This is a genomic window from Paraburkholderia sp. ZP32-5 (genome assembly GCF_021390495.1).
In the GTDB taxonomy this organism is placed as follows: Bacteria; Pseudomonadota; Gammaproteobacteria; order Burkholderiales; family Burkholderiaceae; genus Paraburkholderia.
This window is the reverse complement of the sequence record NZ_JAJEJP010000001.1, coordinates 3,969,341-4,027,011: the sequence shown is the minus strand read 5'-3', so window position 1 is coordinate 4,027,011 and position 57,671 is coordinate 3,969,341. Positions and strand designations below refer to the sequence as shown.

General features: G+C 62.6%; 46 protein-coding genes, 2 pseudogenes and 1 riboswitch (2 of these 49 running past the window's edge). Of the genes and pseudogenes, 31 read left to right on the top strand and 17 right to left on the bottom strand.

Annotation, left to right across the window (positions count from 1 at the left end):
- Nucleotides 1–1,315: the 5' portion of an isovaleryl-CoA dehydrogenase gene (locus L0U82_RS17575; protein ID WP_233832596.1), read on the bottom strand. Its footprint begins 368 nt before the window's first position; the window shows 1,315 of its 1,683 coding nt (coding positions 1–1,315); the start codon lies at nucleotides 1,313–1,315; its stop codon lies off the left edge, out of view.
- Between the two features lie 521 nt (nucleotides 1,316–1,836).
- The gene (locus tag L0U82_RS17570) at nucleotides 1,837–2,811 is read right to left on the bottom strand and encodes a LysR family transcriptional regulator (RefSeq protein WP_233832594.1); all 975 of its coding nucleotides are present in this window, start codon (nucleotides 2,809–2,811) and stop codon (nucleotides 1,837–1,839) included.
- Nucleotides 2,812–3,000: 189 nt separating this feature from the next.
- Nucleotides 3,001–3,132: riboswitch (S-adenosyl-L-homocysteine riboswitch) on the top strand.
- 32 nt (nucleotides 3,133–3,164) lie between these two features.
- On the opposite strand from L0U82_RS17570, the gene ahcY reads away from it, so the two are divergent.
- From ahcY to L0U82_RS17510, 12 genes are all read left to right on the top strand, one after another.
- A complete protein-coding gene (ahcY, locus tag L0U82_RS17565; RefSeq protein ID WP_233832592.1) occupies nucleotides 3,165–4,583 on the top strand; it encodes an adenosylhomocysteinase in 1,419 nt (472 codons plus the stop codon).
- 178 nt (nucleotides 4,584–4,761) lie between these two features.
- Nucleotides 4,762–5,115 (top strand): phage holin family protein, encoded by a 354-nt coding sequence (locus L0U82_RS17560; protein ID WP_233832590.1) that lies wholly within the window; start codon nucleotides 4,762–4,764, stop codon nucleotides 5,113–5,115.
- A 10-nt stretch (nucleotides 5,116–5,125) separates the two neighbouring features.
- Nucleotides 5,126–5,956, top strand: a complete 831-nt coding sequence (metF, locus tag L0U82_RS17555; RefSeq protein WP_233832588.1) for a methylenetetrahydrofolate reductase [NAD(P)H] — start codon at nucleotides 5,126–5,128, stop codon at nucleotides 5,954–5,956.
- Between the two features lie 165 nt (nucleotides 5,957–6,121).
- Nucleotides 6,122–6,319, top strand: a complete 198-nt coding sequence (locus L0U82_RS17550) for a type II toxin-antitoxin system VapB family antitoxin (protein ID WP_233832586.1) — start codon at nucleotides 6,122–6,124, stop codon at nucleotides 6,317–6,319.
- The gene (locus tag L0U82_RS17545; protein ID WP_233832584.1) at nucleotides 6,316–6,687 is read left to right on the top strand and encodes a type II toxin-antitoxin system VapC family toxin; all 372 of its coding nucleotides are present in this window, start codon (nucleotides 6,316–6,318) and stop codon (nucleotides 6,685–6,687) included. Before L0U82_RS17550 ends, L0U82_RS17545 begins: the two co-directional genes overlap by 4 nt.
- 137 nt (nucleotides 6,688–6,824) lie before the next feature.
- Complete coding sequence (locus tag L0U82_RS17540; protein ID WP_233832582.1) at nucleotides 6,825–8,483, top strand: ABC transporter substrate-binding protein; 1,659 nt, start codon at nucleotides 6,825–6,827, stop codon at nucleotides 8,481–8,483.
- Nucleotides 8,484–8,685: 202 nt separating this feature from the next.
- Complete coding sequence (locus L0U82_RS17535; protein ID WP_233832580.1) at nucleotides 8,686–10,317, top strand: ABC transporter substrate-binding protein; 1,632 nt, start codon at nucleotides 8,686–8,688, stop codon at nucleotides 10,315–10,317.
- Between the two features lie 164 nt (nucleotides 10,318–10,481).
- Entirely contained in the window at nucleotides 10,482–11,492 is a 1,011-nt protein-coding gene (locus tag L0U82_RS17530) for an ABC transporter permease subunit (RefSeq protein WP_233832578.1), read from the top strand.
- An 88-nt stretch (nucleotides 11,493–11,580) separates the two neighbouring features.
- Nucleotides 11,581–12,498, top strand: coding sequence for an ABC transporter permease subunit (locus tag L0U82_RS17525; RefSeq protein ID WP_233832576.1), 918 nt, complete (start codon nucleotides 11,581–11,583; stop codon nucleotides 12,496–12,498).
- Nucleotides 12,499–12,500: 2 nt separating this feature from the next.
- On the top strand, nucleotides 12,501–13,505 hold the full coding sequence (locus L0U82_RS17520; RefSeq protein ID WP_233832574.1) for an ABC transporter ATP-binding protein: 1,005 nt from the start codon (nucleotides 12,501–12,503) through the stop codon (nucleotides 13,503–13,505).
- Entirely contained in the window at nucleotides 13,502–14,521 is a 1,020-nt protein-coding gene (locus L0U82_RS17515) for a peptide ABC transporter ATP-binding protein (protein WP_233832572.1), read from the top strand. The genes L0U82_RS17520 and L0U82_RS17515 overlap by 4 nt, the downstream gene beginning before the upstream one ends.
- Nucleotides 14,514–15,803 (top strand): TraB/GumN family protein, encoded by a 1,290-nt coding sequence (locus L0U82_RS17510; RefSeq protein ID WP_233832570.1) that lies wholly within the window; start codon nucleotides 14,514–14,516, stop codon nucleotides 15,801–15,803. Before L0U82_RS17515 ends, L0U82_RS17510 begins: the two co-directional genes overlap by 8 nt.
- 40 nt (nucleotides 15,804–15,843) lie before the next feature.
- Here L0U82_RS17510 and L0U82_RS17505 read toward each other — a convergent pair.
- Nucleotides 15,844–16,809: pseudogene (locus L0U82_RS17505) on the bottom strand (methyl-accepting chemotaxis protein); the annotation flags it as partial.
- Nucleotides 16,810–17,497: 688 nt separating this feature from the next.
- Between L0U82_RS17505 and L0U82_RS17500 the strand changes: the two are divergent.
- Nucleotides 17,498–17,776, top strand: coding sequence for a hypothetical protein (locus tag L0U82_RS17500; protein WP_233832568.1), 279 nt, complete (start codon nucleotides 17,498–17,500; stop codon nucleotides 17,774–17,776).
- A 93-nt stretch (nucleotides 17,777–17,869) separates the two neighbouring features.
- Here the strand turns inward: L0U82_RS17500 and L0U82_RS17495 are convergent, their stop codons facing one another.
- The 5 genes from L0U82_RS17495 to pxpB all read right to left on the bottom strand — a co-directional run bounded on the left by L0U82_RS17495 (nucleotide 17,870) and on the right by pxpB (nucleotide 22,582).
- On the bottom strand, nucleotides 17,870–18,826 hold the full coding sequence (locus L0U82_RS17495) for a DUF979 domain-containing protein (protein ID WP_233832567.1): 957 nt from the start codon (nucleotides 18,824–18,826) through the stop codon (nucleotides 17,870–17,872).
- Entirely contained in the window at nucleotides 18,823–19,590 is a 768-nt protein-coding gene (locus tag L0U82_RS17490; protein ID WP_233832565.1) for a DUF969 domain-containing protein, read from the bottom strand. The genes L0U82_RS17495 and L0U82_RS17490 overlap by 4 nt, the downstream gene beginning before the upstream one ends.
- A 512-nt stretch (nucleotides 19,591–20,102) precedes the next feature.
- Nucleotides 20,103–20,855 carry a 5-oxoprolinase subunit PxpA gene (pxpA, locus tag L0U82_RS17485; RefSeq protein WP_233832564.1) on the bottom strand — a complete coding sequence of 251 codons (753 nt, stop codon included), beginning with the start codon at nucleotides 20,853–20,855 and terminating at the stop codon, nucleotides 20,103–20,105.
- A 24-nt stretch (nucleotides 20,856–20,879) separates the two neighbouring features.
- The gene (locus L0U82_RS17480) at nucleotides 20,880–21,932 is read right to left on the bottom strand and encodes a biotin-dependent carboxyltransferase family protein (protein WP_233832563.1); all 1,053 of its coding nucleotides are present in this window, start codon (nucleotides 21,930–21,932) and stop codon (nucleotides 20,880–20,882) included.
- Nucleotides 21,929–22,582 (bottom strand): 5-oxoprolinase subunit PxpB, encoded by a 654-nt coding sequence (gene pxpB, locus L0U82_RS17475; RefSeq protein ID WP_233832562.1) that lies wholly within the window; start codon nucleotides 22,580–22,582, stop codon nucleotides 21,929–21,931. The genes L0U82_RS17480 and pxpB overlap by 4 nt, the downstream gene beginning before the upstream one ends.
- A 205-nt stretch (nucleotides 22,583–22,787) precedes the next feature.
- Between pxpB and L0U82_RS17470 the strand changes: the two genes are divergently transcribed.
- On the top strand, nucleotides 22,788–23,300 hold the full coding sequence (locus tag L0U82_RS17470) for a winged helix DNA-binding protein (RefSeq protein ID WP_233832560.1): 513 nt from the start codon (nucleotides 22,788–22,790) through the stop codon (nucleotides 23,298–23,300).
- 80 nt (nucleotides 23,301–23,380) lie between these two features.
- Here the strand turns inward: L0U82_RS17470 and L0U82_RS17465 are convergent, their stop codons facing one another.
- Nucleotides 23,381–23,995 carry a 5-formyltetrahydrofolate cyclo-ligase gene (locus L0U82_RS17465; RefSeq protein ID WP_233833334.1) on the bottom strand — a complete coding sequence of 205 codons (615 nt, stop codon included), beginning with the start codon at nucleotides 23,993–23,995 and terminating at the stop codon, nucleotides 23,381–23,383.
- An 8-nt stretch (nucleotides 23,996–24,003) separates the two neighbouring features.
- On the opposite strand from L0U82_RS17465, the gene L0U82_RS17460 reads away from it, so the two are divergent.
- The 4 genes from L0U82_RS17460 (at nucleotide 24,004) to L0U82_RS17445 (ending at nucleotide 28,932) form a co-directional block, all read left to right on the top strand.
- Nucleotides 24,004–25,971: a lytic transglycosylase domain-containing protein gene (locus L0U82_RS17460; protein ID WP_233832559.1), complete on the top strand. Its 1,968-nt coding sequence runs from the start codon at nucleotides 24,004–24,006 to the stop codon at nucleotides 25,969–25,971.
- 92 nt (nucleotides 25,972–26,063) lie between these two features.
- Complete coding sequence (locus L0U82_RS17455) at nucleotides 26,064–27,017, top strand: complex I NDUFA9 subunit family protein (RefSeq protein WP_233832558.1); 954 nt, start codon at nucleotides 26,064–26,066, stop codon at nucleotides 27,015–27,017.
- Nucleotides 27,018–27,049: 32 nt separating this feature from the next.
- Nucleotides 27,050–27,703, top strand: a complete 654-nt coding sequence (locus tag L0U82_RS17450) for a glutathione S-transferase family protein (protein WP_233832556.1) — start codon at nucleotides 27,050–27,052, stop codon at nucleotides 27,701–27,703.
- Nucleotides 27,700–28,932 carry a multifunctional CCA addition/repair protein gene (locus L0U82_RS17445; RefSeq protein ID WP_233832555.1) on the top strand — a complete coding sequence of 411 codons (1,233 nt, stop codon included), beginning with the start codon at nucleotides 27,700–27,702 and terminating at the stop codon, nucleotides 28,930–28,932. Before L0U82_RS17450 ends, L0U82_RS17445 begins: the two co-directional genes overlap by 4 nt.
- A 39-nt stretch (nucleotides 28,933–28,971) precedes the next feature.
- Here the strand turns inward: L0U82_RS17445 and L0U82_RS17440 are convergent, their stop codons facing one another.
- Together L0U82_RS17440 and L0U82_RS17435 are read right to left on the bottom strand one after the other, a co-directional pair.
- On the bottom strand, nucleotides 28,972–29,166 hold the full coding sequence (locus tag L0U82_RS17440; RefSeq protein WP_233832554.1) for a DUF2905 domain-containing protein: 195 nt from the start codon (nucleotides 29,164–29,166) through the stop codon (nucleotides 28,972–28,974).
- 43 nt (nucleotides 29,167–29,209) lie between these two features.
- Entirely contained in the window at nucleotides 29,210–30,415 is a 1,206-nt protein-coding gene (locus L0U82_RS17435) for a class I SAM-dependent methyltransferase (protein ID WP_233832553.1), read from the bottom strand.
- Nucleotides 30,416–30,428: 13 nt separating this feature from the next.
- Between L0U82_RS17435 and L0U82_RS17430 the strand changes: the two genes are divergently transcribed.
- The 7 genes from L0U82_RS17430 to L0U82_RS17400 all read left to right on the top strand — a co-directional run bounded on the left by L0U82_RS17430 (nucleotide 30,429) and on the right by L0U82_RS17400 (nucleotide 38,622).
- Nucleotides 30,429–31,280, top strand: coding sequence for an SDR family oxidoreductase (locus L0U82_RS17430; protein WP_233832551.1), 852 nt, complete (start codon nucleotides 30,429–30,431; stop codon nucleotides 31,278–31,280).
- An 87-nt stretch (nucleotides 31,281–31,367) separates the two neighbouring features.
- On the top strand, nucleotides 31,368–31,763 hold the full coding sequence (locus tag L0U82_RS17425) for a dihydroneopterin aldolase (RefSeq protein ID WP_233832550.1): 396 nt from the start codon (nucleotides 31,368–31,370) through the stop codon (nucleotides 31,761–31,763).
- Nucleotides 31,764–31,766: 3 nt separating this feature from the next.
- Complete coding sequence (ttcA, locus tag L0U82_RS17420) at nucleotides 31,767–32,819, top strand: tRNA 2-thiocytidine(32) synthetase TtcA (protein WP_233832548.1); 1,053 nt, start codon at nucleotides 31,767–31,769, stop codon at nucleotides 32,817–32,819.
- A 137-nt stretch (nucleotides 32,820–32,956) separates the two neighbouring features.
- Nucleotides 32,957–34,318 carry a bifunctional UDP-N-acetylglucosamine diphosphorylase/glucosamine-1-phosphate N-acetyltransferase GlmU gene (gene glmU / locus L0U82_RS17415; protein ID WP_233832547.1) on the top strand — a complete coding sequence of 454 codons (1,362 nt, stop codon included), beginning with the start codon at nucleotides 32,957–32,959 and terminating at the stop codon, nucleotides 34,316–34,318.
- A gap of 70 nt (nucleotides 34,319–34,388) precedes the next feature.
- Nucleotides 34,389–36,206: a glutamine--fructose-6-phosphate transaminase (isomerizing) gene (glmS, locus tag L0U82_RS17410; RefSeq protein WP_233832546.1), complete on the top strand. Its 1,818-nt coding sequence runs from the start codon at nucleotides 34,389–34,391 to the stop codon at nucleotides 36,204–36,206.
- A gap of 709 nt (nucleotides 36,207–36,915) precedes the next feature.
- Complete coding sequence (locus L0U82_RS17405) at nucleotides 36,916–37,776, top strand: PoNe immunity protein domain-containing protein (protein WP_233832545.1); 861 nt, start codon at nucleotides 36,916–36,918, stop codon at nucleotides 37,774–37,776.
- A gap of 12 nt (nucleotides 37,777–37,788) precedes the next feature.
- The gene (locus L0U82_RS17400) at nucleotides 37,789–38,622 is read left to right on the top strand and encodes a PoNe immunity protein domain-containing protein (RefSeq protein ID WP_233832543.1); all 834 of its coding nucleotides are present in this window, start codon (nucleotides 37,789–37,791) and stop codon (nucleotides 38,620–38,622) included.
- 63 nt (nucleotides 38,623–38,685) lie between these two features.
- On the opposite strand, the pseudogene L0U82_RS17395 reads toward L0U82_RS17400, so the two are convergent.
- Nucleotides 38,686–39,513 (bottom strand): annotated as a pseudogene (locus tag L0U82_RS17395) (IS5 family transposase).
- Between the two features lie 322 nt (nucleotides 39,514–39,835).
- On the opposite strand from L0U82_RS17395, the gene L0U82_RS17390 reads away from it, so the two are divergent.
- From L0U82_RS17390 to L0U82_RS17380, 3 genes are read left to right on the top strand one after another with little or no spacing between them, the layout of a single operon-like run.
- Nucleotides 39,836–42,661 (top strand): type VI secretion system Vgr family protein, encoded by a 2,826-nt coding sequence (locus tag L0U82_RS17390; protein ID WP_233832542.1) that lies wholly within the window; start codon nucleotides 39,836–39,838, stop codon nucleotides 42,659–42,661.
- Nucleotides 42,658–44,196: a hypothetical protein gene (locus tag L0U82_RS17385; protein ID WP_233832541.1), complete on the top strand. Its 1,539-nt coding sequence runs from the start codon at nucleotides 42,658–42,660 to the stop codon at nucleotides 44,194–44,196. The genes L0U82_RS17390 and L0U82_RS17385 overlap by 4 nt, the downstream gene beginning before the upstream one ends.
- Before the next feature lie 2 nt (nucleotides 44,197–44,198).
- A complete protein-coding gene (locus tag L0U82_RS17380) occupies nucleotides 44,199–45,191 on the top strand; it encodes a PoNe immunity protein domain-containing protein (protein ID WP_233832539.1) in 993 nt (330 codons plus the stop codon).
- Between the two features lie 232 nt (nucleotides 45,192–45,423).
- Here the strand turns inward: L0U82_RS17380 and L0U82_RS17375 are convergent, their stop codons facing one another.
- The 5 genes from L0U82_RS17375 to L0U82_RS17355 form a co-directional block, all read right to left on the bottom strand.
- Nucleotides 45,424–45,708, bottom strand: coding sequence for a PAAR domain-containing protein (locus L0U82_RS17375; RefSeq protein ID WP_233832538.1), 285 nt, complete (start codon nucleotides 45,706–45,708; stop codon nucleotides 45,424–45,426).
- A 103-nt stretch (nucleotides 45,709–45,811) separates the two neighbouring features.
- Entirely contained in the window at nucleotides 45,812–46,924 is a 1,113-nt protein-coding gene (locus L0U82_RS17370; protein ID WP_233832537.1) for an Imm72 family immunity protein, read from the bottom strand.
- 5 nt (nucleotides 46,925–46,929) lie between these two features.
- Nucleotides 46,930–48,468, bottom strand: coding sequence for a hypothetical protein (locus tag L0U82_RS17365; RefSeq protein WP_233832536.1), 1,539 nt, complete (start codon nucleotides 48,466–48,468; stop codon nucleotides 46,930–46,932).
- Nucleotides 48,469–48,470: 2 nt separating this feature from the next.
- The gene (locus L0U82_RS17360; RefSeq protein WP_233832534.1) at nucleotides 48,471–51,239 is read right to left on the bottom strand and encodes a type VI secretion system Vgr family protein; all 2,769 of its coding nucleotides are present in this window, start codon (nucleotides 51,237–51,239) and stop codon (nucleotides 48,471–48,473) included.
- Nucleotides 51,240–51,302: 63 nt separating this feature from the next.
- A complete protein-coding gene (locus tag L0U82_RS17355) occupies nucleotides 51,303–52,256 on the bottom strand; it encodes a hypothetical protein (RefSeq protein ID WP_233832533.1) in 954 nt (317 codons plus the stop codon).
- Nucleotides 52,257–52,399: 143 nt separating this feature from the next.
- Between L0U82_RS17355 and L0U82_RS17350 the strand changes: the two genes are divergently transcribed.
- The 3 genes from L0U82_RS17350 to tagF form a co-directional block, all read left to right on the top strand.
- Entirely contained in the window at nucleotides 52,400–53,257 is an 858-nt protein-coding gene (locus L0U82_RS17350; protein ID WP_233833332.1) for a M15 family metallopeptidase, read from the top strand.
- A gap of 91 nt (nucleotides 53,258–53,348) precedes the next feature.
- A complete protein-coding gene (tssM, locus tag L0U82_RS17345; protein ID WP_233832532.1) occupies nucleotides 53,349–57,209 on the top strand; it encodes a type VI secretion system membrane subunit TssM in 3,861 nt (1,286 codons plus the stop codon).
- Nucleotides 57,206–57,671, top strand: the 5' portion of a protein-coding gene (gene tagF / locus L0U82_RS17340; RefSeq protein WP_233832531.1) for a type VI secretion system-associated protein TagF. 524 nt of this gene lie beyond the right edge of the window; only the first 466 of its 990 coding nucleotides appear in the window; its start codon is at nucleotides 57,206–57,208; its stop codon lies beyond the right edge, outside the window. Before tssM ends, tagF begins: the two co-directional genes overlap by 4 nt.

Here is a 57,671-nt window from a genome sequence, read left to right as displayed (position 1 = left end):
AGCCTTCCCAGATCGAATTGACCGGCGCTTCGCGATAGAAGCGCGCCATCGGCCCGGTTTCGACGTAGCCGTTGCCGCCCCAGACCTCCATCGCCTCGCCGGTGAATTCGAGTGCGCGCTTGCACACCCAGTACTTCGCGGCCGGCGTCACGATGCGCCGCCACGCGCGCTCGGCGGGCGAAGCGGCCGCGTCTGACGATTCCTCGAATGCGCGCGCGAGCCGCATGAACAGCACGGTCGCCGCTTCCGATTCGAGCGCGAGATCGGCGAGCACGTTGCGCATCAGCGGCTGCTCGGCGAGATGGCGGCCGAAAGCATTGCGATGCCGCGCGTGATGGATCGCCTGCACGAGCGCCGCGCGCATCAGCGCGGCGCTGCCGATCACGCAATCGAGCCGCGTGTAGTTCGCCATTTCGATGATGGTCGGCACGCCGCGTCCTTCGTCGCCGATCAGCACGCCGTACGCGTCGAGAAATTCGACTTCGCTGCTCGCGTTCGAGCGATTGCCGAGCTTGTCCTTCAGACGCTGGATCTGCACCGCGTTCTTGCTGCCGTCCGGCGCGAAACGCGGCACGAAAAAGCACGACAGTCCCTCGTGCGCATCGGTGCGCGCGAGCACCAGATGCGCGTCGCACTGCGGCGCCGAGAAAAACCACTTGTGACCGATGAGCCGGTAGGCGCCGCCACGGCCGCCGGCATCGATCGCGTGGGCGCGCGTCTGGTTGCTGCGCACGTCCGAGCCGCCCTGCTTTTCGGTCATGCCCATGCCGATCATCGCTGAGCGTTTGCGCGCGAGCGGCACATCGCGCGGATCGTGTTCGCGCGAATACAACTGGGCGCACAGCGTCTCGAACAGCGCCGGCTCGCGTTGCAACACAGGGATGCTCGCGAAGGTCATCGTCAGCGGACACAGCGAGCCGGATTCGATCTGCGCGTGCAGAAAATAGCCGGCGCAGCGCGCGACCATCGCGCCGCGCTGTGGATCGGAAAACGGCAGCGCGTGCAGACCTTCGCGGCGCAGCAGCGCGAGCAGTTCGTGCCACGCGGGATGAAACTCGAGCGCATCGATACGCTCGCCGCGCGGGCTATGCGTGATCAGCTCGGGCGTGTGACGGTTCGCGAGTTCGGCGAGTGCGAGCGTTTCCGGTGTCGTCAGCGCGGCGCCCTGCTGTAGCAGCGCATCGCGGCGCCACAACGCGCCATCGCGTTCGAGCGCGGCGCACAACGCGGTGTCGCTTGCGAACAGGTTGTAGTCCGCGAGCGGCGACGCCTGATTCGTCACCTCGTGAGTCTGTCCGAAGCCGTGCTGTTCCATCTGCTGTCTCCGTTGCTTTGTCATTGTGCGCCGGTTTGACGAGGCGATCGACGCTGCGTTTTTCGATTCTGTTTGGCTGCTGTACCGAGTGCCGCGAGTCGAAAAGACGACGCGTGTCGCACGATGTTCGAATGCGGGGCGCGGGATGCCGGGGCCGCTTGCACGCGTCTTTCATCATAGGGGGGCGGCGGCGCCGGCGTTTAGAGGATTCGCTCTCGGCCGAAGCCTCCGCAACCCCGCGGCGCTTGCCGCAATGCGCTGAAAACGCGCGTTGACGAGTGGGTACGAGACGGATGCGCGGACGATGATGATTGGCGAGCGTGCGGTGGAACTGAGCGCGGCTGCCAGCGCGCCGGCTAGTGCGGCTGCCAGCGCGCCGGCTAGTGCGGCTGCCAGCGCGCCGGCGCGGCCGGAAGGGGCGGCCGCATTGAGAATGGTGGAGCGGGATACGAGCGTGCGTGATGGTGAGATAGCGGCGAGGGCCAGTACGTGGACCCGATAACCTAACTAACCGCCGGGTTTCACCCGTCCGACGACGTGTGCGTTTGCGCGCCCCCCGGCTCCGCGATCCCATTAAGACCGATCCCCGGCCCGAGCATGAAATCGTCGCTAGTCTGGGTCGGCAGCGTCTCGCGCGCGACGTCGAGCCACGCGCGCGCCGCATGCGACAGATAGCCGTTGCGGCGCCAGCCGATCGCCATTTCCCACGAGATCTCCGGCTCGACGACCGGCAGGCAGGTGAACTTCGCGGGATCGAGCCGGCGGCAATAGGGCGCGGGCAACAGCGCGATGCCGACCCCGGCCAGCACCAGCGCCGCCATGAAATCCCAATGCCCGCTGCGCCCGACGATCGCCGGCGCGAAACCCGCCTCCCGGCACGCATTCAGCACCACATCGTTCAGCGCGAGACTTTCGCCATAGAACACGAACGGCTCGTTCGCGAGCTGCGCGAGCGGCACTTCGCGCAACGCGTCCCAGCGCGAACCGGTGCGCGCGACCAGCCACAACAAGTGGCGGCTGATCGGCAGCACGTCGATATCCGCCGGATCGACCGGTTGCAGCACGCCACCGAGTTCCAGCTCGCCGTTGATCAGCGCGGCTTCGATCGCGCGTGAACCCTGCTCGAACAGTTTCAGCTCGATCTTCGGATAGCGTTGGCGGAATGCTGCGATCGCAGGCGTGAACAACGCGCCGCCCATCGGCGGGATGCCGATCGTCAGTTCGCCGCGCCCGAGCGTGTCGAGATCGTTCAGTTCGGCCTGCAACCGCGCGTGCGCGGCAAGCACATCCTGGCCGCGCTGATAGACGATCCGGCCGGCGTCGGTGAGCACCATCTGCCGGCCGTCGCGCAACAGCAGCGGCGAGCCGATTTCGTCTTCGAGCGACTTGACCATCTTGCTGATGGTCGGCTGCGTGACGAACATCTGCTCGGCGGCGACGGTGAAGCTCTGTTGCCGGACCACTTCGACGAAATAACGCAGTGCTCGGAGTTCCATGATCCCGGTCTCGAGAATTCCAGATTGGAATGAATCGGATGATTGTAAGTCACTCCGTTTATGGCGTAGCGCCTGATGAACGGCATTCGAAATCAATCAGAAAGGTCGAGGCCGCGCCGGCTGTCTCACCCGCCGCGCGCGTTTGCCTTGGCACGCCACCGTCATGCTGATTTGCTACAATCGCCGTTCGTCTTCGAGGAGCGTTGCGACGGGTACCGCGAATTTTCATTCGCCGGCCGCCCGCCAGGCTCGAAGGCTTCAATCGGAGGGCAAGGCTGCCAAAGCGCGCCGATCCCCCGCATCGAACCGCGCTCACGTCACATTTCTAGTCACTACTTAGAAAGGAGGGCGTGATGAACGCCGCAGTTATCGATTCCCAGAACCAGGATTACGTCGTTGCCGATATGTCGCTCGCTTCGTGGGGCCGCAAGGAACTCACGATCGCCGAGACCGAAATGCCCGGCCTCATGCAAACGCGCGAAGAGTACAAGGCGCAGCAGCCGCTGAAGGGCGCGCGCGTCGCCGGCTCGCTGCACATGACGATCCAGACCGGCGTGCTGATCGAAACGCTGACCGCGCTCGGCGCGGACGTGCGCTGGGCTTCGTGCAACATCTTCTCGACCCAGGACCATGCCGCCGCCGCGATCGCGCAAGCCGGCACGCCGGTGTTCGCATTCAAGGGCGAATCGCTCGACGAATACTGGGAGTTCTCGCACCGCATCTTCGAATGGCCGAACGGCGAGTTCGCCAACATGATCCTCGACGACGGCGGCGACGCAACGCTGTTGCTGATCCTCGGCTCGAAGGCCGAGAAGGACCGTTCGGTGATCGCCAAGCCGACCAACGAGGAAGAAGTCGCGCTGTACAAGTCGATCGCGAAGCACCTTGACGCGGATCCGGTGTGGTACTCGACGCGTCTCGCGCACATCAAGGGCGTCACCGAAGAAACCACGACCGGCGTGCACCGTCTGTACCAGATGGAAAAGGAAGGCCGTCTGCCGTTCCCGGCGATCAACGTCAACGATTCGGTCACGAAGTCGAAGTTCGACAACCTGTATGGCTGCCGCGAGTCGCTGGTCGACGGCATCAAGCGCGCGACCGACGTGATGATCGCGGGCAAGATCGCGGTCGTCGCCGGTTACGGCGACGTGGGCAAGGGCTGCGCGCAATCGCTGCGCGGTCTGGGCGCGACCGTGTGGGTCACCGAAATCGATCCGATCTGCGCACTGCAGGCAGCGATGGAAGGCTACCGCGTCGTGACGATGGAATACGCGGCCGATAAGGCCGACATCTTCGTGACGGCGACCGGCAACTACCACGTGATCAACCACGATCACATGAAGGCGATGCGTCATAACGCGATCGTCTGCAACATCGGCCACTTCGACTCGGAAATCGACGTCGCGTCGACCCGCCAGTACACGTGGGAAAACATCAAGCCGCAAGTCGACCACATCATTTTCCCGGACGGCAAGCGCGTGATCCTGCTGGCTGAAGGGCGTCTGGTGAACCTCGGCTGCGCGACCGGCCACCCGTCGTTCGTGATGTCGAACTCGTTCACGAACCAGACGCTCGCGCAGATCGAACTGTTCACGCAAGGCGCGAAGTACGAGAACAAGGTGTACGTGCTGCCGAAGCATCTGGACGAGAAGGTCGCGCGTCTGCATCTGGCGCGCATCGGCGCGAACCTGACCGTGCTGTCCGACGCGCAGGCCGGCTATATCGGCGTCGAAAAGAACGGTCCGTTCAAGCCGAACCACTACCGCTACTAAGTCCACGCCCCGGCGAGCCTGATTCGCGCACTGGCGCGCTCAGGCTCACGGGCGGGCGGCGGTAAAAAACCATGACGGTCTGATCACGGGGCGGCGCGTAATGCGCCGCTTTGTTCGCCAGCGCCGCCTTTCTTTTAATGGACATCCTGCCCGCACAGGTGCTTACAAGGAGCTCTACATGACCGTGCTGCTGACCTGGCTGATCAACGCGCTCGCGCTGTTGATCATCACCTACCTCGTTCCGTCGATTCACATCCGCAGCTTCGGCACCGCGCTGATCGTCGCGATCGTGCTCGGCCTCATCAATACGGTGTTGCGTCCGGTGCTGATTCTGCTGACGCTGCCCGTCACGATTCTGACGCTGGGGCTTTTCATTCTCGTCGTCAATGCGCTGTGCTTCTGGCTGTGCGCGTCGCTGCTGAAGGGCTTCGAGGTGTCGGGTTTCTGGTCGGCGTTCTTCGGCTCGATCCTGTACAGCATCGTGTCGTGGCTGCTGTCCGCGCTTATTTTCGGCAACCGCAGCTTAGGTTGACCTCACTGATATGAATCCGATCGAACTTTCATTCGAATTCTTCCCGCCGAAAACGCAGGAAGGCGTCGACAAGCTGCGCGCGACGCGCGCGCAACTCCTGTCGCTCAAACCGAAATTCGTGTCCGTCACGTTCGGCGCGGGCGGCTCGACGCAGCAAGGCACGCTCGATACCGTCGTCGCGATCGCGAAGGACGGGCTCGAAGCGGCGCCGCATCTGTCGTGCGTCGGCTCGTCGAAGGAGAGCCTGCGCGCGATCCTGAACGAATACCGCTCGCATGGCATCCGCCATATCGTTGCGCTGCGCGGCGATCTGCCGTCCGGCATGGGCGCGGTCGGCGAACTGCGCTACGCGTCGGAACTCGTCAGCTTCATCCGTGCCGAGTTCGGCGACTGGTTCTGGATCGAGGTGGCCGGCTACCCGGAATACCATCCGCAGGCGCGCTCGCCGCGTCACGATCTGGAGAACTTCGCGCGCAAGGTGAAGGCCGGCGCGAATTCGGCGATCACGCAGTACTTCTTCAACGCGGACGCGTATTTCCGTTTCGTCGACGACGCGCGCCAGCTCGGCGTCGACGTGCCGATCGTGCCCGGCATCATGCCGATCACGAATTTCTCGCAACTGATGCGTTTCTCCGAAATGTGCGGCGCCGAAGTGCCGCGCTGGATCGCGCGCCGGCTGGAGAGCTTCGGCGACGATCGCGAGTCGATCCGCGAGTTCGGGCTCGATGTGGTGACGAACCTGTGCCAGCGGCTCGTCGACGCGAAGGTGCCGGGGCTGCATTTTTATACGCTGAATGCGGCCGCGGCGACCAAGGCGATTTGCGAGCGGCTTGGGGTGTAACGCAGCACTTGATCTGTCGCACGAGGGAGTGATCTGGCCACGGGTGGAGAACCCACCCGTGGCCAGAAAGCGCAACGCCCGATCGGCATGGTTGGCATCATTATCGGCATCATTCAATGCTAAAATGTGTGCCTATCAGTCGATAGGCACTTGCCAGGAGTGACCATGCGAACCACGATCGCCCTCGATGACGATTTGCTGTCCAAGGCCCAAGCCTATACGGGCGTCGAAGAAAAATCGGCGCTCGTGCGCGAGGCGCTCAAAGCCCTGATTGAGCGCGAAGCAGCCAAACGGCTGATCAATCTTGGCGGGAGCGAGCCCGGTATCAAAGCCGCTCCGCGTCGTCGGCAGGATGCGGAATGATCCTGGTCGATACGTCCGTCTGGATCGACCATATCAACGCATCCGATCCAGTGCTGGTCGGTCTGCTGGCAAATGGCCAGGTGCTCGTTCACCCGTTCGTGATTGCCGAGATCTCTCTCGGCAGCCTGCGAAATCGTCAAGCCGTGCTTGGCGCATTGCAGGATTTGCCGAGCGCGCTCGTCGCAACGCCCGAGGAGACGCTGTTCCTGATCGAGCGCGAAGGACTGTTCAACCGTGGCATCGGCTACGTGGATACGTCGTTGCTGGCCTCTGCGCGCTTGCAGCCTGGAACGACGGTTTGGACGCGGGACAAGCGTCTCGCGAAAGCGGCCGATGACCTGGGGCTGACGCCAAACTTGCTGCACTAGTCCATTCAGCAGCCCGGCGCGGCTGATGATCCCAAGCCCGAACCCGCGTCAAATAACGTGGTAACCCCTGTTGAAGCCCATTTTTGTGCTGTCTATCATCGAAACGCAGCTAACCCGGCTGCTGTGCGGAGGACGATATGACAGTGACAAGAAAGACTGCGGCACAACGCCTACTCGCGCTTCACCAGTTCTGCCTTCCCGCTCTCGCCGCGTTCGCGGTGGCCGCGAGCGGCTTAGCTCCCGCCGCGTCGCAGGCGGCCACGCTGCCGGACAAGACGCTGGTGTTCTGCTCGGAAGGCAGTCCGGCCGGCTTCGATACCGCGCAATACACGACCAGCGTCGAATTTACCGCCGGCTCGTACACGGTCTATAACCGGCTGGTCGAATTCGTGCAGGGCGGCACCGACATCGAACCGGGCCTCGCCGAGAAATGGGACGTGTCGCCGGACGGTCTCACCTATACGTTCCACCTGCGCCGCGGCGTCAAATTCCAGACCACGTCGTTCTTCAAGCCGACCCGCGAATTCAACGCGGACGACGTCGTGTTCACCTACCAGCGGATGCTCGATCCCGACAATGCGTTCCGCAAGGCGTATCCGGTCAATTTCCCGTACTTCAACGACCTCGGTCTCGCGAAAAACATCACGAAGATCGAGAAGGTCGATCCGTACACGGTGCGCTTCACACTGAAGGAAGTCGACGCGCCGTTCCTGCAGCAGATTGCGATGCCGTTCGCGTCGATCCTGTCGGCCGAATATGCGGACCAGTTGCTCAAAGCGGGCAAGGCCTCCGATATCAACCAGTATCCGGTCGGCACCGGTCCGTTTATTTTCCGCAGCTATACGAAGGACGACACGATCCGCTTCGACGGCAATCCCGATTACTGGAAGCCGGGCATCGTAAAGGTCGGCAAGTTGATCTTCTCGATCACCGTCGATCCGGCGGTGCGTCTGCAAAAGCTGAAGCGCGGCGAGTGCCAGGTAATGGCGTATCCGCGTCCGGCCGATATCGCGACGGTGAAGGCCGATTCGTCGCTCGCGATGCCGAGCGAAGTGGGCTTCAACCTCGGCTATATCGCGTACAACACGACCAAAAAGCCGCTCGACAACGTGCTGGTGCGCCGCGCGCTCGATATGTCGGTGAACAAGAAGGCGATCATCGAAGCGGTCTATCAGGGCGCGGGCCAGACGGCGACCAATCCGATGCCGCCAACACAGTGGGGCTACGACAAGAACCTGAAAGACGCACCGTATGACATCGACAAGGCCAAAGCGCTGCTGAAGGAGGCGGGCTATCCGGACGGCTTCGACCTGACGCTGTGGGCGATGCCGGTGCAGCGGCCGTACAACCCGAACGCGCGTCTGATGGCGGAAATGTTGCAATCGGACTGGGCGAAGATCGGCGTCAAGGTGAAGATCGGCACGTACGAGTGGGGCGAGTACATCCGCCGCGCGCATGCGGGTGAACACGAAGCGATGCTGATTGGATGGACCGGCGATTACGGCGATCCGGATAACTGGCTCGGCGTGTTGCTCGGCTGCGACGCGGTCAACGGCAGCAACTTTTCAAAGTGGTGCTACAAACCTTACGACGACCTGATCAGGCAGGGCCGCAGCACCACCAACATGGCCGATCGCACCAAGGCGTACACGCAGGCACAGGAGATCTTCAAGGACCAGGTGCCGTTCACGCCGATTGCTCACTCCACCGTGTATCAGCCGATCAGCAAGGACGTGGTGGGTTTCAAGATCGATCCGTTCGGTCCGACGCAATTCATGGGAGTTGGACTCAAATAAGCGCAGGCGCCGCTTTTTTGCGGCGCTTGCGCTTCCCGTCGACGCGAACCGCCCGTGCGGGCCGCGCCGGCGGGCGCTTCGGCGCTTGCCGAAAATGTTTCCGATAGTCAACCGAGGGATTTTCCTCCGCTTGGAGGTGTGAGCCAAGCTCAAGTAATATCCGGCTACGCTGGCGCAAGCCGGCCTTGAACCTGGAGGAAACATGAAGCAAAACAACCTGTTGCGCGTCGCGCGTAAGACCACGCTCGTCGCTGCCGCAGCGGCATCCCTGATCGGCATGACTAGCGCTCATGCGGACGGGATTCCGAACAAGACACTCGTCTACTGCTCAGAAGGCAGCCCCGCGGGTTTCGATCCGGCCCAGTACACGACGGGCGTCGACTTCACGGCCAACACGTTCACCGTCTACAACCGCCTCGTCGAATTCGAACGCGGCGGCACGAAAGTCGAACCCGGCCTCGCGGAGAAGTGGGATGTGTCGCCCGACGGCAAGACCTACACGTTCCATCTGCGTCATGGCGTGAAGTTCCAGACTACGTCGTTCTTCAAACCGACCCGCGAATTCAACGCGGATGACGTCGTCTTCACGTTCCAGCGCATGCTGGATCCGAACCAGCCGTTCCGCAAGGCGTACCCGGTGCAGTTCCCGTACTTCACCGACATGGGCCTCGACAAGCTGATCACGAGCGTCGAGAAAGTCGACCCGTACACGGTCAAGTTCACGCTGAAGGAAGTCAACGCGCCGTTCATTCAGAATCTGGCGATGGAATATGCGTCGATCCTGTCGGCCGAATATACGGATCAGTTGCTGAAGGCGGGCAAGGCCGCCGACATCAACCAGTTCCCGGTCGGCACCGGTCCGTTCATCTTCCGCAGCTACACGAAGGACGCGACGATCCGCTTCGACGGCAATCCGGATTACTGGAAGCCGAACACGGTGAAGATCTCGAAGCTGATCTTCTCGATCACGCCGGACGCCGGCGTGCGCGTGCAGAAGATCAAGCGCGACGAATGCCAGGTGATGACCTATCCGCGCCCGGCCGATATCGCGCCGCTGAAGGCCGAAGCGAACATCGACATGCCGTCGCAGCCGGGCTTCAACCTCGGCTACCTCGCGTACAACGTGACGCACAAGCCGCTCGACAAGGTCGAAGTGCGCGAAGCGCTCGACATGGCGATCAACAAGAAGGCGATCATCGACTCGGTCTACCAGGGCGCGGGCCAACTGGCGACGAACCCGATGCCGCCGACGCAATGGTCGTTCTTCAAGGGCCTGAAGGCCGCGCCGTACGATTCGGCGAAGGCCAAGGATCTGCTCGCGAAGGCTGGCTTTCCGAACGGTTTCGAGATCACGCTGTGGGCGATGCCGGTGCAGCGCGCCTATAACCCGAACGCACGTCTGATGGCGGAAATGATTCAGGCCGACTGGGCGAAGATCGGCGTGAAGGCGAAGATCGTCACGTACGAGTGGGGCGAGTACATCAAGCGCGCACACGCGGGCGAAGACGACTCGATGCTGATCGGCTGGACTGGCGACAACGGCGATCCGGACAACTGGCTCGGCACGCTGCTCGGCTGCGAGGCGATCAACGGCAACAACTTCTCGAAGTGGTGCTACAAGCCGTTCGACGATCTGATCCAGAAGGGCCGCACGACCTCCGACGTCGCCGCGCGCACGAAGATCTACGGCGACGCGCAGCAGATCTTCGCGCAGCAACTGCCGTTCTCGCCGATCGCTCACTCGACCGTCTATCAGCCGGTCAGCAAGAAGGTGGTCGATATGCGCATCGAACCGCTCGGCTATGTGCGCTTCGACGGCGTCAGCGTGAAGTAACGCCGTCAAGCAATCGTAAAGTTCGCACAGTACGTCGCAATACCGTACGCCGCAGTACAGTACGTTTCGCACGGTTAGAAAACTGGTCGAAGTGTCCGGCGACCGGGGTCACGAGCCCTCGTCGCCGGTTGCGTTTTTTTCCCCCGGTACTATAGGAGCGAACCATGTTCCGCTTCGTTTTGCGACGCATCGGCATGGTGATCCCGACATTCATCGGCATCACGATCCTCGCGTTCGCGCTGATTCACCTGATTCCGGGCGACCCCATCGAAGTGATGATGGGCGAGCGCGGCGTCGATCCGGCGATGCATGCCGCCGCAATGCACCGCCTCGGTCTCGATGAGCCGCTACCGATGCAGTATGTCCACTACATCGGCCGCGCGATGCACGGTGATCTCGGCACCTCGATCATCACCAATACCAGCGTGATGGGCGAATTCCTCGCACGCTTTCCCGCCACCGTCGAACTGTCGATCTGCGCGATGCTGTTCGCGCTGATCGTCGGCCTGCCCGCGGGCGTGTTCGCTGCGCTGAGGCGCGGCACGGTCATCGACCACGGCGTGATGGGTACCGCGCTGACCGGCTACTCGATGCCGATCTTCTGGTGGGGCTTGATCCTGATCATGTTCTTCTCGGTCGATCTCGGCTGGACGCCGGTGTCGGGCCGCATCGCGGTCGAATACGACATTCCGCACGTGACCGGCTTCATGCTGATCGACTCGCTGATGTCCACCGACGAAGGCGCGTTCAAATCGGCGCTGAGCCATCTGATCCTGCCGGCGATCGTGCTCGGCACGATTCCGCTCGCGGTGGTCGCGCGGATGACCCGCTCGTCGATGCTCGAAGTGCTGCGCGAGGATTACATCCGCACCGCGCGCGCGAAGGGTTTGTCGCCGGGTCGCGTGATCGTCGTGCATGCGCTGCGTAACGCGCTGATTCCGGTCGTCACCGTGATCGGCCTGCAGGTCGGCACGCTGCTTGCGGGCGCGGTGCTGACCGAAACACTGTTTTCCTGGCCGGGCATCGGCAAATGGCTGATCGATGCGATCGGCCGGCGCGATTATCCGGTCGTGCAGGGCGGTATCCTGCTGATCGCGACTCTCGTGATCGTCGTGAACCTCGTCGTCGATTTGCTGTACGGCGTGTTGAACCCACGCATCCGCCATACGAGGTAAATCACATGTACGACCCCCACGTTCACTTACGTTCTCTGCCCCCCGAGGGGGCGCATGCCTCCCTTGAGGCGGCTCGGCGGGAGGCATGATGGCAGACATCCAAAATACAGTCCCCCAGTCAGTCACGCCCCCCAGCGGCCGTGCACTCGCGGCGCGCGAATTCTGGGCCAACTTCTCGCGCAATCGCGGCGCGGTCGGCGCGGGCATCATCGTGCTGGTGCTGGTCTTCATCGCGATCTTCGCGCCGTTGATCGCGCCGCATAGCCCGATCGAGCAGTATCGCGATTCGGTGAAGATTCCGCCCGCATGGCTCGACGGCGGCAACTGGAAGTTCATTCTCGGCACCGACGAAGCGGGCCGCGACATCCTCTCGCGTCTGATGTACGGCGCGCGGCTGTCGTTCTGGATCGGCTTCGTATCGGTCGTGCTCGCGCTGATTCCGGGCATCGTGCTCGGCCTGATCGCCGCGTTCTTCGAGAAGTGGGCCGACACGCCGATCATGCGCATCATGGACGTGCTGCTCGCGTTGCCGTCGCTGCTGCTCGCGGTCGCGGTGGTCGCGATCATCGGCCCCGGTCTCGTCAATACGATGCTGGCGATCGCGATCGTCGCGTTGCCAGGCTATGTGCGTTTGACGCGCGCGTCCGCGCAAGGCGAATTGCAGAAGGAATACGTGACGGCTTCGCGCGTCGCGGGTGCGGGCACGCTGCGATTGATGTTCTCGCAGGTGCTGCCGAACTGCACGGCGCCGCTGATCGTGCAGGCAACCCTGGGTTTTTCGTCGGCGATTCTCGATGCCGCCGCGCTCGGCTTTCTCGGCCTCGGCGTGCAACCGCCGTCGGCGGAGTGGGGCGCGATGTTGGCATCCGCGCGCGATTACATCGACAGCGCATGGTGGATCGTCACGATGCCTGGCCTGTCCATCCTGATTTCGGTGCTCGCGATCAACCTGCTCGGCGACGGGCTGCGCGACGCGCTCGATCCCAAACTGAAACGGATGGCCTGATCATGAGCAACTTACTCACCATCCGTAACCTGGCGGTCAACTTCGGCGGCCTGCCCGCCGTCGACCGCATCAATCTCGACATCGCGCCCGGCGAAGTGCTCGGCGTGGTCGGCGAATCGGGCTCCGGCAAAAGCGTGACGATGATGGCGCTGATGGGCCTGATCGACGCGCCCGGCAAGGTCAGCGCCGACGAAGTCACGTTCGACGGCAAGAACCTGCTGAAAGCCTCCGCGAAGGAACGTCGCCGGATCATCGGCAAGGACATCGCGATGGTGTTCCAGGACGCGCTGACGAGCCTGAACCCGAGCTACACGGTCGGCTATCAGATCAAGGAAGTGCTGAAGCTGCACGAAGGTCTGCGCGGCAGCGCGCTCGATAAACGCGCGCTCGAACTGCTCGACCAGGTCGGCATTCCGGATGCGAAAAATCGCATCGGTTCGTTTCCGCATCAGATGTCGGGCGGCATGAACCAGCGCGTGATGATCGCGATGGCGATCGCCTGCAATCCGAAGCTGCTGATCGCCGACGAGCCGACCACCGCGCTCGACGTGACGATCCAGGCGCAGATCATGGAACTGCTGATGCGCCTGCAGAAGGAACGCGGCATGGCGCTGGTGCTGATTTCGCACGATCTCGCCGTGGTGTCCGAAGTCGCGCAGCGCGTGGCGGTCATGTACGCGGGCGAGGTGATCGAGACGAACAAGGTGCCGGATATCTTCGCCGCGCCTCATCATCCGTACACGGAAGCGCTGCTCGCCGCGATTCCCGAGCACAACGTGGGCGCGGTGCGGCTCGCGGCGTTGCCGGGCATGGTGCCGGGGCGCGATGACCGGCCGAAGGGGTGCCTGTTCGCGCCGCGCTGCAAGTACGTCGTCGACGACTGCATGAAGGCGCGGCCGGCGCTTGCGCCGCTGCAAGGTCATGCGGAGGTCACGCGTGTACGCTGTATCAAGCCGTTGAATGTCGAGAAGGACGCCAACGTTCACACGCAAGGAGGCGCCCGATGAACGCAGTACCCGAAACCCCGCGCCGCTCGGATCACGCGGGCGATCACGTGCTGGTCGCCGAGCAGTTGGCGCGCTATTACTCGGTCAAGCGCGGCATGTTCGCGCACGGCACGGTGAAGGCGCTGAACGGCGTGTCGTTCGCGCTCGAACGCGGCAAGACGCTCGCGGTGGTCGGCGAGTCCGGCTGCGGCAAGTCGACGCTCGCGCGTCAGCTGACGATGATCGAAACGCCTAGCGCAGGGCGGCTGTTGATCGACGGCGAGGATGTGGCCGGCGCAAGTCACGAGAAGATCGCGGCGCTGCGGCGGCGCGTGCAGATGGTGTTTCAGAACCCGTTCGCATCGCTCAATCCGCGCAAGACCGTCGAACAGACGCTTGGCGAACCGCTCGCGATCAACACGCAGATGAGCGCGACCGAACGCGCGGAACGCATCGCGCAGATGATGCGCACGGTCGGCCTGCGCCCCGAGCATGCGAAGCGCTATCCGCATATGTTCTCGGGCGGCCAGCGTCAGCGTGTCGCGATCGCGCGCGCGATGATCCTCGATCCGCAGATCGTCGTCGCCGACGAACCGGTGTCCGCACTCGACGTGTCGATCCAGGCGCAGATTCTGAATCTGTTCATGGATCTGCAGGATCAGTTCAAGACGAGTTATGTGTTCATCTCGCACAACCTGTCGGTGGTCGAGCATATCGCCGACGACGTGATGGTCATGTACTTCGGCGGCGTCGCGGAGCTCGGCGACAAGCAGCGCATCTTCTCGAAGCCGCGTCATCCGTACACGCGCGCGCTGATGTCGGCGACACCGTCGATCTTCGAGGCGGACCGCACGATCAAGATCAAGCTGCAAGGCGAAATGCCGTCGCCGCTGAATCCGCCGTCAGGCTGCACGTTCCATCAGCGCTGCCCGTACGTGATCGATCGTTGCCGCAGCGAAGAGCCGAAGCTGCGTGAAGTGGATGGCCGTCAGGTCTCGTGTCACCGCGCCGAAGAGGTGGGGGACGTGGATGCCTGATGCAGTGGCGGCGCGTCGTCTTGCGCGCCGCTTGCGTGAGGGCGGCCGCATGGCTGCTTTCGCGCGGCGCTGGAGGGGGTGTGTGCTGGCGAGTGCGACGCTTTGCGGTGCTTTCGTCGGCGTGGCTGGCGCGCTTGTTCGTGTTGTTCTCGGCATAAGTGTATTCAGCGTAGTCAGCGCCTTTATCGGCACCCTCGCCAGCGCGTTTTCCCGCACTTCGTTGCGTGCGTTGTTCGCCCTGTTGTTCCGTTCAGGTTGCGTGCTGTATCTCGGCGCAGCCCTACCCAATCTCGCCTACGCGGCCGGCGCGGCAGCGAATGCGCCTGGCCAGGCGGGCCGACCCGCGGTCGCAGTTCCAGGCACACCAGGTACACCAGGCGCAGCGCCGCCATCGGTCGCACCGCCGGCGACGCCCGGCACCACCGCCAGCGGCCCGGTGCGTCAACAGCCGGCGCGCATGCCGTTCTATGTCGCGACACGCGGCAACATCACCATCTACGTGCTCGGCACGCTGCATGTCGGCGACCCGGTCGACTATCCGGCGCGGCAGCCGTTCCGGCCGCCGATCCTCGCCGCGCTGGCCGCGTCACCGACGCTCGCGCTCGAACTCTCGCCCGACGAACTGCTGGTGTCGCAGGACGACGTGTCGAAGTACGGCGTCTGCAAGCGCGACTGCCTGCCGGGTCTGTTGCCCGAACCGCTTTGGCACAAGCTCGAACTGCGCTTGCGCGGCAATCCGGCCGCGCTCGACGCGATCAAGAAGATGCGGCCGTGGCTCGCGTCGCTGGTGGTCGAAACCTACGATTCGCTGTCCGCCGGTCTGCAGACCGAATACGGCACCGAAGCGCAATTGCAGAACGTCTATCTGAAGACGCGCGGCAAAATCGTCGGGCTCGAAACGCTCGCGCAGCAGATGCGCGCGTTCACCGGACTGTCGCTCGCGCAGCAACGCGAGATGCTCGCGCAGGATCTGGTGCAGACGCCCGCGCAGAACGTCGAGGACGTGCGCGCGCTGCATCGGCTGTGGCGCGTCGGCGATGCCGATGCGATCGCCGCATGGCAGGCCGCGAAGTCGGAGAAGCTCGCGCGCGACGAGCGCATCTCCGAGTCGATCGACAATCGCATCGTCTACGAACGCAATCGCCGCTTCGTCACGCGGATGCTGCAACTCGCCGCCCCGAACAAGCCGTTATTCGTGGCGATCGGCGCGTTGCATCTGGGGGGACCGAAAGGCGTGCTGCGGCTATTGCGGCAGCACGGTTTCGTGGTCGAGCCGAGTTGAGGCTGAGACTGAGCTTCAGACTAAGGCTCGAGCGGCGCGTTTAGAAGGTCTGCCAGTCGGCCTCGGCCGTGGTGGCGAGCGCCGGTTCGGGCTTTGGAGCTGGCGCCGCTTTGGCGGACGCGTGTTTGTCGGCGGATGGTGCCGGTTGTGCCGCGGCCGTCGTTGCGGGCTTCGGTTGCGCATCTTCACGCGGCGCGCTGCGCGCGGTATGTGTCGCAGGCTGCGCGGCAGCACGCTTCTTCGGCATCGACGACGCAACCGCACGCGGCGCGGACGACTCCACGCCGCGCACCTTGAACATCGACACCACACCGGTGAGCTTGCCCGCCTGTTCTTCGAGCGACTGCGCGGCGGCCGCCGCCTGTTCGACGAGCGCGGCGTTCTGCTGCGTGACTTCGTCCATCTGATTGACGGCCTGATTGACCTGCTCGATGCCGCGGCTCTGTTCTTCGGAGGCCGCCGCGATCTCGCCGACGATATCCGATACCTGACGGATCACGGTCGTGACCTGGCCCATCACGGTGCTCACTTCGACCGCCTGCGTCGAGCCGTCCTGAATCATCGCGACGGACGAGCCGATCAGCTCCTTGATTTCCTTCGCCGCGGCAGCCGAACGTTGCGCGAGGCTGCGCACCTCGCTCGCGACCACCGCGAAGCCGCGGCCCTGCTCGCCGGCGCGCGCGGCTTCGACCGCCGCGTTCAGCGCGAGGATGTTGGTCTGAAACGCGATGCCTTCGATCACGCCGGTGATCTCCGAAATCTTGCTCGAACTGCCGCTGATCCGGCCGATCGTCGCGGCCATCGCCTGCACCGCGTCGTTGCCGGTCGCGGCTTTGCTCGCGGCGCTGCTGGCGAGCGTATTCGCCTGGCGCGCGTTGTCGGCGTTCTGCTTCACCGTTTCGGTGAGCTGCGTCATGCTCGCCGCGGTCTGCTCGAGCGACGCGGCCTGCTGCTCGGTGCGCGCGGACAGATCGAGATTGCCGGCGGCGATTTCACGCGTCGCGGTGCTGACCGAATCGGTCGAGCTGCGCACGACCACGATGTTTTCTTCGATGCGGCGCATCAGCGCATCGAATGCGACGCCGCCGCGGCCGAACTCGTCCATGCGCGGGCTTGCCGCGCGCCGCGACACGTCGAGTGTCTGGGCGATTTCCTCGAATTTCTTGCGTTGCCGGTTCAGGCCGCCGCACACGACACGATGCAGATGAAGACCGCCGCCGACGGCAATGGCAGTGCCGAGCCAGGCCACGACGACCAGCGTGATGAACAGCGGGCGAGCCGCCACGTCATCCGCGCTCAACTCCGATAAACCGATGATGCCCGCGAGACCAGTGACAAAGGTCAGCGTGGCGCAACTGCCGAATATCAGCAGCAGCTTGATCCTGATCGTGAGATGGAATTTCTGCACTTCGTCTCCTTGTTATTGGTTATGCGCGACCCGCGTCCTAAATATTGGAATATCCACGGGTTCATCAATCGGAGTACGGCAGATCGACGGCTTTCTGAAGGGCGACGGTGGCTAAGAAATCAAACGATCGCCGTAGTTATCGGAATAGTCCGGTTCTTTTCCCTTTGCGGCGCTGCTAGGTTTGTCCGGCCTATTAGGCAATCAATTAATAAGGAGGACATTCAAGGATGGCGCAGGATATTTTTATCAAGATAGTGAACCGGTATTACGGCGCGATAGAGGTGCAATGAAAAAAGCACTGATTTGTTTCGTGACCGCGCTGGTAATGACATTGCCAGTCTCAATAGGGATCGCGCGCATTCCGGGTTCACTTGAATGGACTGCGAGCGAGCAAGGCCATAAGTTCTTTGACCCGCTTTATAAAGCATTCGACGCGTATGGTTGTGAGAGCGGTTCCGACGTCGTTTTTGGAACACTGCTCCTGTTCAGCTTCTTCATATCGCTGGTGTTAGCCGTCGCAGGATGGACGGCTGTTACCCGTCTGCGCAATACCAACCACCACTGAATCACCGCCGGCCGCGCCTCAGGCACTAAACCACCCGAGACCGACCGGCGCCTCCCGATCCGACAACGACAACAACCGGACCAAAGAAAACCACTACAAGAACATCAGGAAATTCAACAAAAAGATATTGATCACCAGCAGCGTCAGCGCGGTCGGAATCTGCACCTTGATCACCGCGTTCTTATCCGGCAACTCAAGCAGCGCGGCCGGCACCATATTGAAGTTCGCGGCCATCGGCGTCATCAGCGTGCCGCAGTAGCCCGAGAACATGCCGATCGCCACCATCACCGCCGGATTGCCGTGAAACACGCCGACGAGGATCGGTACGCCGACGCCGCCGGTCATCACCGGAAACGCGGCGAAGCCGTTGCCCATCACCATCGTGAACAGCGCCATGCCGATGCAGTACACGGCCACCGCGACGAAGCGGTAATCGAGGCTGATATACGCGGTCGTCACGTGCGCGACCGCCTTGCCGACGCCCGCATCGGAGAACACGAGCCCGAGCATGCCGAGCATCTGCGGCAGCACGGCGGCCCACGACAGCGCATCGATGAGGCGGCGCGCTTCCTTCATCGACTGGCCGACCGTGTCGCGCGTCATCACGCAGGCAATCGCCAGCGCGATCACGCAGCCGATGCCGAAGCCTATCAGGGTGACGTTGGCCTTCTCGATCAGCGGTGTGCCGCCGAACACGAGATAGCTCGCCGTCAGCGTGATCAGCACGGTGACGACCGGAATCGTCAGCGCGGGGACGAACAGCTTGTTGCGCAGACGCTCGGCGCTCGCCTTGCGCGCTTCCAGCGACAGCGTCTTCGACTTGCCCGCCGTCACGCCGCCGAAGCCCGCAATCAACGCCATCACGATCACCGCGAGGCCGACCACGGCGGGCGGCAGACGGTCGCCAACCAGGAAAATCAGCGCATAGAGAATCCAGAAGCCGCCCGCGGTCAGCCGGCGCGGATGCTCGCGATCGGTGACGATCATGCCGCCTACGATCAGCAGCACCAGGCCGACCAGCCAGAACAGATAGTTGATCGTGAAGGTCATGCTTCGTCTCCGGTGGCGCGTTGCGCTTGTGACTGGGTGGGCGGAGGCGTCTGCACGGACGCGGACGCCGCCGCATGGCCGCGCAGTTCGCGTTCGAGCTTGCGATCGAGCAGCCACAACCGGAAGCCATGCACGATGAACGCGCTGACCGCGGTCGGAATGCCCCACACCGCGACGTGAATCGGTTCGACGACGATGCCGGCTTCCTTCAGGAAGGTCGTCATCAGTACGATCGCGCCGAACGCGACGAAGACGTCCTCGCCGAAGAACAGGCCGACGTTGTCGGTCGCCGCCGAGAATGCGCGCAGCCGGAAGCGCACCGCATCGCTGATCTTGCCGAAGCGGTTTTCGGCCGCGCCTTCGGCCATCGGCGCGATCAGCGGACGCACCATCTGCGGATGGCCGCCGAGTCCGGTCAGGCCGACTGCGGCGGTCAGCTCGCGCACCAGCAGATAGACGATCAGCAGGCGCCCGGCGGTGGCCGCCTTGATGCCGCTGATCCACGCCTGCGCGCGCTCGCGCAGACCGTGCCGCTCCAGCAGACCGATCACGGCGAGCGGCAGCAGAATGATCAGCGGGATGTTGCGCGTCTTGATAAAGCCGGTGCCGATCAGCGCAAGGATTTTTTCAGGCGGGAAGTGCGCGGCGAAACCGGTGACGATCGCGGCGACGGCCACGATCAGCATCGGATTGAACCGTAATAGAAAGCCAGCAATGATGACGGCCACGCCAATGAGCGGCCATAAACTGACGGTTGTCTGCATCAAAGATCTCCAAACGGGGCTGTCGCCCGAGGTTTTAACTTCGCCGCGGATGGCGGCTGACATAAACCGGCGTACACCGTTTGCACACCGGCTTGTTGCCACGGCTCTTCGGCCGCGTTGGCTACTACCTGCTGCTACTTGTTGCTACCTGCTTCTATCGGCTCCTGCAAAGCGCGGTGTTCGGTCGGCAACGCGAGGGGCGTTGCTGGTGGATCCGCGTTTGACTCGCCTTCTTTCTGATTCTGCTTCTGGCTCGCCACCGGGCTCGCATGGACGAGCGCCCCGTATGGGAGCGGGGCGCCGGATCAATCACGCGTTCGGTCGGGGCGGCGCGCACGGTCCCTTGAGCGCCAGGTGCTCAAGGAATATCGCGCGGGCGATGCTCATACTCCACGCTCAAAATTCATCGCTCAAGTTCGGTGCTGAAATTCACCGCGCGGATGCAACGCTCGAGCGCACCGGTCAAGCGCATCGGTCAAACTCACGCTCGACCGCGCGCCGAACTCATCACGTCAAACTCGCGCCGAACTCGCCGCGTGCACGTCGATGCCGGCCGCCTCCAGCGCGCCGCGAATCCGTCGCGCGAACGCGAGCGCATGCGGGCCGTCGCCGTGCAGGCAGATGGTCTGCGCGTTGATCGGCACCCACTGGCCATCGATCGCGCGCACGCGCTGCTCGCGGATCATCGCGAGCGTGCGTTCGAGCACTTCGTCTTCGTTGTCGAGCAGCGCGCCCGGCTCATTGCGCGGCACGAGCGAACCGTCGGCGCGATAGCCGCGATCGGCGAACACTTCTTCGATCGCGGTCAGGCCCACTTTGCGCGCGGCGCTGACGAGCCCGCTGTTGGCGAGCGCGAACACCGCCACCGACGGATCGAAGTCGTGCACCGCCGACACGATCGCATCCGCGATCGTGCTGTCGCGCGAGGCCTGGTTGTACAGCGCGCCGTGCGGTTTCACATGCGCGATGCGGCCGCCCTCGGCCTGCGCGATCGCCGACAGTGCGCCGAGCTGATACAGCACGCCCGCGTAGATGTCGGCGGCCGGCAGGTCCATCTCCTTGCGGCCGAAATTGTCCGGATCGTTGAAGCTCGGATGCGCGCCGATCGCGACGCCTTTCTGTACCGCCCAGCGCACGCAGTCGCGCATCGCGTTGGGGCCGCCCGCGTGCCAGCCGCACGCGATATTGGCCGAGCTGACGAGGTCGAGCAGCGCTTCGTCGGAGCCGCAGCCTTCGCCGAGGTCGGCGTTCAGATCGATTTCCATGGAGATTCCTCTATCTACTTGGTGTTACGGCGCCGCGAGCGCCGACCGGCGCGCGCAGCGCTCTTCATGCATCGCGATCGCGGCATCGATCTGCCGCAGATACACGCGTTCTTCCAGCAAAGCCTGGCGCGCCTCGTAGGGCGTCGTCGGGATGAAACGCACGGCCGCGTTCAGGCGCACCTGCGCGAGCTTCCACAGATCGGCCTGGATCACCGCGCCGATCTTCGGATAGCCGCCGGTGGTCTGCGCGTCGCTCATCAGCACGATCGGCTGGCCGTTCGGCGGCACCTGGATCGTGCCCGACAATACAGCGTGCGACAGCAGATCGGCTTTGAGTGTGCGCTTTAGCTCAGTACCGGCCAGCCGGTAGCCCATCCGGTTGCTATTCGGCGTGACCAACCACTCGTCGGACCAGAACGACTGCTGGGCGGCTTCGGTGAAGCTGTCGTATTCGGGGCCGCGCAGCACGCGGATCGGCACCGCCCACGGCACACCGGACGGATGACGGCCACGCCGCAGCGGCTCGTGCACCAGCACGAACTTGCACCACGCGGGCGCTTTGACGCCGAATTCGGGCGCCTCGGGCGTGAAGCCCAGTTGGCCGCGCTGCGGCGGCGCGCCGACCGGCAGGCGGTCGCCATCGACCAGCGCGCGGCCGCCGAGTCCGCCGAAGTGGCCGGCGAGATCGGTGCTGCGCGAGCCGAGCATCGGCAGCACGTCGATGCCGCCCGCGACGCACACGTAGCCGCGCATGCCGCGCTTCGCCGCGTTCAGCACGAGTTCCTGGCCGGCCAGCACCGGCAGGCTCCACCATGAATAGACCGGCTTGCCGTCGAGCGTCGCGCCGAATTCGGTGCCGGTGATCGCGACCCGCGTCGCGCGCAGAAAGCGCAGCACAGTCGGGCCGAAGGTGATTTCGAGGCCGGCCGCGTCGGGCCGGTTGCCGACCAGCCGGTTGCCGACTTCGAGCGACAGCCTGTCCAGCGCTCCGCCCATCGCGACGCCGAGATGCCGGTAGCCGTGGCGGCCGAGGTCCTGGATCGTGGTCAGAAGACCCGCGCGGATCACGTCGATCATGCGTGCATCCCCGCAATCGTGAAGCGCACCCGGTCGCCCGGTTGCAGCAAGGTGGGTGGCCGGCGCGCCGGGTCGAACAGCGGCACTTCGGCGCGGCCGATCAGTTGCCAGCCGCCCGGCGACACCGCCGGATAAATGCCGGTCTGCTCGCCGCCGATGCCGACCGAACCGGCCGGCACTTCCAGCCGCGGCGAAGCGCGACGCGGCGTGTGCAACGTGGCCGCGAGCCCGCCCATATACGCGAAGCCCGGCTGGAAGCCGAGGAAGAACACCACGTAGTCGCCGCCTGCGTGACGCTCGACGACCTCGCGCGCGCTGAGCCCCGTGTGTTCGGCGACCGCCTGCAGATCGGGGCCGAACTCGCCGCCGTACTGCACCGGAATCTCGACCTCGCGACTGGGCACATCCACGCTGCCCGCCGCGTTCCACGCCGCGAGCAGTTGCGCGGCGAGCGCGTCGGTGTCGGCTTCGAGCGGATCGAGCACCAGCGTCAGATTGTTCATGCCGGGCACGACTTCGAGCACATGCGGCCAGTCGCGCGCGGCCTGGGCGGCGGCCCATACACGGCGCTGGCATTCGAGCGTGGCGGGTGGCGGCGCTTCACAGACGAGTGCGGCATCGCCGAGCAGAAAAATGCGCGGTTGATTCATGGCTGGACGGTTCTCGCCGAGTCGAAAAGAGAGGTGCGCAGCGCGACGGATTGGCCCATGGACGGTACAGGATCAGCAACGATGGAAGCGTGCATTATCAATAAAATATCGACAATTTATCAATAAGAGTTTTTCCGTAACTCGCCGGCAGTGACGGCTCGTCGTACACTTTCGACACTTTTCACCCCTCTTTCTGGAACCCTGTATGGCGCGCCACCCCACCAAGATCGTTTCGTCCGAACATCTCGTCTCCGAGACCAGCGCGGAACTGTCCGAGCTCGAGTACGCGCTGATCATGGCGGGCAATGCGTTCAACCGCTGGATGGTCCGCTGCATGTCGGCGGCCGGCGACAAGGACATGACCGCCATCGAGGTGTCGCTGCTGCACCACGTGAGCCACCGCGAGCGCCGCAAGAAGCTGGCCGATATCTGCTTCGTGCTGAATATCGAGGACACGCACGTGGCGACCTACGCGCTGAAGAAGCTCGTAGCTAGAGGGTATGTAAAAAGCGAAAAGACCGGCAAGGAAGTGTTCTTCTCGGCGACCGACGCGGGGCGCCAGCTGTGTCTGAAGTATCGCGAGGTGCGTGAGAGCTGTCTGATTACGACGCTCAAGGAAAGCGGGCTCACCAATGAGCAGATCGGCGAGGCCGCGCAGCTGATGCGCAACGCGTCCGGTTTGTACGACACGGCGGCGCGGGCGGCGGCCTCGCTGTGATGCGCGCTTACGATGGCGCGATAACACTATCCATGAATAGCAACGCGCGGCGCTGGTGATTCACGCCGCGCGCGTCGCGTTCAGCTCGACGGCAACGCGGGGTGAAACCCTGCCTCGGTGATGATCAGATCGAGCGGAATATCGTGCGCCTCGCGCTCCAGCGTCTGCAGGCGGCACGCTTCATACGCGATGCCGACCGTGACTGGCTTTTTTTCCGCCGGCCACGCAGCCAGCGTGCGGTCGTAGTAGCCGCCGCCGTAGCCGAGGCGATAGCCGTCGGTGTCGAAACCGACGCAGGGCACGAACAGCAGTTCGGGAAACACGACGCGCCCGGAAGTCGGCTCGGCAATCTTGTGATGACCGATCTTCATCGACGTTTCGGGCGTCCACGCATGAAACTCGAGCGGCGTGCCGCGCTCCTTGATGATCGGCAGACTCGCTTCGTGACGCGCATTGGCTGCGAGCCAGATTGCGACCGCGCCGCGCGCGTCGTACTCGCCCGCGAGCGGCCAGTAGAACCCCACGCTAGCGACGTTGTAACGCTTCAGTGCATCGAGTACGCGGCGCCCGAGCGCGGCATTCTTCGCCGGCTCGGAAGCCGCTTGCAGCCTCACTTCCAGTAGCCTCTGACGCAACGCCTTTTTCGTTATTGGGACAGGGTTGCATGCTATGCTTGGGTCCAATTCGCGCTCCAGAAACAACGATGTCAAAACGCCTCTTTCGAGTATATCGCGCGGTCGGTATGGCGCTGGCCGCAGCGGCGCTCGTCGCATGCAGCACTGCCTCGGCCATCAAGCCTCTCCCCATCTCGCAACTCACGAACGACGATCAGATTTTCGTTCAGCTTCGCGAAGCGTCGCGTAATAACGACGCGGCGCGCGCGGCTCAACTCGCGAGCATGATCCCGAACTATCCGGCGCCGTCGTATCTGGAGTATTTCCAGATCAAGCCGCAACTGTTCGACTCGGGCGGCCATGCGCGCGTCGACGCGCCGGATGCACCGGTGCTCGCGTTCCTGCAGAAGTACGACGGCCAGGCGATCGCCGATCGTCTGCGCAACGATTATCTGACCGTGCTCGGTACGCGCCACGACTGGCGCAACTTCGACCAGCAGTACGCGAAGTTCGTGCTCAACGACGACACTCAAGTGAAGTGCTATGCGCTCGAATCGCGCGCGTCGCGCGGCGAGAACGTCACGGATGCGGCGCGCGCGCTGCTCGTCGATCCGAAATGGTATGGCGATGGCTGCGTCGATCTGATCACCGTGCTCGGCGTGAACCACCAGTTCAGCAACGACGACATCTGGCAGCAGATCCGTCTCGCGTACGAGCAGAACTACACCAGCACCGGCAGCAAGCTCGTCGACGCGCTCGGAGACCAGCCGCCCGATCCGGTGCTGTTCGGCCAGGCGGTCAACACACCGCCGCTGCTGCTCGCGCGCGGCGTCGGCCCGGATCCGCTATCGCATCAACTGGCGCTGCTCGCGATCACGCGAATGGCGCGCAACGATCCGGCGATGGCAGCGGCCACGTTCGCGTCGGTCGCGCCGTCGCTGAATTCGCCCGAGCGCGCCATCGGCTGGGGCACGATCGGCTATCAGGCGGCGCTGAAGCAGTTGCCCGGCGCGGTCGACTGGTACCGACTGTCGGCGAACGCGCCGCTGTCGAATCCCGCGTATGAATGGCGCACCCGCAGCGCGCTGCTCGCCGGCGACTGGAACATGGTGCGCTGGTCGATCGAGCAGATGCCCGAAGCGCTGCGCAAGCAGCCGTCGTGGGTGTACTGGCATGCGCGCGCGCTGAAGCAGGCGGGCGATACCGCGGTGGCCAGCCAGGAATTCACCTCGATCGCGCAGAACTTCGATTTCTACGGCCAGCTCGCGGCGGAAGAACTCGGCCAGAAGATCAGCGTCCCGCCGAAAACCACGGTGAGCGACGCCGAGATCCAGCAGGCCGCCAACACACCGGGCTTCGAACTCGCGCAGCGTTTCTACGCGCTGAATCTGCGACTCGAAGGCAATCGCGAATGGAACTGGCCGCTGCGCAATATGACCGACCGGCAACTGCTCGCCGCCGCCGAATACGCGCGCCGTATCCAGCTGTACGACCGCACGGTCAATACCGCGGATCGCACGAAGACCGAGCATGACTTTTCGTTGCGCTATCTGTCGCCGTTCCGCGATATCGTCGAGCGCGACGCGCAGTCGAGCGGGCTCGACGTCGAATGGGCGTACGGGCTGATTCGTCAGGAGTCGCGCTTCATCATCAACGCGCGCTCGGAAGTCGGCGCCGGTGGGTTGATGCAATTGATGCCCGCCACCGCGCAACTGGTGGCGAAAAAGATCGGTCTCGGGCCGGTGTCGCGTGAGCAGATGAACGACATCAACACCAATATCCTGCTCGGTACCAACTACCTGGCGATGATCTACAATCAGTTCGATGGGTCCGCCGTGCTGGCCACCGCCGGCTACAACGCCGGTCCGGGCCGTCCGCGCAACTGGCGGCAGTCGCTGCAACGCCCGGTCGAAGGTGCGATCTTCGCCGAGTCGATTCCGTTCCAGGAAACCCGCGACTACGTCAAGAACGTACTGTCCAACACGGTCTACTACGCGGCATTGTTCGAAGGCCGTCCGCAATCGCTGAAGGCGCGTCTGGGTTATATCGCACCGTAAGCGCCGTGCCGCCGTGATCGCCGGGCCATCGAGCCCGCGAGCACGGCGCGCCACGCCAGCCGTTGCCACGGCTTCCATCAGGGGAGTCGAAAATGCGACATCAAGCCATTGCGATCATCGGCGGCTCCGGCTTTATCGGCAGCTATCTGGTCAACGCACTCGTCGAAATGGGCAAGGACGTGCGCATCGCCACCCGGCGGCGCTACAACGCGCGCCATCTGACGATGCTGCCGATCGACGTGGTCGAAGCCGATGTGTTCGATCCGGTTCAGCTCGCGCGCTTCGTCGAAAACGCCGATTGCGTGATCAACCTCGTGGGCGTCTTGCACAGCAAACGCGGCAAGCCGTACGGCGAGGCGTTCGCGCATGCGCATGTCGAGTTGCCCACGCGCATCGTCGCCGCGTGTGAGGGCAAGGGCGTGCATCGGCTGATTCATCTGAGCGCGCTCGGCGCGGCGCCGAATGGTCCGAGCATGTACTTGCGCTCGAAGGCCGACGGCGAGAAAGCCGTGCATGCGGCGAACGTCGCGTGGACGATCTTCCGCCCGTCCGTCGTGTTCGGTCCCGCCGACGAATTCCTCAACAAGTTTGCGTTCCTGCAGCGCGTGTTTCCGGCCATTCCGCTTGCGATGCCGGATGCGCAGTTCCAGCCGGTTTATGTCGGCGATGTCGCGAAGGCGATCGTCAACGTGCTGGATCTCGATGCTGCCGGCGGGCGCACCTATGAGCTTGGCGGCCCGACCGTCTATACGCTCGAAGACCTCGTCACGTATTGCGGCGATGTGATCGGCCGGCATGCGCGCATCATCCGTCTTCCCGAACCGCTGGCGCGCCTGCAGGCCTTCAGCTTCGAAATGGCGCCGGGCGAACCGGTGATTTCGCGCGACAATCTCGACTCGATGAAAGTGCCCAACGTGCTGAGCGGGCCGCTCGCGCCAGAACTTGGCCTGGAGCCGACCAGCATCGAAACGATCGCGCCGACGTATCTGACTGGAGCGTCGAAGGGTTCGAGACTCGACACGTTCCGCGCAAGCGCCGGGCGCTGATTTTTTCTTCTCCCTCTTCTTTCATACAACGCATGAAGCTGCTTATTGGTGACAAGAACTATTCGTCGTGGTCGATGCGCCCATGGGTGTTGCTCACGCATTTCGGCATCCCGTTCGAAGAGGTGCTGATCTGGCTGAACGAGCCGGACACCAATGCATCGATACGCGCGCATGCGCCGCAGGGGCCCGGCAAGGTGCCCTGTCTGATCGATGATGCAGGGCAGGCGATCTGGGATTCGCTCGCGATCGCGGAAACCCTCGCCGAGCGCTTTCCGCAACACGCGCTATGGCCGCGCGACGCGGCGGCGCGTGCGCACGCGCGCTGCGTCAGCGCGGAGATGCATTCGGGCTTCGGCGAACTGCGCTCGAATATGTGGATGAATATCCGCGCGTCATTCCCCGGCAAAAACGCGACGCCGGGCGTGCTGGCCGATATCGCGCGGATCGAGGCGATCTGGGGCGATTGTTTGGCCAACCATGGTGGCCCGTTCCTGTTCGGCGAGTTCGGCATTGCCGACGCGATGTACGCGCCGGTCGCGATGCGCTTCAACACCTGGAAGCCGGCGTTGTCGGCGGCGTCCGCCGCGTATGTCGAACGGTTGACCGCGTTGCCCGCGGTCAACGCATGGATCGACGCGGCGCGCGAGGAAACCCACGCGATCGCGTATCAAGACGAATGCCCATGAATATCTATGCCGTAGGCGGCGCGATTCGCGACGAATTGCTCGGCGTGCCGGTGCAGGACCGCGACTACGTGGTGGTCGGCGCGACGCCGGAGCAGATGGTCGCGCAGGGCTACAAGCCGGTGGGCAAAGACTTCCCGGTGTTCCTGCATCCACAGACGCACGAGGAATACGCGCTCGCGCGCACCGAGCGCAAGACGGCGGCCGGCTATCACGGCTTCCAGTTTTTCTACGCGCCCGACGTGACGCTCGAAGAAGACCTCGCGCGCCGCGATCTGACGATCAACGCGATGGCGCGCGAAGTGCGCCCGGACGGCGAGTTGACCGGCCCTGTCATCGATCCGTTCAATGGCCAGGCCGATCTGCAAGCGCGGCTGTTTCGTCATGTCAGCGATGCGTTTCTCGAAGACCCGGTGCGGATTCTGCGCATCGCGCGCTTCGCGGCGCGCTTCGTCGATTTCACGGTCGCGCCGGAAACGATGGCGCTGATGCGCACGATGGTTGCCGACGGCGAAGTCGATGCGCTGGTCGCGGAACGCGTGTGGCAGGAGATATCGCGCGGCTTGATGGAAAAGAAGCCGTCGCGGATGTTCGAGGTGCTGCGCGAATGCGGCGCGCTCGCGCGGATTCTGCCGGAGATCGATGCGTTGTTCGGCGTACCGCAACGCGCCGACTATCACCCCGAGGTCGATACGGGCGTCCACGTGATGATGGTGCTCGACCACGCGGCGCAGCAGGGCTACGCGCTGACGGTGCGTTTCGCGGCGCTGACGCACGATCTCGGCAAGGCGACCACGCCCGAAGACATCCTGCCGCGCCATCTCGGTCACGAGGGCCGCAGTGTCGATCTGCTGAAACCGCTATGCGAGCGGCTGCGCGTGCCGAACGAGTGCCGCGACCTCGCGGTGCTGGTCGCGCGCGAGCACGGCAATATTCATCGCGTGATGGAGTTTGGCGCGGCCGCGCTGGTGCGGCTGCTGGAGCGCAGCGACGCGCTCAGGAAGCCCGCGCGATTTGCCGAGGCGTTGCAGGCGTGCGAGTCCGATGCGCGTGGGCGGCTTGGATTCGAGGCACGCGAGTATCCGCAGGCGGAGCGCTTGAGGGTTGCGCTGGTGGCCGCACGCGGTGTCGATGCGGGAGCGGTGGCGAAGCGGCTTGCCGATGCGCCGGCCGGCATCAAGGATGCCGTGCATGAAGAGCGGGTGCGCGCGGTGGAGGCGGCGCTCGGTTAGCGGTGTGGGCGGTGTTGTGGCAGGGTGAAGACGCGCTGCCTACAACACCCGCACCAGCAACGACAACAACATCGACAGCACCAGCGTCGACATGAACGGAAACGGATACTCGCGTCCGAACAGCCGCAGCGTCACGTCGCCGGGCATCCGTCCGATGCCGATTTTCCTGAGCCACGGCCAGCAGGACGACAGCACCGCGACGGCAACGAAGGTGGTCAAAAGCCAGCGGATCATCGCGAGTTCCCAGGCCGAGCCGAAGTAAAAGTCAGAATAAACGTTACAGCGTATGCGAGCGGTCGCCGCTCGAAAACGCCTGCAACGTATCGTCGAGTCCGCGCGAAAACGCGATCACCTTGAAGAGTTCGCCCATTTCCGCTTCGGACAGCAGCTTTTGCACCGCATTCGCCGCGGGCAGGAAGCGCGCGGTGTCGGCGGGATCGATTTCGCCGAGCGCGTCGGTGATGCCCGCGTTCATCAGGAAGCGCGCTTGCGACGTGAAGCCGAGCAGGTCCGCGCCGGTCTCGACGCCAGCCTCGGCGATACCGGTGAATTCGACATGCGCGGTGATGTCCTGCAGACCGGGGTACAGAAACGGATCGCCGTGCGCGCGGTGCCGGTAGTGGCACATCAGCGTGCCTTGCGCGCGTTGTCCGTGGTAGTACTCGCCAGCCGGAAAGCCGTAATCGATCAGAAGAATCGCGCCGCGCGCGAGCATCGCGCAGATGGTGCGCGTGAAGGCGCGCGCGGCTTCGTGCGTTTCGGTCACGTAGTCTTCGCCGGCAGCTTCGCGGGTCGCGTCGATTTCCGACAGCAGCGCGAGGTCCGTAGCGGCCGAGACCGGCCGGTCGTCGAACGCGAACGCACCGTCGTCGCGCCACACCACGCCGCGTTCATGCCAGACGCCGTCGTTGTGCGCGAACAGCCGCACCGGCATTGCATCGAGCACTTCGTTGCCGATCACCACGCCTTCGAAACGCTCGGGCAGCGCGTCGAGCCAACGCACTTTCGCAAGCAGCGCGGGCGCGGCGGCCGCAATCGTTTCGCGCTGACGCTCGCGCAGTTCGCCCGACAGATCGACGATCGAATAACTATCGAATGCCGCGCCGAGCGCATCGAGTGCGTTGATGATGCCGGCCGCGAGCTTGCCGGTGCCGGCGCCGAACTCCATCACGTCGCGCGTGCCGCTCGCGTCCAGTGCTTCGGCGACCGGACGGGCGAGCGCCGCGGCGAACAGCGGTGACAGTTCCGGCGCGGTGACGAAGTCGCTGCCGTCGTCGCCGCGCAGGCCGAATTTGCGCGCACCGCCGCTGTAATAGCCGAGCCCCGGCGCGTACAGCGCGCGCTCCATATAGCGGTCGAACGGCAGCCAGCCGCCGGCCGCTTCCAGTTGCGCGCGGATATGCGCGACCAGCGCATCGGACTGTTCGAGCGCGCTCGCACCGGGAGCAGGTAAACTATCGGGTTGGTGAGCTTTCGGATTCATCCCCGCATTGTAAATGACCGTTTCCCCGGACATCGCCGCCCGGCCGGCCGAAGCGCCGCCCGACGTGCCAATTGGCGCGCCCTCCGACGCGCCCCGCACCGTGCTGGTCACCGGCGGCGCGCGCCGCATCGGCCGTGCGCTGTCGCTCGGCTTCGCCGCGCGCGGCTGGGACGTGGCGGTGCACTACGGCGCGTCGCGCGACGAAGCCGACGAAGTGGTCGCGCAAATCACCGCGATGGGCCGTCGAGCGGTCGCGCTGCACGCCGAACTCGGCGACGAGGCGCAGGTCGCGCGGCTGCTGCCGGATTGCACGGCGGCGCTGGGCCGGCCGGCGTGCATCGTCAACAACGCGTCGCGCTTCGAGGAAGACACCGCGCGCGATATCGGCTACGAACTGCTGCTGAAGCTGACCGCGATGAACCTCGGCGCGCCGCTGGTGCTCGCGCGCATGCTGTTCGAAGCGACGCCGGACGCGGCGTTGAACGACGAAACCCAGCGCGGCGTCGTCATCAACGTGCTGGACCAGAAGCTGTACAACATGAACCCGGACTATCTGTCGTACACGCTGTCGAAGGCGGCGCTGCAGACCGCGACGGTCGCGCTCGCCCAGGCGCTCGCGCCGAAGCTCCGGGTGGTCGGGCTCGCGCCTGGCCTCACGATGCAATCGGGCGACCAGAGCCAGCAAGGGTTCGAGGCCGCTCACCGTATGACGCCTCTGGGCCGTGCGTCGCGGCCCGAGGATATCGTCGCCGCCGCGCTGTATCTCGCGGATGCAGCCGGCGTGACCGGAACGACGCTGGTGGTCGACGGCGGGCAGCATCTGGTGCCGCTGCCGCGCGACGTGATGTTTTTGACGGGCGCCTGATACGCGCGGTTTGCCTTTTTCAGGCGATCGCCGCGGGTGGTAAAGCCCCTTTGCGTGCCCCGCACGCTTTTTATGACTGGAACGAACATGTTTGCCGCTCTTTCGCATCCCCGGCTCGCCGATTGCCGCCGGCTCTTTCTGCGCAATTACGAAGTGCACATCAACATCGGCGTGCACGACTTCGAAAAGCGCGGCGAACAGCGCGTCGTGATCAACGTCGAACTGTTCGTGCCGCTCGCGATGTCCACGCCGCAGCACGACAAGCTGAACGAAGTCGTCGATTACGACTTCATGCGCTCGACGATCGCGCAGCGCGTGTCGCAAGGCCATATTCATCTGCAGGAAACGCTGTGCGACGACCTCGTGCGCACGATGCTCGCGCATCCGCAGGTGCGCGCCGCGCGCGTGTCGACCGAGAAGCCGGATGTGTATCCGGACTGCGACGCGGTCGGTGTCGAAGTCTTCCGCATCAAGGAGGATTGAGCGATGAACGCACCGGACATACTCAACCAGCAGATGCACGACACGGACGCTCAAGCGGCGCAGGCAGCGCAGGCCGGCGAGACCGGACAAGCCGCTGAAGCCGCGAACGCCACCGCCCCTCGCGCCTCGAAGTCCCCGCTCACGCGCCGCGAGCAGAAAGAAGCATACGAGAACAACAAGCTGTTCAAGCGCCTCGCGCGCCAGGTCGGCCAGGCGATCGGCGACTACAACATGATCGAGGACGGCGACAAGGTGATGGTCTGCCTGTCGGGCGGCAAGGATAGTTACGCGATGCTCGAGATTCTGATGCGGCTGCGCGAGCGCGCGCCGATCAACTTCGACATCGTCGCGGTGAACCTCGACCAGAAGCAGCCGGGCTTCCCCGAGCACGTGCTGCCCGAATACCTGAAGCAGCTCGACATCCCGTTCCATATCGAGAACCAGGACACTTACAGCATCGTCAAGCGGCTCGTGCCGGAAGGCAAGACCACCTGCTCGCTGTGCTCGCGGCTGCGGCGCGGCATCCTGTATCGCGTCGCCGGCGAACTGGGCGCGACCAAGATCGCGCTCGGCCATCATCGCGACGACATCCTGCAGACGCTGCTGCTGAACCTGTTCTACGGCGGCAAACTGAAGGGCATGCCGCCGAAGCTGCAATCGGACGACGGCAAGAACATCGTGATCCGACCGCTTGCGTACGTGAAGGAAACCGATCTGGAGAAATACGCGGAATTGCGCGAATTCCCGATCATTCCGTGCAACCTGTGCGGCAGCCAGCCGAATCTGAAGCGCGCGGAAATGAAGGCGCTGATCCGCGACTGGGAAAAGCGCTTCCCGGGGCGCATCGAGAACATGTTCAACGCGTTGTCGAATGTGGTGCCGTCACATCTGATGGATCATCAGCTGTTCCCGTTTGCGGCGCTGCGCGCGAGCGGCGAGGCGGATCCGAACGGCGATATCGCGTTCGACGAGGAACCGTGCTCGACGGGAGCCGACGACGGCGCGCCGCTGAACGGCGCAAAGACCATTTCGCTGGTCCAGTTCGACGATCTCTAACGAAAAGGCCCTGTTTTACGGGCCTTGCGACGGTTTTTCGCTGTCGCAAAACGGAGTCGAGGCCGCACCCGCGGCCTTTTTCGTTCGATGCCGCATGATAAAATCGCCGGCTCCGAACTCGTCCTATTGCCGACGCCATGAATATCGTGATTTTGGCGGCAGGTACCGGCAAGCGCATGCGGTCAGCGCTTCCCAAGGTGCTCCATCCTCTGGCCGGCCGGCCGCTCCTCGCTCATGTCATCGACACCGCTCGCGCGCTGAATCCCGCGCGCCTGATCGTCGTGATCGGCCATGGCGCCGAAGCGGTGCGTGAAGCCGTCGCGGCCCCCGACATTCAATTCGCGGTGCAGGAGCAGCAGCTCGGCACCGGTCACGCGGTCCAGCAGGCGCTGCCGCTGCTCGATTCCTCGCTCCCCACGCTGGTGCTATACGGCGACGTGCCGCTCACGCGCGCGGCCACGCTGCATGCGCTGACCGAACGCGCGGGCCGGGACGGCTACGGTGTGCTGACCGTCACGCTTGACGATCCGACCGGTTACGGCCGCATCGTGCGCGACAGCCAAGGCCGCGTGCAGCGCATCGTCGAACAGAAAGACGCGAGCCCCGAGCAACTGAAGATCGCCGAGATCAATACCGGCATCATCGTCGCGCCGACCGCGCGTCTCGCGGGCTGGCTCGCGGCGCTGAAGAACGACAACGCGCAGGGCGAGTTCTATCTGACCGACGCGGTCGAGATGGCGATCGAAGCCGGCCTTGAAGTCGTCACCACGCAGCCCGACGACGAATGGGAAACGCTCGGCGTGAACAGCAAGCAGCAGCTTGCCGAGCTCGAGCGCATCCATCAAGGCAACGTGGCCGACGCGCTGCTGGTGGCCGGCGTGACGCTCGCCGACCCGGCGCGCGTCGACGTGCGCGGCACGCTCGAATGTGGCCGCGATGTGTCGATCGACGTGAACTGCGTGTTCGAAGGCCGCGTGACGCTTGGCGATAACGTGACCATCGGGCCGAACTGCGTGATCCGCAATGCGAACATCGGCGCGGGTACGCGCGTCGATGCGTTCACGCATATCGAAGGCGCCGAGGTCGGCGCGAACGTCGTGCTGGGTCCCTATGCGCGGCTGCGCCCGGGCGCGTCGCTGCACGACGAATCGCATGTCGGCAACTTCGTCGAAGTGAAGAACGCGGTGCTCGGCCACGGCTCGAAGGCCAATCACCTCACGTATATCGGCGACGCGGATATCGGCGCGCGCGTGAATATCGGCGCGGGTACTATCACCTGCAACTACGACGGCGCGAACAAATTCCGCACCGTGATCGAAGACGACGTGTTCGTCGGCTCCGATACCCAACTGATCGCGCCGGTGCGCGTACGGCGCGGCGCGACGATCGCGGCGGGCACGACCGTCTGGAAGGACGTCGACGCCGATACGCTGGTGTTGAACGACAAGACGCAGACGGGCAAGACCGGCTACGTGCGCCCGGTCAAGAAGAAGAGCTGATCGCGAGCTGATCGATATGGCGCGCGCACGACGCGCGCATCCTGAATCCGGCACTGAAGAGGAATAAACCATGTGCGGTATTGTCGGCGCAGTTGCGCAACGTAACATCGTCTCCATCCTGATCGAAGGACTGCGTCGCCTCGAATATCGTGGCTACGATTCGTGCGGCGTCGCCGTGCTCGGCGCGAACGGACCGAGCCGCGCGCGCAGCGTCGCGCGCGTCGCCGACCTCGACGACCAGGTGCGCGACAGCGACCTTGGCGGCGTGACAGGCATCGCACACACGCGCTGGGCGACGCACGGCGCGCCGGTCACCGACAACGCGCATCCGATCTTCTCGCAGAACGCGCTCGCGTTGGTACACAACGGCATCATCGAGAATTACGAGGTGCTGCGCGAAATGCTGCGGGGCAAGGGTTACACGTTCGTCTCGCAGACCGACACCGAGGTTATCGCGCACCTGATTCACAGCCTGTATCACGGCGATCTGTTCGCGGCGGTGCGCGAGGCGACCGCGCAATTGCACGGCGCGTATGCGATCGCGGTGCTGCATAAGGACCAGCCGCATACGGTGGTCGGCGCGCGCGAAGGTTCGCCGCTCGTGGTCGGGCTCGGCAACGGCGAGAACTTCCTCGCTTCGGATGCGCTCGCGCTCGCGGGCAGCACCGAGCGCTTTATCTTCCTCGAAGAAGGCGATGTCTGCGAACTGTCGCTCGACGGCGTGCGTATCGCCGATCGCCACGGCAACGACGTGCAACGCGAGGTGCGTCAGGTGGCGGCATACGGCGGCGCGGTCGAACTCGGCCCGTATCGCCACTTCATGCAGAAGGAAATCTTCGAGCAGCCGCGCGCGATCACCGACACGATCCCGCAAACCGATGCATTCGATCCGTGGATTTTCGGCGACGGCGCGGAGAAGGTGTTCGCCGGGATCGACAGCCTGCTGATTCTCGCGTGCGGCACCAGCTATTACTCGGGGCTCACCGCGAAGTACTGGCTCGAATCGGTCGCGAAGATCCCGACCCAGGTGGAGATTGCGAGCGAATATCGCTATCGCGAGTCGGTGCCGAATCCGAAGTCGCTGGTCGTGGTGATTTCGCAGTCGGGCGAAACCGCGGATACGCTCGCGGCGCTGAAGCACGCGCAGGGGCTCGGCCATACGCACACGCTGGCGATCTGCAACGTCGGCACCAGCGCGATGGTGCGGCAGACCGAGTTGGCGTTCCTCACGCATGCGGGCCGCGAAATCGGCGTTGCGTCGACGAAGGCGTTCACCACGCAACTGGTCGCGCTGTTCACGCTGGCGGCGACGCTTGCCAAGCTGCGCGGACGCTTGAGCGCGGAGCAGGAAGCGGATTATCTGAAGCAGCTGCGCCATCTGCCGGCTGCGTTGAATAGCGTGCTGGCGCTGGAGCCGCAGATCATCGCGTGGTCGGAGGAGTTTTCGCGCAAGGAACACGCGCTGTTCCTGGGACGCGGGATGCACTATCCGATCGCGCTCGAAGGCGCGCTGAAGCTGAAGGAAATTTCGTATATCCACGCGGAGGCTTATCCGGCTGGCGAACTGAAGCACGGGCCGCTCGCGCTGGTGACCGAAGCGATGCCGGTGGTGACCGTCGCGCCGAACGATGCGCTGCTGGAGAAGCTGAAGTCGAATATCCAGGAAGTGCGCGCGCGCGGCGGCCAGCTTTATGTGTTCGCGGATGCGGATACGAAGATCGTCAACGACGAAGGCCTGCATGTGATCCGGATGCCGGAGCACTACGGCGTGCTGTCGCCGATTCTGCATGTGGTGCCGTTGCAGTTGCTCGCGTATCACACGGCGTGTGCGCGTGGCACGGATGTGGATAAGCCGCGGAATCTGGCGAAGTCGGTGACGGTGGAGTAAGGGGCGGGGCGGCGCGCCGTTTCTGCCGAGTTGCATTAATTTCGGTCAGCGGGGCCATCAGTTTCGGTTAGCAGCGGCTCCCCACTGTTAACCGCTGCTTCCAACTCCTTGTCAGCAAGGATTAACTGGAACTAATGGTCGCGCGCCGTAGCCGGCTCCATTGCCGCACGTCGCGCGCGAGCGGGTTGTATCAAGAGCCACTCAACCGCACCTTCCGGGTACTCCTGTGGCCAATGCTCTTCGAGCAACCGCATCGGGTCTGCGGACCGGTCACCATTGTTCTGTGCCGCTGACTCCAGGCTAGCTCCCTCCCATTGCGTCCAGAATCGTCTGCGCGCAACCCAGCCTGTCTACCGCGCGCTGAAGGCGCTCAACCATCTGTTCGCTGAGGCCGAGTTCGCGGCGGCCGACTTCTACGCCGGTGACCGCATCGGCTAACAAGTCGTCGACGATGATGCATGCCGGCCATGATATCCCGGCGCTAACTCAATACAATGAAGCGAAAGCGGAACAAGCCGTTAACCGCAAAGTGGCGTGGTTGAAAAGGAAAGGACAAGGCCACTGGGATGGATGATTTTTCGACTTTCCGGCGCCAGCGCTTTATCAGTGAACCGTACTTTGCGTGGCTCTCCAACTTTCACGTTAGCTCAAAGCTGTGCAGCGAAAGAAAGTCCGGCTGCAATAGTCTGTGTACGAAGGGAAAACGCGAATGGCAGATTTCGACAGCAAAAGACGTCAACGCTTTTTGAGCGAAGAGTATTTCACCTGGCTCTCGTCCATCAACAGGAAAGAGATTGAGCACTGGAAGCAACATGTCCCACCTACCGGAAATGGGGAGGACGCCCGGAAAGCGATGGGCGCACGATACGTCGCAGATGACACGTACCGACAATTTCTCCTGCAATACACGGCCGGTAAGGATCTGCGCCTGTTGCGCATCGAATTGGACGCCGTGGTCATGAGTCTCGAGGTGTATACCGTTGCGCGGCGAAAAGCAGAAAAGAACGACTCTTATCCGCCGTTTATGTTCGGTGAAATTGAAGATTACGAGTCTGCGGTTCAGCTTATCGGCCTGTGCCATTTGCTTCATAGGCGTGAACTGCTTCCGAGGGTGACGGCCATGCTCGATCCGTTCTATCGAGCGAGGGACACGCTTTATGAAGATTTACTGGCTTACGGGATGGATGGCCAGGTTGATGTCGACGTGTGGTTTCACGAATCTTATCGCGACCTTATCAACAGCATGTACAGCGACACGGACGAGCTTGGTATCTCGCTGATCCGTTCGTTTCTGGGTAAATGGTATCAGGCCATGAATGCTGCTTCGTGGCACGACAGTCACTTGAAAGCCAATGTCGCGGATGGCGGGGCCTACGTCGGCTATTGGGCCATCGAAGCGGCCGCCGCAGCATATCTCCTCGAACTCGACGACACGTCTTTTCGTGACCATCTTCTGTATCCGAAGGATTTGGTGGAATTCGCGCGCAAGTTCGACACGCGCGACGAGCACGCTCAGGCACGTAACCAGGCCCGCGTGTTGTGCGGTCAAACGAAAAGCAACGACGGCTAGCAGGAAAATTTTGTGAATTCGGTCATGGACGATTTTGCTGCAAATCGACGACAGCGTTTTCTGACAGAGGATTATTTTTGCTGGCTGAAAGGCGTCCTCGAGAAATCGGTTGTTTTTTGGGGCCATACACTTCCGGCCAACGGAACCGAAGCGGAGCGGCGCAAGGGCGCGGCATGGTCTCGTGCTACGAACGCGTTCAGATTATTGCTGCTTCGATACACCGGTGGCGAAGACATTCAGCCAATGCAAAGAGACATAGAAGGTGTTGTGAGCTTCTACGAGGAGTACATGGCACTGCGCCGCATCGCGGATAAAGATTCGACGTCTCCTCCCTTTATTTTCGGTGAAATCGGAGACTATGAAGCGGCCATGCAACTAATTAGCCTATGTCATCTGCTCCATAGACGAGACTTGCTGCACAGAGTTGCCGGGATGTTAGACCCATGGTATTGCGCGCAAGACACGCTGTACGAAGATCTGCTCGCTTATGGCATCGATGGACGATTCGACGTTGATAAATGGTTTCAGGATAGGCCGTATCGAGTTCTTATCAATAGCTTTTATCGCGAGTCGGACGACGAAAGCATCGCCGATATCTCTGCGTACCTTGACGAGTGGTATCCGGCGCTCGAGGACGCGCCTGGATACCGGGACGGTCATTTGAACCAGTCACGAAGTGGCGGCAGCTATGTCGGCTATTGGGCCATAGAAGCTGCTGCCGCAGCATATCTGCTTGAACTCGACGACACTTCTTTTCGTGGAAATGTGGTCTATCCGGGAGGCCTTGTCGATTTTGCGCGTGCGTTCGCAGCACGAGAGCAGTCGGCGCCGGCGGCGAAGGGATAGTAGTCGTGCGATTCGCACGGGTCGGCAGGAGCGCTTCGTAGCCGCTTCCCGCAATAAGAGCCGCTAACACAAGTCATCAACGAAGCGCGAACAGATAACAGCAGCAGCAAGGGAGAGCAAGGCAGCATGAATGTCGAGACGCCGCTCGAAGCGAATGCGCAGTTTGCCGAAACCGGCAAACCCGGCATGCGTGCGCTCACGCCCCAGCGATGCCGGCCCAGCCGTTCTTTGCTCTCGACGTCACGCCGGGCAATGCGCGCGGTGATTCCGCGCTGTTTCAGGTACTGCCTGCAGCGGGCGAAGTCGTAGCCCTTGTCCGCATGCAGCTTGTCCGGACGTTTGCGGGGCTGGCCACTCAGGCCCGGCACTGCGTACGGGTATCGCATCAACCGTGCGCTCGAACGCCATCGAATCGTACCGGTTCGCACCCGTCACCGTGATCACCAAGGGAAGGCCTCTGGCATCTACGACGAGGTGTCGTTTCGTCCCGAGCTTGCCCCTGTCCGTGTGGTTGGGGCCGGTTTCCTGCCCCCGGGGGCTGGCAACGCTGGCCGCATCCACGCTTGCCCGTCCCCAGTCAATCTGGTCATGCTCGCGCAACCGGCGAAGCATCGCCAGATGCAGTTTGTCCCACACGCCCGGGGCCTGCCAGTTCCGCAAGCGTTGCCAGCAAGTCATGCCGCTACCGAAACCCAGTTCCTGCGGCAGGTCTTCCCAGGCAATACCTGTTTGCAGGACATACAGGATGCCGTTCAATGCAGTCCACTCATCAACCGTGCGTCTGCGACCGCCTTTGGGCGATGGGGTAAACGCCGGAATCAACGGTTCCAGAGATGCCCATAACTCGGTACTGATTTTTCGTCTTGGAGAGACGAGCGCTAATGACGAAATTACTCACCACCGTTTTCCTGAGACGCCAGTGAGATGCATCATCAAAGGAGTCGCTGGCGACCATTTTTCAACGAGGACCGATACCGCCGGTGTACCGCTGTGCGGCTCAACTCAACTGCTTGCGCAATATCAAAATGAGAATGCCAGGACGGTTGAGGGCCGCCGGTCAAAGCGTGGCGCCCAAACTGAATGCGACGGTCATAACGCTTTCATCAGGGAATGTTAAGCGTTGAGATTTTCAACCCGTCAGAATTGTCGAGTCGAAAAGATCCCCTTATTATTTCGGTCGACTTTAAGGGATGTCACGACAAGGAAAATCTAAATGGGAGTGCAGGACCTTATCTCATTTATGCAGTCTGCGTTATTTCAGACTGACCGGCTCGTAAAACTCGATTCCCCTGCTGGGGTGAATGCGCTATTGCCGCAAACCGTGATGGGTACATCACGCCTTGGCCGTAACTTCGAGTACGCCATCGATGTCGTCTCGACGAATAGTTCACTTGAGCTGAAGTCTCTTATTGCCCAGCCGGTCACTCTCTGGCTTCAGCGCGCCGACAAGTCCTATCGGCCGCAGCATGGTTATGTCCATACCGCGCGGCGTCTCGGAGCCGACGGCCAACTGACGAGCTATCAACTGGTCTACTCGTCGTGGCTGCATTTCCTGAAGTTCCGCAAGGACGCGCAGATTTTCCAGGACAAGTCAGTAGACACTATCCTCAAATCTGTTTTTCAGATGCATCCGCAGGCGACCGGGGCATTCCGGTTTGACATTCAAAACGCATCACCAGTCCGGTCATTCTGCGTTCAGTACGAGGATGACTGGACTTTTGTGCACCGGTTGCTCGAGTCCGAAGGCTGGTTCTATTACTTCGAGCATGCCGATGACGGAAAGTCGCACACGCTTGTCGTGACCGATGACCTTTATTCGCTCGAGGCCATGTCGCCCCAGGAGGTCGACTTCTACCGTGCCGGCACCTCCAGCCAGACGGAAGCGCTTGTGCAGTGGTCTGGCACACGCACGCTTCAAAGCACGGCTTTCAGCACTCGAACCTTCGACTACAAGAAGCCCGGCACAACCAGGGAGACTTCGTTTCCAACCGTCGGGAATCAAGGTGACCTGCCGCAACAGGCGGAGGTCTACGAATACACCGGTGCCTATACCTGGCAGGAAAACGACCGTGGCGACAAGCTCACCAAGCTCAAGCTGGAAGAGTGGGAGTCGCGCGCAAAGCGCTTTTTTGGAGTCGGAGGCCTGCGCAGCATCGACGTCGGCCGCTGGTTCTCGCTGGACAACCATCCCGCCCACGCGCAGGACGATGGCGAGGACCGGAAGTTCGCGGTCATCGAAGCCTCGTGGTATATCCGGAACAATATCCCGGTAAGCGATACCCACCCGTTCCCGCATAGCCTGTCTGAACGTCTGGCGGCGGTTCGCACCACCTATGAGCAGTCCGCAGCTGCGTTCTCGGTCGAGGATTCCGTCGGTGATGGCAGCGATGGTTTCTTTCTCGTCGAGATCGAGGCGCAGCGACTGAAGGTTCCGTTTCGCAGCCCGTTCGAACACCACAAGCCGGTCATGCATCTTCAGACGGCGACGGTGACGGGTCCTGAGAACGAAGAGGTCTATACCGATTCCCTTAACCGCATCCTCGTGCGCATGCATTGGGACCGCCGCGAGGCGTCCGCTTCGACATGCTGGGTGCGCGCCGCATTCTCGGACACCGGAAGCGGCTACGGCAGCGTCCACACGCCTCGCATCGGCGAAGAAGTGATCATCGACTGGGTCGGAGGGGATTGCGACCGGCCCGTCGCGACAGGGCGCGTGTACAACGGCGCCACGCAGCCGCATTGGCACTCGAATGGCATCCTCTCCGGCTTTCGGTCGCGCGAATACGGTGGCGCGGGCGGCTACAACCAGCTGGTGATGGACGACGCAACAGCCCAGAACCGGCTGCAACTACTGTCGTCCCAAGGCAGCTCCATGCTGCACATGGGTTACCTCATTGCCCAGGACGGCAACACGCGCGGCAGCTATCTCGGCAGCGGCTTCGAACTACGCACCGATGCCTATGGCGCGCTGCGCGCGAACCGCGGGCTGCTCATCTCGACTCACGCGCCCGCGGGCTCGAACGCGCAGCAACTCGACGTAAGCGCCGCGCGAGGGCAGTTGTCAGGCGCGGGCAACCTCCTCGAATCGCTCGACAGCGCGAGCACGACGCATCAGGCCGAAAGCCTGCAAGCCGGTGAGGACGCACTCAAAGCATTCACCGCGGCGTCGACCAATAGCGCCCAAGGCCAGGCGAGCAGCGGGAGCACGGCAGGCGGTGGCACTGGCTCCGCCAATGCGTTCAAGGAGCCCATCCTGCTGGCGGCAAGCCCGGCGGGAATCGGCGTTTCGACGCAGCAGTCAGTGCAGTTGAGCTCGGACGAACAGCTCACGCTGGTCAGCGGCCAAAGCACGTACATTGCGGCCGGCAAGTCGCTGCTTGCGAGTGTCACCGACAGGATCAGCCTGTTCGTCCAGAACGCGGGGATGAAGCTCTTCGCTGCAAAAGGCAAGGTCGAGATTCGCGCGCACTCGGACAACATCGAACTGACCGCGCAAAAGACAGTGAAGGTGCTGTCGGCCTCCGAGAACGTGGAAGTGGCTGCTAGCCAGGGCGTCCTGCTGACCGCTGGGGGCGCGTACATTCGCATCCACGATGGCAACATTGAGATTCATGCTCCCGGGCAGATAGACATCAAGGGTGCGCAGCATGCGTTCAAGGGCCCCACGAGCAGTCCCTACGACCTGCCCGCATTGCCGAAGGGCGACCTGCACAACCAGCTTGAGCTGAACCTCACCGACAGCAACCTGAAGCCTGTACCCGGCGCGCCGTACAAGGTCGTGTTCGACAACGGGACTACGTTGGCCGGCAAGCTGGATGCGAACGGCCACGCGGTGTTGCGTGATGTTCCCGAAGGCACAGCCAAGGCATTTTTTGGCGAGGACGCACGCCCATTCACGCAACCGGCGCTGCCCGCTGCGAAGACGCTTGACCAGGCTGACGTGCTGAAGGAGCTTGGCGCCGGTGGTCACGAAGGCATCAACCAGGAAAACCTCGCGAGCCTCTTCAATCAATTCTCTGGCCGCCCGGACGTCCAATGAACGACAACGACCAACAGGCCGTCGAAGACGCGGTCGAGCAGATTGGCATCTCGATGGCGGCCAACGCGTTCCCGCTTTTCTATGTCGCGCAGAACGTCTACGACACGTCGGAAAGCGTCTGGAACGTATGGAATGCACGCAGCGCCACCGACGAGATGACGAAGATCGAGACGGGCATCGACCTGGTGTTCGCGGTCGTGGGCTGGGTGCCCGTGGTCGGTGCCGGGGTCAAGCGTACGTTTCGGCTCGTCAATCACAAGTCGGACATCTACGGGCCGCTGCTCTTCGATATTCTGCGACTGGTGCTTCAACGCGCGCACTGCCCGACGAGCCCGGAAGAACTGGTCGACAAGCTCTTCGATGCGTCGGGGCTGAAGACGCTGCTGACCGAATCCCGCGAGCACATCGAGAAGTCGTGGCTCTATCGTGAGATGCCGTCCGCGGCGCAGACCACGTTCAGCGAGGCGCTCGGCTTTGTTGAGACGAACCTGCCGTACTGGTTGACCCAGTTCGTCGAGCGCAAGCTCATGCACTGGAAGAAGAAGCAGCCCAACTCTTCGGCCGAAGGCTCGGTCGCGCTGCGTAAGGAGACCGAGAAGCCCGGGAAGGTGGGTGTTGAGGCCGAGGAGGGGCACAACCGCTCGAACTCTGCGCCGTCCACCGGGGTTGTGAATGCCAAGCTGGCGGTCAAGGACATCACGAACAAAATCACCGGGCTTCTCGGTGAGCACATCGCCGACTATTACTGCTATGAGCACCTGAAGTGGGGTTCTGGGTGGGCGGCTCACGACCAGGGCGCGCTCGGCCATTGGCCGAAGCCGCCAAGCGACACGGTCCTCGGCAAGCTAAACGACGATAGTCAGCTCAACAAGCTCTTCGCACCCAGGGCGCGAGGTCAGGGCATCGACGGCGTCTGGCGCGCGACGCCTGCAAACAACAACGGGAGGCCTTTTGCGATTGTTGAAGCTAAGTCGTCAAGGGTCGCATCGAAGCCGAAGGGTGACGGAAAACCCAACGTGTCCTCCAAGCTTGGGGTGGCGAATCGAATCGCTGAAGAGGTGCTTCCACGGCCTGACGAACTACTAGAACCACCGATAGAGGATGATGGCGGATCGCAAGCATCCTCGCAAGCGGTGGCCGGCGGCAAGAAGGGCGGTGGCAAGAAGGGAGGACGGCGCCAAACGTCAGGCGCTCCAACCACGCCCGACGCGTCAACGCCCACGCCCGCTCCAGGCCCGATAGCGCCAGCAGGCGGGAAGATTGCACAAATGACAGACGCTTGGGTTTTTCAAAATCTACCCGCCGCCGTTGGACCAGTCATGGCTAAGGCCATTCGCAAAGCAGGATACGCCCGGCACATTCTGTACATTCCGTTCTATCTGCCCAGTGCAGTTCAGCACGAGGCCGCCTTGATGGAAGGTCGGGAGCATGACCACGGCAACCATGACGTACCCCTTCACTATACGGAGGCGGAAGTAGCTAAGGCAGCTGACGATAAGCAGGCGCGTTTAAACAAGACACATGGAAGGGCTTAAAGATGGACGATTTTTCGAGTCGACGACGGCAGCGCTTCATCAGTGAACCTTATTTCAAATGGCTTTCTGGGTTTCATGCTGAGGCAGTCGAAGAATGGTCTCGCATCTTGCCAGCGAACGGAACGGACGCGCAGAAGCGTGCCGGCGCAGCGTCGTTTCGCGCCGAGAGCCGCTTTGAGCGACTACTGCTTCAATACACTGCAGGAGAACCCATTGGGCAAATGCGCGATGAGTTGGACGGAATCGTTGCCGACTATGAACAGTTTGCGAAATGGCAGGGCGTGGCGTTTGAGCGGCCCGACTGGCCCGCTTTTCGGCTAAGTGAACTTGGCGAGTACGAGCGCGCGATGCAACTCATCGGACTGTGCTTTTTGCTGCACCGTCAGGACTTGCTTCCGCGTATCGCAGCGCTTCAGGACCCTCTTTATCGAGGCCGAGACGCGCTGTACGAGGACCTGTTGGACTACGGCTTGGACGGTCGCCTGGATGTTGACACCTGGTTTCATGAGTCGTATCGGGACTGCATCAACAGCATGTACGGTGACTCGGACGACGAAAGCCTGGCGGACCTGAATTCGTATCTTGAGAAGTGGTATGCATCCGTGAGCGGCGTCGCCTGGCATGACAGCCATCTTGACCTGTCGGAAAGAAAAGGCCTCTATTTTGGCTACTGGGCCATCGAAGCGGCCGCACTTGCCTATCTGCTTGAGCTGGATGACACCTCGCTGCGCGAGCACATTGTCTACCCCAAAGACCTCGTCGACTTCGCGCGCAGCTTCCGGGAGAACGCTCCGCGACAAACGCCTCCTGCCGGCCCCGTCACGGTACGAACTGGCCAGGTTTGCCCCGAGACGGGTATCTGGAAAGCACAAGGTCACAACGTTCCTGGCGTGCTAATAAAGCAGGGCGACGCAATGCCGGACGTCTTTGCACCCGACCGAAGCGGCGCGCACCGGCCGCAACCTGCGGTGTGGGAGTTCGAACGTAAAGCCTGACGGCCAGTTGAGTTCGCAATGCAAGGGCAGGCTGTTGTATACAGCAAGTGAATTTATGAGGATGTCGCTTGCAAAGTAAACGGAAGATGATTCGGCATCCAATACGGACGGAATAGGAAACGTCTAGGCATGCTGGGCCGTTTCTAAACCTAGGCAAACGCAGAACTTGTCGACATCCCCGATGTGCCCGTCCGGGGTAAACAACGATAGTTGAGCACCAAAGACCAAACCGTCAGGTCGACAACGTCCCCGTCGACTGCGATGCAACCAGCTTCGGCAGCGGTTGGCATTTGCACTGGCACAAGTCGCCTTCCAATGCGACCTGTTTGTCCATGACCGACAGCGTGTGAGGTGAGCCGTCCGTGATGATGATCCCCATGCTATTGCATGCGGGACACTGAACAGGCGCGCCGAGATACGCGAGCGGAGGGCCCGCGAACGACGAGCCGGCGATGCCATCAAGCACTACGCCACCGTGGTCGGTCTTGTCGTCTTTCAGGATAAATCTGCGGCTCATTTGCGAGACTCCGTTGGGTTAGAGACAGCCGTACTCGGCCGATGCGAGCGGCACCGCGAAGGCACGACGGATCGCCCCATCTCAAAGGCAGGGAATGGCGTGATCAAGATTTGCCTGCGAGCTTTACCAGACGCCATGTGGCCCAATGAACGCGGTGTTCTCCCGAACCCGGCGACGGCGCGAGAACATCGGGCATGACTTGTCCCCTCGTGACTTCAACCGGCTTCACTTCGAAGCCCTTGGCTTCCCAGGTTCCGGATACAGGGCAAATATCGCCGGTCCTGACCTCGACACCTATCGCGGACTCAGACGGCAATACATCTTCGCCACGGCAGGTTTCGAGGAAGTATTCCGACTCGTCAGGAATAACACCGTCCTTGTACCGCGTGTCTTCCCACAACAGGCGCCAATGGGTGCCCACACGTTCAGTGCGAGACTCAACCTCGTTCCATTGGCCCCTGACATTGGGCGCCTTTGTCTCCTTTAGCAGATAGTTGAAGCAACCATTGTTCTCGACACTCTTCACGCCCAAAGGCACCAGGCCGAAGGCCCTTTCTCGCTCGACGTTGACTGGCTCCCATATCCCGTCCACCGGAACTTGCTGCCCTGAACTGATGATGAGGTCTGTCGCTGCAGGCACGTCCGGCATTTCCGCTGGAAAGACAGGATAAGCCAATTGGAAGAACCGGTACCTATAACGTTCGGGGTCTAGCAGCGCTCCCGGGCTCGAGTACCGGGCAGACATGCGAGGCACAAATGGCACCTCGATAGGTGCGTAATCGCCCTCGTACCTGGAAGCAAGTAGCAGTCGATTCAGTGCTTCGACCTTGTCCGGGTAGGGCGCAGTCTGTGCACCTCGCTCCCAGTAATCAGGATGGGTGTATAGATAGTTTTGGACGGTTCCGCTTTTGTCCATCGCGGCCTCGAGGGGTTGACCTGTCCGCCATACAAATCGACGCCCCTTTCCGAGTTCTTCGAGCCCCTTGTTGTACAGACTTAGCGTTTCGAAGATTCGGGGGAGCAAATTCGCGTCCATCCGCTCGGGGTCGCTTTTGGGCCAGGTTCTGACGGCATTCTCGTGTGCTCTGGCAAACACCTCCCATGCGTCTCGCTTTTTTGCCCACAGCGAATAACTGGTCAAGCGCTTCAGCAACCAAAACACGCGCTTACGTGTCTCGGAATCCCGCATGTCATATTCTCTTGTGACGTACCCCATCAAATCTACTCCTGACCGCTCGCGGCCGTACGAGACGCCACGACTGTTTTACTGTTCGCTACCTTGGTTTGTATTTCGTCGCTAGCAAGCCGGCGCGTGCGAGCCGAACCGGATATGTCCTCTGAGAATTTGCTGTACCCGTATACATCCTCGACGTTCGTCCAGTTAGTTGGATAAAAATCGACTCGAACCCCGTTGATCGTTTGGGAGAGAGCTGTACCGCTTGCCTTCACGTTCTCTCCAATCCGCGTGATTTCCGTGGCGAGTGCGCCCAGATCGACGACCAACTGACGGCCACCACCTTCCAGATATTGTGCTGGAATTGTGTCGCCGAACTGCTCCGCAATCTGACCGGCCCAAGCCTTTGCGGTCGGCACTTGTGTTCCGAAATCGCTGGGAAGATGTACGACGGCGAGAAATCCGTTACCGTTCCACTCATCCAACACCGCCGATCGGACTCTCCATTCTTCCGCATTTTTGGGCGGACTGCCAATTCCCCAAAACGCTGGCTGGCGGCCGCCGGCGGCCTTGCTACCCCAAGGCGCGTGCTTCGAAGGATTGCCGAATGCACGATAGAGCGTCTGACCCGCAAGCTGTTCGGCGTCGAGTGCGGTAACTTCACCGTGAAACGTCGCGAGTGTGCGATAGACCTGCTCGCCTTTAAAGGCGGGTACATTCGCGCTTACGTCCGAGAGGATGTCTGGCCAGCCGGCATCAATTTTGGATTGGTACCTGGCTTTAATCCGCGCGTCGTCCACCAGACAATCCGTCGAAGCATACTTGCCCTGCCGTATCTCTCTCGCAAGCTTGCTTTCCTCCAGATACGCTTCAGCCTCGCGATTCACCCGTGGCATACCCCCCGTCGCAATCTCATGAATTTCGCCACGGTAGACCATGTTCTGGAGGGTCTTCAGCTTCGCATCGAGTTCTTTGATGGCTTTCGGCACCATCTGGTCCGCGAGCTCCTGAAGCGCCCGAAAACCATCACCAACGCGTTCGATCTGCGAGCGCCACGCGTCGGGAAGCAGTTGACCGACACGGGCCTTGAGCGAGCGCTCGATGGCAAGCCGGACAGTCGCGCAAAAGTCCTTGAGTTTCGACAGGAGCTGGGACTGGTACGCAGCGATGTCGAGTGCCTTCAACCACTTGGGAGCATCACCATGCCCCATGCGGTTCAGGAACTGTATAACTTCGCTGAGGAGTTCGGCGTCTTTCGCGGCATCCTCGGCTACCCGCAGGGCAAGGCGACCAACCCCCTTGATAACGCCACCCACGACTGGAATCAGCGCGAATACAAGGACGATGAGCAAAACCCATTGCATGACCTCCTGCCGCTTTTTCGGATCCTTGCTCATATCGATGCCGACGGCCAGAAGGTCGCGCACGGCTGTCACGTCCCCGACGAGCGGAATCATGCCGACGGCGGCATCGACGATGACCTGGCTAATAGTCTGCTTCTCGTTGAATGCCCCTTCGAGGGTGCCCCAGCACCATTGGCCGACCTCCATGGAGGTGGCGGTGAAATCGTCAATCGACCAGCTCACCGTCAGGCTCCCCCGTGTTTGTTGATGAGCGAATCGATATCCGCTTCGGAGAGTTGTTCACCCTTGAAATCCGGATTGCTCGTCTGGTCCTTGCGTGCGTAGGTTCGCGCGTCCGGTCCAAGTGCCACCTGGACGGGACCAGCTGGAACATCCGTCAGGTTCATTCGTCCCTGGCTATCCAGCACGCCTTCGCGCGTGCTGCCGTCAGTCAGCGTAGCGACATACCTGGCGCCTTGAACGGGCTCGTTGTCGTGATAGAGATACTGCATGGCGGCGTCGTATTTCGACGTCGGCAACGGCGGAAGGGGATAGTCCTGCTGGGCAGGTCCATTGAATGAATGCTGCGAGCCCTTCACGTCAATTGACCCGGGGGCATGAATCTCGATGTTGCCATTCGCGATACGGATGTACGCACCGCCTGAAGTCAGCAGAATTTCGTTGTGAGCAGCGGCTTCGACTTTCTCGGTAGCCGACAGTATCTTGACAGTCTTTTGCGCGGTGAGCTCAATGTTGTCCGAGTGCGCCTGAACTTCTATTTTTCCCTTTGCGGCGAAGAGCTTCATGCCCGCGTTCTGCACAAACAGGCTGATGCGTTGCCCCACACTCGCAATCAAGGATTTGCCCGTTGCGAGATGCGTGCTTTGTCCGCTGACAAGGTTGAGGTGCTGGTCGGCCGCAATGTGCGTGGAATTCGGCGTCGACAGCGCAATGCCGGACGGACTGGCGAACACCATGACGGGGTCTTTGAAGACGTTCGCGCTGCCCGTGCCTCCGCCGCCCGTGTTGCCACCCGACGCAGAACCCGACGCGCTGCTCTTCGTTGCATCGGTAAGCGCCTTGAGCGCGTCTTGCCCGTCCTTGAGGCTTTCGGCCTGATGCGTCGTGCTCGCATCCGACATTGCCCCCATCATCTGTTCGGAATTGCCCAGTTGCTCCCGCGCGGCACTAGCGTCGAGCGGCTGGCTCGACTGCCCCGTCGTGGGGTGAGTCGACACATACAGGCCCTGTCCGGCACGGACAGCACCATAGGCATCGGATTTCAAATCGAAGCCGCTGCCAAGGTATGCACCGCGACTGTTGCCGTTCTGGTCAATCAGATAACCCAGCTGCAGGTGAGCGTTCGTGCTCGTCGAATACAACTGCGCGCGGTTCTGGCCGGTCGAGTCATCGAGTACCAACTGGTTGTATCCGCTGCCGCCGTACTCTTTCGATTTGTAGCCCGACAGCAGGCCATTGGTGTGCCAATGAGGTGTCTTGTCGCCGTTAAAGAGGCGCCCGGTCACGAGCGGACGATCGCAATCGCCGTCCATCCAGTTGATGACGACTTCCTCGCCGACCCTTGGCACATGTACGCTGCCATATCCCGAGCCTGTGTCGGAATAGACGGCCCGGACCCAGCAGGACGCATTCTCGTCACCGGCGTTAACGCGGTCCCAATGCATCTGGACTTTGATGCGGTTTAAGTTGTCCGTGTAGACCTCTTCGCCGGCCGGACCCACGACCGTGGCGGTCTGCATCTGCATGTCCGGCTTCGTGTGCTCAAACGGACTGCGAAAAGGCACGGATCTGCGTTGGGCCTCGACCTCTGCGAGAAAAAAGCCGTCGCTCCCGGCGCTTGTCCTGACGGGTTGTGTGGTCGTACCGCCTGCGTGGGTCGTGCGCACCTTCGTCAGCACGTTTTGCAGACTGTGCGGAAACGGCTGGCTGTCTCCCACCGGGATGTTATTTTCGATGTACCACGTCACGGCGATAGCTGCGAACTCCTGGTCCTGAGCTTTGTCCTGATCGTGTTCGGGATGCCCATCCAGTTGGAACCACCGTCCAGCATCGATTCGCCGTACGCTGCCAACGCCGTGGAACCGCTTCGCGCGCGATTCCCATTCCTCCAGCCTCAGCCTGACCAGATGGTCGCCACGGTCGCTGTCCTGGTAGGTGTACGGGCCGGTATATTCGTAGACTTCCGTCTGCTGCGGCAGGTTGCCTTGATTGCCAACTGTCGGAGACGCTTTCGACTTGTCTTCTGCTGGCGACTTGTAGTCGAAGGTTGCCGTTGCGTAGGACGCGCTTTGCAACGTCCGTGTTCCTGACCACTGCACGAACGCATCGGCTTCGCTGCTCACACCTGCGCGATAAAACTCGACCTGCTGCGGCTCTACTGGCTCGCACGTGTACAGGTCGTCGGTGATGACGAGCGTGTGGGATTTGCCATCGCTCGCCTGTTCAACTATGCCGAAGAGCCCCTCCGACTCCATCAGGCGATGAGCGAAATTCCAGTCGTCCTCGTACTGGACGCAAAACGAGCGTGACGGCGTGGGTTTTTGCAGCGCGAATCGATACGCGCCGCGTGCCTGTGGATGCCCGGCAAACACCGCTTCCAGGATGGACTCGACTGTTTCGTCCTGGAAGATTCGCGCGTCCTTGCGGAACTTCAGAAAATGCAGCCAGGATGAAAAGGTGAGCTGGTAGTTCGTTAGCTGCCCATCGGCACCTAGTCTCCGCACGGTGTGCACATAGCCGTGGTGCGGGAGGTAAGACTTGTCCGTTTGCTGAATCCACAAGGTGACGGGTTGCGCGACCAGCGTCTTCAGCTCGATTTCACCGCTTAGCGATGCGACATCGACGGTAAATTCGAAATTCCGGCCGATGCGGGATTCCCCAATCGCACGCTGCGGTAGCAGTACGTCAGAACCAAGAGGCGTGTCCAGCTTGAGGAGGCGGTCCGTCTGGTAAATACCAGACGTCATTATTGAACTAAGGTCTTGCGCTCCCATAACCCCCGGCCCCGACATTTTTTTGGGTACTGAAATCCACCGAAATACTGCTCGTCGGACTCTTCATCCGCCGTTATGCGCCGGCTGCGCACACGCCGGATCCTTGCCCCAGTGCCCATCGCATACGCGCCACCGGCACAGCTGGCCCTGGAAAAAGTTCTGCTCGCCGCATGCCTTGATCTGCTGCGCGAGCGACGCGCTGGCCACGTCGACTTTCTTCTCCGCTGGCTTTGCGTTCTTCACGGGTGTCCGGCCAGCGGGCTTCGTCCTTGCCACGAGCACGGCGAGTAGATCCGCATCCTGATCGTCCGTGTTCGCTTCATGCCGCTCGGCATGCGCTTTTTTGGCTTGCGCCACGCTCGTCGCGCTGCCGGAATGCTCGGCATGCCGTTCGGCCAAAGCCTTGCGCTTCTCCTCGGCCTTCGATTCATGTTGTCGGTGCGTCACCGACGCGACCGCGTTTGCCTGATGTTCGTGCGGGACATCCGCGGCGGCCGGTTTCCCGTCGGCCGCCGTCGCGCCGTTTTCGAGGGCTCGCGACAGGCGACTGGCAGGCGCCGCGACACCGTCGCTCGCCGGCGCGGAGTCGGCGGCATGAGTGGCATTGGCGGCATTGCTATCGTCCGCGACGATCGTCGCGACCTGTGGAGCGGAAGCGATCGCAGGCGCACTGGCCGGCACATTGGCCGCGACCACTGCGCCGGAGGCTGCCGCCTGAGTGATTCGCGCGCTAGTGGTCGCCGTCGCTATCGCAGCCGGCGCGGACGACGAGCGCCCATGCATGGACCACACCCCGACCGCGCCCGCGGCCAGCACGAACAGCGCGACCACACCGGCGATCGCGCCACGCCTGGCGGACCCGCCGGACGGCGCGGCGGGCGACACGACCCGGCCCTCCAGATCGGCGAGAATGCGCGAGCCCTCCGGCTGCGAAGGCGGCTTGCTGCCGGCATTGCCCGCCAGCAGACTGGGTGGAGCTTTCGGGTTGGTTGGATTGGAGTTGTCCGGCGCATTCATTCTTCACCGCCTATTCGAATCACGCTGATTGAAACAGCGCCTGTTTCGCCGCGATAATACGGTCCTGCCGCATGGGCGGGCGCGGACCGATTCTAAAATCAGGCATTACAAAACACAATTGTTTCCGGCTTTCGGGGGCTCTTTTGCTGTTCCTTACACTTGCCTTTTACTTCTGCATTACTGTACTTATTGCCGGAGTATTGCTTTTGCCTGAGCTTCGCAAAGTATTTTATTCCGCAATATCTCATGCGCATAATTGGATGACGCGCTATGCGGCAGCCGGGACATCGCACACGCGAGCGAAATTGTTAAATTCCGCGAAGGTGTCACGAAAAACCGCAACCAATTTGCAGAGTGTGCTGACCAGACAGCGCTTGCCGATTTTAATCGCCACGAGTATTCTTGCCGCGCCGCCTTTGATTGCCATTGCATTACGTGGCCATCAGTTATTTCAGTTTGATGAAACGGCGCGTGGACCGGACGAAAAAATCGATGCGCTGCTGGATGGCGAGCAACTGGTTCCGCCGCCACCGCTGCCGCCCGACGTGTTTACGACGAAGGAAGTGGAGCAGGTGCGGCCGGCGTTGCAGGATGCGAGCCGCGACTGGAATCTGCTCGATGCCGACTTTCGTACCCGGCTGCTGCTCGTCTACAAAATCATGAACGAGAAGTACGGATATCAGATGGCATTACTCGAAGGATATCGAAGTCCCGAGCGGCAAAATCGCCTTGCGCAATTGGGCGGCAGTGTGACCAATGCGGTGGCGTTCCAGAGCTATCACCAATACGGACTCGCAGCCGATAATGCATTTCTGCGCGACGGCAAGCTGGTCATTTCCGAAAAAGATCCATGGGCAATGCGGGGCTATCAGCTATACGGCCAGGTTGCCGAGCAGGTCGGTCTGACTTGGGGTGGTCGATGGAAATTAATGGACCTCGGGCACGTCGAGTATCACAAGCCCGGATTTGTTCCAGGCCGAAATCCCTCGATTGTTAAATGACATCAAAATGACGCCAATCTGGCCGACCGCCAGACAATACTAAATCGCTTTAGCAGAGCAGCATGCCTGGCACCGGAATATAAAACGGCTTATGCGACGCATCCTAAACGGGCTGACCCACCCGCGCACGCTTTCCCTCCTCGGCGCAATCGCGCTGGCCGCCGCGCTGTTCATCGCGGCCGCTGTGTTCGAGATCTCGCCTGTCTGGCCCGCCGCGATCTTCGGCGCGCTCGTGTTGCTATGGCTGCTGGTGTGGGCCGTGCGCCGCCTGCGCCTGCGCCGTGCGAACAGCAAGCTCGGCGACATGCTCGAAGAGCAGGCGCAAACCGCCACCGCCGCCGCGACACCGCACCAGCCCGCGGACCTCGAAGCGTTGCGCAAGCATCTCGTGAATGCGGTTCAGACCATCAAGACGTCGAAGATCGGCCAGTTGTCCGGCGGTTCGGCGCTCTACGAGTTGCCGTGGTACATCGTGATCGGCAATCCGGCCGCCGGCAAGAGCAGCGCGGTCCTGAACTCCGGGCTGCAATTCCCGTTCGCGAACCGTAACGATGCGGTCGTTCACGGCATCGGCGGCACGCGCAATTGCGACTGGTTCTTCACCACCGAGGGCATCCTGCTCGACACGGCCGGGCGCTACGCGGTGCACGAAGAAGACCGCAGCGAATGGCTCGGCTTTCTCGGACTGCTCAAGCGCTACAGGCCGAAGGCGCCGATCAACGGCGTCATCGTCGCGGTCAGCATCGCCGAGGTGACCGGCAACCGGCCCGAGTTCGCCATCGAACTCGCGAAGAGCCTGCGTCAGCGGGTGCAGGAACTGGCCGAAAAACTCGAGGTATTCGCGCCGGTCTACGTGATGTTCACGAAGGCCGACCTGATCCCCGGCTTCACCGAATTCTTCAGCGGCAGCGATCGTCGCGAATTCGATCGCGTGTGGGGCGCCACGCTCACCTACGCCCCCGACGAAAAACGCGACATCGTCGGGCTTTTCGACGAGCGCTTCGAGGAGCTGTACGAGGGGCTCAAGGAAATCAGCATCGCGCAGATGTCGATCAGCCGCGGCCAGCAGCTGTCGCCGGGGCAGCTCAGCTTCCCGCTCGAATTCTCGACCATCAAGCCCGCGCTGCGCGCGTTCGTCGCGACGCTGTTCGAGGACAACCCGTTCCAGTACAAACCGGTCTTCCGCGGCTTCTATTTCACGAGCGCGCTGCAGGAAGGCGAGACGAGCAGCGCCGCCGCGGAGCGTATCGCGAACCGCTTCGCGCTCGCCGACGGCAAGCTGCCCAAGCCGGCCAGCGCGTTCTCGAAGAACGGCTTTTTCCTGCACGATCTGTTCTCGAAGGTGATCTTCGCCGACCGGCAAACCGTTCGCCAGTTCACTAGTCCGGCGAAAACGCGACTGCGCTACGCGACGTTCTTCGGCTTCGTCGCCGCGCTCGCACTCGCGCTCGGCGGCTGGACGTGGTCGGCGCTGGGCAACCAGCAGCTCGTCGCGCACGCGCAGGCGGACCTCGACCACGTCGTGCGTCTGCAGCAGAACCGCAACGATCTGCAATCGCGGCTGCAGGCGATGGACATCCTCGAGGACCGCATCGAGCAGCTCGAACAGTTGCACCGTGACAGCCCGCTCTCGGTCTCGCTCGGCCTGTATCAGGGCGACCGTGTCGAGCAGCGTCTGCTCGAACAGTATTACGGCGGCGTGCGGCAGATCATGCTCGCGCCGGTGTCGCAGAACCTCGTCGCGTTCCTGAAGGAGGTCGACGCGCATCCCGACCAGCTCGCGCCGATGTCGCGCACGCCGGAATCCGGCGCGACTCCGGTCTCCGCGCAGACGGCGATGACGGCGTCGAGCCAGAACGGCGGCCTCTATAGCGAGGCATCGCCGACCAACGTGCAGGACGCCTACAACGCACTGAAGACCTATCTGATGCTGTCCGACAAGCGGCATGTCGAGACCGCGCATCTGACCGATCAGATCGCACGCTTCTGGCGCGGCTGGCTGGAGACGAATCGCGGCAACATGCCTCGCGACGAAATGATCAGGAGCGCGGAGCGCATGATCACGTTCTACCTATCGCGGGTGTCGGACGACGACTGGCCGATGGTCGACGCGAATCTCGCGCTCGTCGACCAGACCCAGCAAAATCTGCGGCACGTGGTGCGGGGCATGCCGGCCCGCCAGCGCGTCTATGAAGAAATCAAGGCGCGCGCATCCACGCGCTTTGCACCGATGACGGTCGCACGGATCGTCGGCGACGCGAACACGTCGCTGATCGCGGGCAGCTACGCGATACCCGGCACCTTCACGCGCGAGGCCTGGCTGCAGTATGTCCAGCCGGCCATCCGCGATGCCGCGACCAAGGAACTGCAGGCGAAGGACTGGGTGCTCAACGCATCGGCGCAGGACGATCTGACGCTCGACGGCAGCCCCGAGCAGATTCAGAAGGCGCTGGTGACGATGTACAAGACCGAGTACGTGCAGCACTGGCAGAAGTTCATGCAGGGCATCGCGGTGCAGGATTTCGGCAGCTTCGCTCAGGCCGTGAATTCGATGAACCGCCTCGGCGACCCGCAGGACTCGCCGATCCGCAAGATCCTCGAAACCGCGTACGACCAGACTTCGTTCGACAACCCGGCGCTCGCCAACGCCACGCTCAAACAGGCGCAGACCGGTGTCGTGGGCTGGATTCGCGGATGGTTCTCGCGTCGGCCGATCACGGCTCCGGCCGCGAACCTCGACCTCGGCGGCGATCTCGGGACCTCGATGGGCCCCGTCAGCCGGGCTTTCGAGGGACTCGGCCGGATCGTCTCGCACACTGCCAACAGCTCGCTGCTTACCGGCTACATGGACTCGCTGTCGAAGGTTCGCACGCGCTTTAACCTGCTGAAGAACCAGGGCGATCCGGGACCGGGCGCCCGTCAGCTGATGCAGCAGACACTCGACGGCAACGGTTCCGAACTCGCCGACTCGTTGAAGTTCGTCGACGAGCAGATGCTGACCGGCCTCTCCGACGATCAGCGCAAGGCGCTGCGTCCGCTGCTGGTGCGGCCGCTGATCGAGGCGTATGCGGTCGTGATCCAGCCGGCCACCGTCGAGGTGAACAAGGTGTGGAACGCGCAGGTGTACCAGCCGTTCGAGAACTCGCTGGCGAACAAATATCCGTTCGCGACGAACGCGAAGGTCGAGGCCGGCGCGAGCGAAATCGCGCAGGTGTTCGGGCCGGACGGCTCGGTGTCGAAGTTCGTCAGCACCACGCTCGGACCGCTCGCGGTACGCCGTGGCGACGCACTCACCGCCCGCACCTGGGGTGACATGGGCCTCACGCTGTCGCCCGATTTCACGAACGGCTTCTCGCACTGGGTCGCGCCGCTGTCGGGCGGCGCGGCGGGTGCGGGCCAGGGCTCGTCGGAGCCGCAGACGGTGTTCCAGATCCTGCCGCAACCGTCGACCGGCACGACCGAGTACACGCTCGCGATCGATGGCCAGCAGATGCGTTACCGCAACACGCCGCCGCAGTGGACCAACTTCGTCTGGCCGAATCCGCAGGGCTCGCCGGGTGCGACGCTGTCGGCCGTCACGTTCGATGGCCGCACGATCCAGCTCGTCAACGAGCCGGGCCGCTACGGCCTCGAAAAGCTGATCAACTCCGCGCAGCGCACCCGCCATCCGGACGGCACCTTCGATCTTTCATGGACTCAGGGAAGTGTGACGGTGTCGGTGAGCATGCGCATCATCAGTACCTCGCAGGCTTCCGGCGGCAACGGCGATGCACCGCAGCAGCAGAGCCTGCGCGGCCTGCAACTGCCGGCGTCGATCGCCAGCGTCGGGCCGGCGGCGCCTCCAGCGCCCTCAGCGGCCCCAACGCAAACCCAGACGCAGGCACCGCAGACAACCGCGACGCTGCAGGCAGCGGCCCCTGCGGCAACCGTGAAACCCGGAGATGCGCAATGACCCAGTCCGTGCAGGCGCAGGTCGCCTACTTCGGCAAGATTCCGTCGCGCGGCGACTTCGTGAAGAGCGCGCACAACCCGCAATTGCTGCATACGCTCGATCACTGGATCGCCCAGGCGATGGAACTGCTCGCCGACGACCCGCGTTGGAAGATCACCTACGAAGACGCGAAGCCGATGCACTTCGCGTTCCTCGGCTCGCAGAGCCGGCTGGCGATCGCCGGCCACATGATCGCGAGCCGCGACCAGTCGTCGCGCCGCTTTCCGTTCGTCGCCGCGGCCGCGATCGAAGTCGAGCAGCCGCTCGCATTCCTCGCGCGCAGCCCGCTCGCGTTCGCGCGGCTGTGGTCGCGCGTGGCCGCGCAAATGCAACCGCTCGTCACGACCGATGATCCTTCGGGCGCGCTGCAGACGCTGGGCGAAACCCAGGTGCCGGTGGATATCGCGGGGCATGGCAATCCGC

Excerpts from the sequence above, each read along its gene's own strand:
- L0U82_RS17385 (WP_233832541.1), top strand. The coding sequence starts at position 42,658 with ATGAACGACAACGACCAACAGGCCGTCGAAGACGCGGTCGAGCAGATT.
- L0U82_RS17375 (WP_233832538.1), bottom strand. The coding sequence starts at position 45,708 with ATGAGCCGCAGATTTATCCTGAAAGACGACAAGACCGACCACGGTGGC.
- L0U82_RS17480 (WP_233832563.1), bottom strand. The coding sequence starts at position 21,932 with ATGATCGACGTGATCCGCGCGGGTCTTCTGACCACGATCCAGGACCTC.
- L0U82_RS17425 (WP_233832550.1), top strand. The coding sequence starts at position 31,368 with ATGTTTGCCGCTCTTTCGCATCCCCGGCTCGCCGATTGCCGCCGGCTC.
- L0U82_RS17370 (WP_233832537.1), bottom strand. The coding sequence starts at position 46,924 with ATGGGGTACGTCACAAGAGAATATGACATGCGGGATTCCGAGACACGT.
- tssM (WP_233832532.1), top strand. The coding sequence starts at position 53,349 with ATGCGACGCATCCTAAACGGGCTGACCCACCCGCGCACGCTTTCCCTC.
- L0U82_RS17435 (WP_233832553.1), bottom strand. The coding sequence starts at position 30,415 with ATGAATCCGAAAGCTCACCAACCCGATAGTTTACCTGCTCCCGGTGCG.
- L0U82_RS17570 (WP_233832594.1), bottom strand. The coding sequence starts at position 2,811 with ATGGAACTCCGAGCACTGCGTTATTTCGTCGAAGTGGTCCGGCAACAG.
- L0U82_RS17390 (WP_233832542.1), top strand. The coding sequence starts at position 39,836 with ATGGGAGTGCAGGACCTTATCTCATTTATGCAGTCTGCGTTATTTCAG.
- L0U82_RS17430 (WP_233832551.1), top strand. The coding sequence starts at position 30,429 with ATGACCGTTTCCCCGGACATCGCCGCCCGGCCGGCCGAAGCGCCGCCC.
- L0U82_RS17380 (WP_233832539.1), top strand. The coding sequence starts at position 44,199 with ATGGACGATTTTTCGAGTCGACGACGGCAGCGCTTCATCAGTGAACCT.
- pxpA (WP_233832564.1), bottom strand. The coding sequence starts at position 20,855 with ATGGAAATCGATCTGAACGCCGACCTCGGCGAAGGCTGCGGCTCCGAC.
- L0U82_RS17540 (WP_233832582.1), top strand. The coding sequence starts at position 6,825 with ATGACAGTGACAAGAAAGACTGCGGCACAACGCCTACTCGCGCTTCAC.
- glmS (WP_233832546.1), top strand. The coding sequence starts at position 34,389 with ATGTGCGGTATTGTCGGCGCAGTTGCGCAACGTAACATCGTCTCCATC.
- L0U82_RS17360 (WP_233832534.1), bottom strand. The coding sequence starts at position 51,239 with ATGGGAGCGCAAGACCTTAGTTCAATAATGACGTCTGGTATTTACCAG.
- L0U82_RS17530 (WP_233832578.1), top strand. The coding sequence starts at position 10,482 with ATGTTCCGCTTCGTTTTGCGACGCATCGGCATGGTGATCCCGACATTC.
- L0U82_RS17515 (WP_233832572.1), top strand. The coding sequence starts at position 13,502 with ATGAACGCAGTACCCGAAACCCCGCGCCGCTCGGATCACGCGGGCGAT.
- L0U82_RS17510 (WP_233832570.1), top strand. The coding sequence starts at position 14,514 with ATGCCTGATGCAGTGGCGGCGCGTCGTCTTGCGCGCCGCTTGCGTGAG.
- L0U82_RS17445 (WP_233832555.1), top strand. The coding sequence starts at position 27,700 with ATGAATATCTATGCCGTAGGCGGCGCGATTCGCGACGAATTGCTCGGC.
- L0U82_RS17405 (WP_233832545.1), top strand. The coding sequence starts at position 36,916 with ATGGCAGATTTCGACAGCAAAAGACGTCAACGCTTTTTGAGCGAAGAG.
- glmU (WP_233832547.1), top strand. The coding sequence starts at position 32,957 with ATGAATATCGTGATTTTGGCGGCAGGTACCGGCAAGCGCATGCGGTCA.
- L0U82_RS17470 (WP_233832560.1), top strand. The coding sequence starts at position 22,788 with ATGGCGCGCCACCCCACCAAGATCGTTTCGTCCGAACATCTCGTCTCC.
- L0U82_RS17355 (WP_233832533.1), bottom strand. The coding sequence starts at position 52,256 with ATGAATGCGCCGGACAACTCCAATCCAACCAACCCGAAAGCTCCACCC.
- L0U82_RS17490 (WP_233832565.1), bottom strand. The coding sequence starts at position 19,590 with ATGCAGACAACCGTCAGTTTATGGCCGCTCATTGGCGTGGCCGTCATC.
- L0U82_RS17560 (WP_233832590.1), top strand. The coding sequence starts at position 4,762 with ATGACCGTGCTGCTGACCTGGCTGATCAACGCGCTCGCGCTGTTGATC.
- ahcY (WP_233832592.1), top strand. The coding sequence starts at position 3,165 with ATGAACGCCGCAGTTATCGATTCCCAGAACCAGGATTACGTCGTTGCC.
- L0U82_RS17500 (WP_233832568.1), top strand. The coding sequence starts at position 17,498 with ATGAAAAAAGCACTGATTTGTTTCGTGACCGCGCTGGTAATGACATTG.
- ttcA (WP_233832548.1), top strand. The coding sequence starts at position 31,767 with ATGAACGCACCGGACATACTCAACCAGCAGATGCACGACACGGACGCT.
- L0U82_RS17460 (WP_233832559.1), top strand. The coding sequence starts at position 24,004 with ATGTCAAAACGCCTCTTTCGAGTATATCGCGCGGTCGGTATGGCGCTG.
- L0U82_RS17535 (WP_233832580.1), top strand. The coding sequence starts at position 8,686 with ATGAAGCAAAACAACCTGTTGCGCGTCGCGCGTAAGACCACGCTCGTC.
- L0U82_RS17495 (WP_233832567.1), bottom strand. The coding sequence starts at position 18,826 with ATGACCTTCACGATCAACTATCTGTTCTGGCTGGTCGGCCTGGTGCTG.
- L0U82_RS17550 (WP_233832586.1), top strand. The coding sequence starts at position 6,122 with ATGCGAACCACGATCGCCCTCGATGACGATTTGCTGTCCAAGGCCCAA.
- L0U82_RS17450 (WP_233832556.1), top strand. The coding sequence starts at position 27,050 with ATGAAGCTGCTTATTGGTGACAAGAACTATTCGTCGTGGTCGATGCGC.
- metF (WP_233832588.1), top strand. The coding sequence starts at position 5,126 with ATGAATCCGATCGAACTTTCATTCGAATTCTTCCCGCCGAAAACGCAG.
- L0U82_RS17455 (WP_233832558.1), top strand. The coding sequence starts at position 26,064 with ATGCGACATCAAGCCATTGCGATCATCGGCGGCTCCGGCTTTATCGGC.
- pxpB (WP_233832562.1), bottom strand. The coding sequence starts at position 22,582 with ATGAATCAACCGCGCATTTTTCTGCTCGGCGATGCCGCACTCGTCTGT.
- L0U82_RS17525 (WP_233832576.1), top strand. The coding sequence starts at position 11,581 with ATGGCAGACATCCAAAATACAGTCCCCCAGTCAGTCACGCCCCCCAGC.
- L0U82_RS17545 (WP_233832584.1), top strand. The coding sequence starts at position 6,316 with ATGATCCTGGTCGATACGTCCGTCTGGATCGACCATATCAACGCATCC.
- L0U82_RS17520 (WP_233832574.1), top strand. The coding sequence starts at position 12,501 with ATGAGCAACTTACTCACCATCCGTAACCTGGCGGTCAACTTCGGCGGC.
- L0U82_RS17440 (WP_233832554.1), bottom strand. The coding sequence starts at position 29,166 with ATGATCCGCTGGCTTTTGACCACCTTCGTTGCCGTCGCGGTGCTGTCG.